The organism is Pseudomonas sp. Nvir, assembly GCF_963778085.1.
Classification (GTDB): domain Bacteria; phylum Pseudomonadota; class Gammaproteobacteria; order Pseudomonadales; family Pseudomonadaceae; genus Aquipseudomonas; species Aquipseudomonas juntendi.
Genome location: NZ_OY970405.1, coordinates 3,188,055 through 3,244,109 on the forward strand (window position 1 = coordinate 3,188,055; position 56,055 = coordinate 3,244,109).

Annotated in this window: 49 protein-coding genes and 12 pseudogenes (2 of these 61 running past the window's edge); 31 read left to right on the top strand and 30 right to left on the bottom strand. The window is 57.6% G+C overall.

The window, feature by feature from the left end; all coding sequences use genetic code 11:
- The 9 genes from AACG97_RS15345 to scpA all read left to right on the top strand — a co-directional run.
- Positions 1-133, top strand: the 3' end of a protein-coding gene (locus tag AACG97_RS15345; RefSeq protein WP_047595541.1) for an MSMEG_0572/Sll0783 family nitrogen starvation response protein. Its footprint begins 350 nt before the window's first position; 133 of the gene's 483 nt are visible here — the last part of the coding sequence; the start codon falls outside the window, past its left edge; it ends in the stop codon at positions 131-133.
- 85 nt (positions 134-218) lie between these two features.
- Positions 219-1,163 (top strand): Nit6803 family nitrilase, encoded by a 945-nt coding sequence (locus AACG97_RS15350; protein ID WP_047595540.1) that lies wholly within the window; start codon positions 219-221, stop codon positions 1,161-1,163.
- Positions 1,156-2,247 (top strand): MSMEG_0568 family radical SAM protein, encoded by a 1,092-nt coding sequence (locus AACG97_RS15355; RefSeq protein WP_232109315.1) that lies wholly within the window; start codon positions 1,156-1,158, stop codon positions 2,245-2,247. The genes AACG97_RS15350 and AACG97_RS15355 overlap by 8 nt, the downstream gene beginning before the upstream one ends.
- Before the next feature lie 12 nt (positions 2,248-2,259).
- Entirely contained in the window at positions 2,260-2,823 is a 564-nt protein-coding gene (locus AACG97_RS15360) for an MSMEG_0567/Sll0786 family nitrogen starvation N-acetyltransferase (protein WP_197884925.1), read from the top strand.
- Positions 2,813-3,799: a sll0787 family AIR synthase-like protein gene (locus AACG97_RS15365; protein WP_047595538.1), complete on the top strand. Its 987-nt coding sequence runs from the start codon at positions 2,813-2,815 to the stop codon at positions 3,797-3,799. The genes AACG97_RS15360 and AACG97_RS15365 overlap by 11 nt, the downstream gene beginning before the upstream one ends.
- A gap of 1 nt (position 3,800) precedes the next feature.
- On the top strand, positions 3,801-4,127 hold the full coding sequence (locus AACG97_RS15370) for an MSMEG_0570 family nitrogen starvation response protein (protein WP_197884924.1): 327 nt from the start codon (positions 3,801-3,803) through the stop codon (positions 4,125-4,127).
- Between the two features lie 15 nt (positions 4,128-4,142).
- Positions 4,143-5,381 (top strand): MSMEG_0569 family flavin-dependent oxidoreductase, encoded by a 1,239-nt coding sequence (locus AACG97_RS15375; protein ID WP_047595536.1) that lies wholly within the window; start codon positions 4,143-4,145, stop codon positions 5,379-5,381.
- 62 nt (positions 5,382-5,443) lie between these two features.
- Positions 5,444-6,307: a Pnap_2097 family protein gene (locus AACG97_RS15380; RefSeq protein ID WP_152606246.1), complete on the top strand. Its 864-nt coding sequence runs from the start codon at positions 5,444-5,446 to the stop codon at positions 6,305-6,307.
- Entirely contained in the window at positions 6,304-8,418 is a 2,115-nt protein-coding gene (scpA, locus tag AACG97_RS15385; RefSeq protein ID WP_197884923.1) for a methylmalonyl-CoA mutase, read from the top strand. The genes AACG97_RS15380 and scpA overlap by 4 nt, the downstream gene beginning before the upstream one ends.
- Positions 8,419-8,506: 88 nt before the next feature.
- Here scpA and AACG97_RS15390 read toward each other — a convergent pair.
- Positions 8,507-9,984, bottom strand: a pseudogene (locus AACG97_RS15390) (acetolactate synthase large subunit); the annotation flags it as partial.
- Between the two features lie 307 nt (positions 9,985-10,291).
- Here AACG97_RS15390 and AACG97_RS15395 point away from each other — a divergent pair.
- Entirely contained in the window at positions 10,292-10,615 is a 324-nt protein-coding gene (locus AACG97_RS15395; RefSeq protein WP_197884922.1) for a hypothetical protein, read from the top strand.
- A 60-nt stretch (positions 10,616-10,675) separates the two neighbouring features.
- On the opposite strand, the gene AACG97_RS15400 is transcribed toward AACG97_RS15395, so the two are convergent.
- Together AACG97_RS15400 and AACG97_RS15405 are read right to left on the bottom strand one after the other, a co-directional pair.
- On the bottom strand, positions 10,676-11,254 hold the full coding sequence (locus AACG97_RS15400; RefSeq protein ID WP_197884921.1) for a hypothetical protein: 579 nt from the start codon (positions 11,252-11,254) through the stop codon (positions 10,676-10,678).
- A 186-nt stretch (positions 11,255-11,440) separates the two neighbouring features.
- Positions 11,441-11,644, bottom strand: coding sequence for a hypothetical protein (locus AACG97_RS15405; RefSeq protein ID WP_152606245.1), 204 nt, complete (start codon positions 11,642-11,644; stop codon positions 11,441-11,443).
- A 188-nt stretch (positions 11,645-11,832) separates the two neighbouring features.
- Between AACG97_RS15405 and AACG97_RS15410 the strand changes: the two genes are divergently transcribed.
- Positions 11,833-12,483: a transposase gene (locus AACG97_RS15410; RefSeq protein WP_225786270.1), complete on the top strand. Its 651-nt coding sequence runs from the start codon at positions 11,833-11,835 to the stop codon at positions 12,481-12,483.
- A 100-nt stretch (positions 12,484-12,583) separates the two neighbouring features.
- Here AACG97_RS15410 and AACG97_RS15415 read toward each other — a convergent pair whose 3' ends face one another.
- The 3 genes and pseudogenes from AACG97_RS15415 to AACG97_RS15425 all read right to left on the bottom strand — a co-directional run bounded on the left by AACG97_RS15415 (position 12,584) and on the right by AACG97_RS15425 (position 14,109).
- Positions 12,584-12,907 (bottom strand): 4-methylmuconolactone methylisomerase, encoded by a 324-nt coding sequence (locus AACG97_RS15415; RefSeq protein WP_047595532.1) that lies wholly within the window; start codon positions 12,905-12,907, stop codon positions 12,584-12,586.
- 12 nt (positions 12,908-12,919) lie between these two features.
- Positions 12,920-13,728: pseudogene (locus tag AACG97_RS15420) on the bottom strand (MFS transporter).
- Between the two features lie 114 nt (positions 13,729-13,842).
- Complete coding sequence (locus tag AACG97_RS15425) at positions 13,843-14,109, bottom strand: hypothetical protein (protein ID WP_197886647.1); 267 nt, start codon at positions 14,107-14,109, stop codon at positions 13,843-13,845.
- Between the two features lie 217 nt (positions 14,110-14,326).
- On the opposite strand from AACG97_RS15425, the gene AACG97_RS15430 reads away from it, so the two are divergent.
- The 3 genes from AACG97_RS15430 to AACG97_RS15440 are packed head-to-tail and all read left to right on the top strand — an operon-like array spanning position 14,327 to position 17,156.
- Complete coding sequence (locus tag AACG97_RS15430; RefSeq protein WP_225786223.1) at positions 14,327-15,154, top strand: FAS1-like dehydratase domain-containing protein; 828 nt, start codon at positions 14,327-14,329, stop codon at positions 15,152-15,154.
- A gap of 31 nt (positions 15,155-15,185) precedes the next feature.
- Complete coding sequence (locus AACG97_RS15435) at positions 15,186-16,349, top strand: acyl-CoA dehydrogenase family protein (RefSeq protein WP_225786271.1); 1,164 nt, start codon at positions 15,186-15,188, stop codon at positions 16,347-16,349.
- A 9-nt stretch (positions 16,350-16,358) separates the two neighbouring features.
- On the top strand, positions 16,359-17,156 hold the full coding sequence (locus AACG97_RS15440; RefSeq protein WP_197886648.1) for an HpcH/HpaI aldolase/citrate lyase family protein: 798 nt from the start codon (positions 16,359-16,361) through the stop codon (positions 17,154-17,156).
- On the opposite strand, the gene AACG97_RS15445 is transcribed toward AACG97_RS15440, so the two are convergent.
- Positions 17,099-17,806, bottom strand: a complete 708-nt coding sequence (locus AACG97_RS15445; protein ID WP_197886649.1) for an FAD-dependent monooxygenase — start codon at positions 17,804-17,806, stop codon at positions 17,099-17,101. The two genes, AACG97_RS15440 and AACG97_RS15445, sit on opposite strands and share 58 nt — an antisense overlap.
- A gap of 105 nt (positions 17,807-17,911) precedes the next feature.
- Between AACG97_RS15445 and AACG97_RS15450 the strand changes: the two genes are divergently transcribed.
- Both AACG97_RS15450 and AACG97_RS28070 read left to right on the top strand, forming a co-directional pair.
- Complete coding sequence (locus AACG97_RS15450; protein WP_232109585.1) at positions 17,912-18,484, top strand: LysR family transcriptional regulator; 573 nt, start codon at positions 17,912-17,914, stop codon at positions 18,482-18,484.
- Positions 18,435-18,701 (top strand): LysR substrate-binding domain-containing protein, encoded by a 267-nt coding sequence (locus AACG97_RS28070; RefSeq protein WP_356631110.1) that lies wholly within the window; start codon positions 18,435-18,437, stop codon positions 18,699-18,701. The genes AACG97_RS15450 and AACG97_RS28070 overlap by 50 nt, the downstream gene beginning before the upstream one ends.
- On the opposite strand, the pseudogene AACG97_RS15455 reads toward AACG97_RS28070, so the two are convergent.
- The 5 genes and pseudogenes from AACG97_RS15455 to fdnG all read right to left on the bottom strand — a co-directional run.
- Positions 18,676-19,542: pseudogene (locus AACG97_RS15455) on the bottom strand (IS5 family transposase); the annotation flags it as partial. The gene AACG97_RS28070 and the pseudogene AACG97_RS15455 overlap by 26 nt on opposite strands.
- Before the next feature lie 227 nt (positions 19,543-19,769).
- Entirely contained in the window at positions 19,770-20,678 is a 909-nt protein-coding gene (gene fdhE / locus AACG97_RS15460) for a formate dehydrogenase accessory protein FdhE (protein WP_197886621.1), read from the bottom strand.
- Positions 20,675-21,307: a formate dehydrogenase subunit gamma gene (locus AACG97_RS15465; RefSeq protein WP_197886620.1), complete on the bottom strand. Its 633-nt coding sequence runs from the start codon at positions 21,305-21,307 to the stop codon at positions 20,675-20,677. The genes fdhE and AACG97_RS15465 overlap by 4 nt, the downstream gene beginning before the upstream one ends.
- The gene (fdxH, locus tag AACG97_RS15470) at positions 21,307-22,188 is read right to left on the bottom strand and encodes a formate dehydrogenase subunit beta (RefSeq protein ID WP_197886619.1); all 882 of its coding nucleotides are present in this window, start codon (positions 22,186-22,188) and stop codon (positions 21,307-21,309) included. The genes AACG97_RS15465 and fdxH overlap by 1 nt, the downstream gene beginning before the upstream one ends.
- 13 nt (positions 22,189-22,201) lie before the next feature.
- Entirely contained in the window at positions 22,202-25,252 is a 3,051-nt protein-coding gene (gene fdnG / locus AACG97_RS15475; protein ID WP_197886618.1) for a formate dehydrogenase-N subunit alpha, read from the bottom strand.
- A gap of 509 nt (positions 25,253-25,761) precedes the next feature.
- Between fdnG and AACG97_RS15480 the strand changes: the two are divergent.
- Positions 25,762-26,866, top strand: a pseudogene (locus tag AACG97_RS15480) (IS5 family transposase).
- A 131-nt stretch (positions 26,867-26,997) separates the two neighbouring features.
- Here the strand turns inward: AACG97_RS15480 and AACG97_RS15485 are convergent.
- On the bottom strand, positions 26,998-28,011 hold the full coding sequence (locus tag AACG97_RS15485) for a GlxA family transcriptional regulator (protein ID WP_174215759.1): 1,014 nt from the start codon (positions 28,009-28,011) through the stop codon (positions 26,998-27,000).
- 63 nt (positions 28,012-28,074) lie between these two features.
- Between AACG97_RS15485 and AACG97_RS15490 the strand changes: the two genes are divergently transcribed.
- Both AACG97_RS15490 and AACG97_RS15495 read left to right on the top strand, forming a co-directional pair.
- Positions 28,075-28,377, top strand: a complete 303-nt coding sequence (locus AACG97_RS15490) for a putative quinol monooxygenase (RefSeq protein WP_007182542.1) — start codon at positions 28,075-28,077, stop codon at positions 28,375-28,377.
- A gap of 776 nt (positions 28,378-29,153) precedes the next feature.
- Positions 29,154-29,564, top strand: a pseudogene (locus AACG97_RS15495) (integrase arm-type DNA-binding domain-containing protein); the annotation flags it as partial.
- 154 nt (positions 29,565-29,718) lie between these two features.
- Here AACG97_RS15495 and AACG97_RS15500 read toward each other — a convergent pair.
- Positions 29,719-29,907: pseudogene (locus AACG97_RS15500) on the bottom strand (ATP-binding protein); the annotation flags it as partial.
- Here AACG97_RS15500 and AACG97_RS15505 point away from each other — a divergent pair.
- Positions 29,906-31,003: pseudogene (locus AACG97_RS15505) on the top strand (acetolactate synthase large subunit); the annotation flags it as partial. The pseudogenes AACG97_RS15500 and AACG97_RS15505 sit on opposite strands and share 2 nt — an antisense overlap.
- A 24-nt stretch (positions 31,004-31,027) precedes the next feature.
- Here the strand turns inward: AACG97_RS15505 and AACG97_RS15510 are convergent.
- Together AACG97_RS15510 and srpS are read right to left on the bottom strand one after the other, a co-directional pair.
- The gene (locus AACG97_RS15510; protein WP_197886421.1) at positions 31,028-31,675 is read right to left on the bottom strand and encodes a TetR family transcriptional regulator; all 648 of its coding nucleotides are present in this window, start codon (positions 31,673-31,675) and stop codon (positions 31,028-31,030) included.
- A 5-nt stretch (positions 31,676-31,680) separates the two neighbouring features.
- Positions 31,681-32,460 (bottom strand): solvent efflux transporter transcriptional repressor SrpS, encoded by a 780-nt coding sequence (gene srpS, locus AACG97_RS15515; RefSeq protein ID WP_197886420.1) that lies wholly within the window; start codon positions 32,458-32,460, stop codon positions 31,681-31,683.
- Positions 32,461-32,686: 226 nt separating this feature from the next.
- Between srpS and srpA (AACG97_RS15520) the strand changes: the two are divergent.
- Positions 32,687-33,379 (top strand): annotated as a pseudogene (gene srpA / locus AACG97_RS15520) (solvent efflux RND transporter periplasmic adaptor subunit SrpA); the annotation flags it as partial.
- A gap of 128 nt (positions 33,380-33,507) precedes the next feature.
- On the opposite strand, the gene istB reads toward srpA (AACG97_RS15520), so the two are convergent.
- Both istB and istA read right to left on the bottom strand, forming a co-directional pair.
- A complete protein-coding gene (gene istB, locus AACG97_RS15525; RefSeq protein ID WP_046622600.1) occupies positions 33,508-34,263 on the bottom strand; it encodes an IS21-like element ISPpu23 family helper ATPase IstB in 756 nt (251 codons plus the stop codon).
- A 17-nt stretch (positions 34,264-34,280) separates the two neighbouring features.
- A complete protein-coding gene (istA, locus tag AACG97_RS15530; protein ID WP_058167704.1) occupies positions 34,281-35,795 on the bottom strand; it encodes an IS21-like element ISPpu23 family transposase in 1,515 nt (504 codons plus the stop codon).
- A 203-nt stretch (positions 35,796-35,998) separates the two neighbouring features.
- Between istA and srpA (AACG97_RS15535) the strand changes: the two are divergent.
- From srpA (AACG97_RS15535) to AACG97_RS15550, 5 genes and pseudogenes are all read left to right on the top strand, one after another.
- Positions 35,999-36,463 (top strand): annotated as a pseudogene (gene srpA / locus AACG97_RS15535) (solvent efflux RND transporter periplasmic adaptor subunit SrpA); the annotation flags it as partial.
- Between the two features lie 13 nt (positions 36,464-36,476).
- On the top strand, positions 36,477-39,623 hold the full coding sequence (gene srpB / locus AACG97_RS15540) for a solvent efflux RND transporter permease subunit SrpB (RefSeq protein ID WP_197886418.1): 3,147 nt from the start codon (positions 36,477-36,479) through the stop codon (positions 39,621-39,623).
- A complete protein-coding gene (gene srpC, locus AACG97_RS15545; RefSeq protein WP_197886417.1) occupies positions 39,613-41,025 on the top strand; it encodes a solvent efflux RND transporter outer membrane subunit SrpC in 1,413 nt (470 codons plus the stop codon). Before srpB ends, srpC begins: the two co-directional genes overlap by 11 nt.
- A gap of 112 nt (positions 41,026-41,137) precedes the next feature.
- On the top strand, positions 41,138-41,458 hold the full coding sequence (locus AACG97_RS28075; RefSeq protein WP_356632388.1) for an antibiotic biosynthesis monooxygenase: 321 nt from the start codon (positions 41,138-41,140) through the stop codon (positions 41,456-41,458).
- Complete coding sequence (locus AACG97_RS15550) at positions 41,445-41,738, top strand: LysR family transcriptional regulator (RefSeq protein WP_046482805.1); 294 nt, start codon at positions 41,445-41,447, stop codon at positions 41,736-41,738. Before AACG97_RS28075 ends, AACG97_RS15550 begins: the two co-directional genes overlap by 14 nt.
- Positions 41,739-41,938: 200 nt before the next feature.
- On the opposite strand, the gene AACG97_RS15555 is transcribed toward AACG97_RS15550, so the two are convergent.
- A complete protein-coding gene (locus AACG97_RS15555; RefSeq protein WP_225786224.1) occupies positions 41,939-42,922 on the bottom strand; it encodes an IS5 family transposase in 984 nt (327 codons plus the stop codon).
- A 453-nt stretch (positions 42,923-43,375) separates the two neighbouring features.
- Between AACG97_RS15555 and tnpA the strand changes: the two genes are divergently transcribed.
- The 3 genes and pseudogenes from tnpA (at position 43,376) to tnpC (ending at position 45,690) form a co-directional block, all read left to right on the top strand.
- A complete protein-coding gene (gene tnpA, locus AACG97_RS15560) occupies positions 43,376-43,708 on the top strand; it encodes an IS66-like element accessory protein TnpA (RefSeq protein ID WP_225786225.1) in 333 nt (110 codons plus the stop codon).
- The gene (gene tnpB, locus AACG97_RS15565; RefSeq protein ID WP_060709095.1) at positions 43,705-44,040 is read left to right on the top strand and encodes an IS66 family insertion sequence element accessory protein TnpB; all 336 of its coding nucleotides are present in this window, start codon (positions 43,705-43,707) and stop codon (positions 44,038-44,040) included. Before tnpA ends, tnpB begins: the two co-directional genes overlap by 4 nt.
- Before the next feature lie 81 nt (positions 44,041-44,121).
- Positions 44,122-45,690 (top strand): annotated as a pseudogene (gene tnpC / locus AACG97_RS15570) (IS66 family transposase).
- A 485-nt stretch (positions 45,691-46,175) separates the two neighbouring features.
- On the opposite strand, the gene AACG97_RS15575 reads toward tnpC, so the two are convergent.
- Complete coding sequence (locus AACG97_RS15575; RefSeq protein WP_070086129.1) at positions 46,176-46,403, bottom strand: hypothetical protein; 228 nt, start codon at positions 46,401-46,403, stop codon at positions 46,176-46,178.
- Between the two features lie 385 nt (positions 46,404-46,788).
- Here AACG97_RS15575 and AACG97_RS15580 point away from each other — a divergent pair, with 385 nt between their 5' ends.
- Positions 46,789-47,205: a response regulator gene (locus tag AACG97_RS15580; RefSeq protein ID WP_225624704.1), complete on the top strand. Its 417-nt coding sequence runs from the start codon at positions 46,789-46,791 to the stop codon at positions 47,203-47,205.
- On the opposite strand, the gene AACG97_RS15585 is transcribed toward AACG97_RS15580, so the two are convergent.
- The 7 genes and pseudogenes from AACG97_RS15585 to AACG97_RS15605 all read right to left on the bottom strand — a co-directional run.
- Positions 47,192-47,596, bottom strand: coding sequence for a response regulator (locus AACG97_RS15585; protein ID WP_070086128.1), 405 nt, complete (start codon positions 47,594-47,596; stop codon positions 47,192-47,194). The genes AACG97_RS15580 and AACG97_RS15585 overlap by 14 nt on opposite strands.
- A 75-nt stretch (positions 47,597-47,671) precedes the next feature.
- The gene (locus AACG97_RS15590; protein ID WP_135001830.1) at positions 47,672-47,944 is read right to left on the bottom strand and encodes a DUF6555 family protein; all 273 of its coding nucleotides are present in this window, start codon (positions 47,942-47,944) and stop codon (positions 47,672-47,674) included.
- A gap of 717 nt (positions 47,945-48,661) precedes the next feature.
- On the bottom strand, positions 48,662-48,904 hold the full coding sequence (locus tag AACG97_RS28080) for a helix-turn-helix domain-containing protein (RefSeq protein WP_197886571.1): 243 nt from the start codon (positions 48,902-48,904) through the stop codon (positions 48,662-48,664).
- Positions 48,901-49,665, bottom strand: a complete 765-nt coding sequence (locus tag AACG97_RS15595) for a cupin domain-containing protein (RefSeq protein WP_197886570.1) — start codon at positions 49,663-49,665, stop codon at positions 48,901-48,903. Before AACG97_RS15595 ends, AACG97_RS28080 begins: the two co-directional genes overlap by 4 nt.
- A gap of 104 nt (positions 49,666-49,769) precedes the next feature.
- Positions 49,770-49,973: a hypothetical protein gene (locus tag AACG97_RS15600; protein ID WP_052743326.1), complete on the bottom strand. Its 204-nt coding sequence runs from the start codon at positions 49,971-49,973 to the stop codon at positions 49,770-49,772.
- Positions 49,924-50,637, bottom strand: a complete 714-nt coding sequence (locus AACG97_RS28085) for an alcohol dehydrogenase catalytic domain-containing protein (RefSeq protein ID WP_225786226.1) — start codon at positions 50,635-50,637, stop codon at positions 49,924-49,926. The genes AACG97_RS15600 and AACG97_RS28085 overlap by 50 nt, the downstream gene beginning before the upstream one ends.
- Positions 50,628-51,113: pseudogene (locus tag AACG97_RS15605) on the bottom strand (transposase); the annotation flags it as partial. The pseudogene AACG97_RS15605 and the gene AACG97_RS28085, both read right to left, overlap by 10 nt.
- 459 nt (positions 51,114-51,572) lie before the next feature.
- Between AACG97_RS15605 and AACG97_RS15610 the strand changes: the two are divergent.
- A pseudogene (locus AACG97_RS15610) lies at positions 51,573-52,600 on the top strand (IS30 family transposase).
- A gap of 87 nt (positions 52,601-52,687) precedes the next feature.
- On the opposite strand, the gene AACG97_RS15615 reads toward AACG97_RS15610, so the two are convergent.
- The 3 genes in view from AACG97_RS15615 to AACG97_RS15625 are tightly spaced (at most 45 nt apart) and all read right to left on the bottom strand, a layout consistent with a single transcriptional unit that may run on beyond the window.
- A complete protein-coding gene (locus tag AACG97_RS15615; RefSeq protein ID WP_197885973.1) occupies positions 52,688-54,277 on the bottom strand; it encodes an aldehyde dehydrogenase (NADP(+)) in 1,590 nt (529 codons plus the stop codon).
- A gap of 20 nt (positions 54,278-54,297) precedes the next feature.
- Positions 54,298-55,641: an MFS transporter gene (locus tag AACG97_RS15620; RefSeq protein WP_070095586.1), complete on the bottom strand. Its 1,344-nt coding sequence runs from the start codon at positions 55,639-55,641 to the stop codon at positions 54,298-54,300.
- 45 nt (positions 55,642-55,686) lie between these two features.
- Positions 55,687-56,055, bottom strand: partial view of an iron-containing alcohol dehydrogenase gene (locus tag AACG97_RS15625; RefSeq protein ID WP_047595526.1) — the final stretch only. It continues 774 nt past the right edge of the window; only the last 369 of its 1,143 coding nucleotides appear in the window; its start codon lies beyond the right edge, outside the window; it ends in the stop codon at positions 55,687-55,689.

Genomic DNA, 56,055 nt, shown 5'->3' on the forward strand with positions numbered 1-56,055 from the left:
CCAAGCGCTGTACGGCCAGACCGAGAAAGCCTTGATCGAAGGCATCCGCCCGATCAACCCGCTGGATGTTATGGACTTGCGCCTGCTGATGCGTCGTGAAGGGGCGCTGATCATTGATACCTGGACCGCCTGACACCCCCGTCGACCAGTGCGATGCATCCCCTGCGGTGTATGACACCGCAGCGGGAATACCTCAGACCGACCGCAAGGACATCACCATGCCTGTCATCCGCGCTGCTGCCGTGCAGTTCAGCCCCGTGCTGTATTCTCGCCAAGCCACCGTCGACAAACTCTGCCAGCAACTGCTGGAACTTGGCCGCGAGGGTGTGCAGTTCGCGGTTTTCCCGGAAACCGTGGTGCCCTACTACCCGTATTTTTCCTTCGTGCAGCCTCCCTTTGCCATGGGCCGACAGCACCTGCTGCTGCTCGAGGAGTCGGTCACCGTCCCCAGCGATGTCACCCGCCAGATCGGCGAAGCCTGTCGCGAAGCGAACATTGTCGCCTGCATTGGCATCAACGAGCGCGACGGTGGCACGATCTATAACGCACAGTTGCTGTTTGACGCCGACGGCACACTGATCCAGCACCGTCGCAAGATCACCCCCACGTATCATGAGCGCATGGTCTGGGGCCAAGGTGACGGCTCCGGACTGCGCGCCACCGACAGCGCAGTCGGGCGGATCGGCGCCCTGGCCTGCTGGGAGCACTACAATCCCCTTGCCCGCTACGCCTTGATGGCCGATGGCGAGCAGATCCATGCGGCCATGTTCCCTGGCTCACTGGTCGGCCCGATCTTCACCGAGCAGATGGAAGTCACCATCCGCCACCACGCTCTTGAAAGCGGCTGCTTCGTGGTCAATGCCACCGCATGGCTGGACGCCGAGCAGCAAGCCCGGATCATGGCCGACACCGGTTGCGCGATAGAACCGATTTCCGGGGGCTGCTTTAGTGCCATTGTCAGCCCAGAAGGCAAAGTCCTCGCACAAAAAACCGAAGGCGAAGGCGTGATCATCGCCGACCTTGACTTAGCCCTGATCGATAAGCGCAAACGCATGATGGACTCGGTCGGCCACTATAGCCGCCCTGAACTGCTGAGCCTGCTGATCGACCGCCGCCCCGCCCTTCACGTGCATGAACGCAGCGGGGTGGCCGAACATGAATAGCCAAGTGATCGCCACTGATCTGCTGGCAGAGCTGCAGTGCCATGGTGTTCGCTGGCAAGGTGTCGATGGCCTGAGCCGTAAAGGTGGCGCTGGCCCTTCCGACCATAAGGCCCTTAGCCTTGGCGATCACACGGCCATGGTGCCGATGCTCAACCTGGCATCACTGGATTCGCCTTACAGCGCGGTGCCGGACAGTACCGGCAGCGAGGCGCTGATCTTCCGTGAAGGTCGTCAGGTGGGCCAAGTACAGATGCCTGGTGTGCCGAACTTCTACGGCCTCAGCACAGACGATGGAGTGCCGTACTGGAAAATTGCCACGTTGCACAGCAAGGACGTGCTGGCCACCACATTGCTGCAACACTGCATTCGCATGAACGATGCCGCCAGCGCGTGCCAGTTTTGCGCCATCAACCAGTCGCTGGCCTCGGGCAAGACCATCGCTCGCAAGCGTCCGGCACAACTGGCGGCAGTGGCCAAGGCCGCCGTCGAGCTCGATGGTGTCCGGCACATGGTAATGACCACTGGCACTCCACAAACCCCGGACCGCGGCGCAGCGATCCTGTGCGAGTCTGCGGCTGCAGTGACTGCCGCCGTCGATCTGCCCATTCAAGCGCAATGCGAGCCACCGGATGACGACCGCTGGTTCTCTCGGCTGAAGCACAGCGGAGTGGCATCGCTGGGCATGCACCTGGAGGCCGTCACCGACTCGGTTCGCCAGCGAATCATGCCTGGCAAGGCCCAGGTACCACTGTCTCGCTACTTCAGTGCCTTTGAAGCCGCGGTCAAGGTGTTCGGCCACGGCCAGGTCAGCACCTACATCCTGGCAGGCCTTGGCGACAGCGAGGATGCCATCGCCGAAATGAGCGAGCAGGTCGCCGCCTTGGGCGTATATCCCTTTGTGGTGCCGTTCGTGCCGATCGATGGCACGCCGCTGGCCAACCACCCCAAGCCCGACAGCGCCTACATGCAGCGTTTGTACCCCCGCATTGGCGCGAGCCTGCGCCGCCATGGGCTGCATTCCGAAAAGATCAATGCCGGCTGCGCCAAATGTGGCGCCTGCTCGGCACTCAAGCACCACGAGTGAGAGGAGAGTGACATGGCCGAGCATGCCTTTGCCCTGACCGGTGACACGTTCAATGACTTTCTCGCAGGCGAACTACTGGTCAAGCCAGCCACCGAGGCGTGGGAGCGCAGCGGCTACTACACGTTACGCCGCGCAGTGTTTTCAGAGGAGCAGCGCCTGCTGGAGCAGGACAAGGACGCCCGCGACTTCCAAGCCATCCCGATCGTGGCTGTTACCCACCAGTTTGGGATGCCCGAGCACGTCGTCGGGGCCGTGCGCATTTACAGCGAGTCGCCAGGCACCTGGTATGGGGGCCGCCTCTGCGTCGAGCGCGCCTACCGCCGCCACGGCATGATCGGCAAAGCATTGGTCAACGAAGCGGTGTCACGGGCTATCGACCTCGGTTGCCAGACCTTCCTGGCTACAGTCCAGCAGGCCAACGAGGGCTATTTCCACAACCTGCACTGGGACACACTCGAACCGATCGTGCTGCTGGGCCGTCCCCATGTATTGATGCAGGCGCGCCTCGATCAATACCCGTTCCTGACACGCCAGGTGGCGCTGACTCGCCGTCGGAGCCCGCGCCATGAACACTGACCTTCAGAGCTTGCTCGCAAGCCTGCGTGACACCGACGCCATGCGCGCCAAGCAGGCAATCCAGCACCCGGCACGCACAATAGTTGCCGACGACATTGGCGGCGATGGGCTGTACGCACTGCCCGGCGACGACACCGCCGCGATTCGCTGTGGCGATCAGTACCAACTGCTGGCCATCGAAGGCATGTTGCCACAGTTCGTCGCCAATACGCCCTGGTTCGCCGGTTGGTCAGCCGTGATGGCCAATGTCAGCGACATCACAGCCATGGGCGGACGCGCCAGTGCCGTGGTCAATGCCTACTGGCATCACGACGACGCTGCGGCCGATAGCTTGCTCGCCGGTATCCGCGATGCCTGCCTGGCCTATGGACTGCAATTGGTGGGCGGTCATACCAGCCAATCCCCCGATAACCCAGCGGCCTTGGCCGTGGCCATCACTGGCTGGGCGCGCTGTCTGCTCTCGACCCTGCACGTCGAACCTGGGCAATGCCTGGCCATGGTGGTGGACCTCGACGGCCGTTGGCATGGCGACGCCCCTTACTGGAAGGCATTCGAGCAGGTGCCGCACGATCGCCTGCGCGCCAAGCTCGACATCATCCCACGCCTGGCGGAAGCCGGCCTGCTCCGGGCGGCGAAAGACATCAGCAATGCCGGCCTGCTGGGGACATTGCTGATGTTACTTGAGCCCACCGGATGTGGCGCAGACATCGACCTCGAGCGCGTTCCTCGTCCTGCCAATGCGCCGTTGGAGCGCTGGCTGCGGACATTTCCCAGTTACGGCTTCCTGCTAACCCTGGCCACCCGCGACTTGGCCACCGTGGAAACCGCCTTCGCCTTCGAGGGGTTGCACTGCGCGGCCATAGGCCAGATCGACGACAGCGCCCGACTGAAGGTCAGCCTGGACCAGCAGCACCATGAATTCTGGAACCTGAGAGAACACCCGTTCACTGGCTTCCGCTACTCCAAGGAGCACTGATATGCCTGCCGTAATCATTCACTTGCGCTGGCCAGATGGTGACGAAACCACCACCTACTCACCATCGACCAGCATCTACCAGCACCTGCACGCCGGCAGCAGCTATGCCATGGCCGAATTTCTTCAACGCGCCGAAACCGGTCTGAACGTTGCGTCCGAACGAGTCAAAGCGGTCAAGGGCTTCTATTGCAGCTCTGCCATGGACAGCCTGAGTGGCTTGCGCATGAAGGCACGGACATACGCTGGTGACAGCCTGCTGGTCGAGGTGCTCGACATCTGCCAGCAAGGTGCTGCGCCCATCAACTACGCCACCTTCGGCGATCTCTGACACAAGGAACTCAGCATGACCCACTACAGCGCAATCATCGTCGGCGGTGGCCAGGCCGGGCTGTCAGCCAGCTACTACCTGCAACAACGGGACATCGATCACCTCGTGCTGGAGAAGCACACCCTGACCCATACCTGGCGTAACCAACGCTGGGATGCGTTCTGCCTGGTGACGCCCAACTGGCAATGCGCGTTGCCGGGCCATCCGTATTCTGGCGATGACCCACATGGTTTCATGAAGAAGAATGAAATCATTGCCTACCTCGATGCCTTCATCGCCAAGGTCAACGCCCCAGTGCGCGAAGGCGTGGCAGTGCAGCGCCTGGTGGCGCGCGCGCAGGGCGGCTACTTGCTCAGCACCAATGCCGGGGAGTTCAGTGCCGACCAGGTAATTGTTGCCAGCGGCGGCTATCACACCCCGATCATTCCACGCCTGGCCGAACGCCTGCCGGCGCATATTGCCCAGATCCACTCTGAGCAATACCGCAGTCCAGAAGTATTACCAGAGGGTGCCGTACTGGTGGTTGGCTCCGGCCAATCGGGCGCACAGATCGCCGAGGACTTGCACCTGGCTGGCCGCCAGGTTTACCTGGCGGTGGGTGATGCACCGCGCTGCGCACGTTTTCATCGAGGAAAAGATGTCGTCGATTGGCTGGCCGAGATGGGCTACTACGACATCGACGTCGATCGCCATCCACTTCGCGAAGGCGTGCGTGACAACACCAACCATTATGTCACCGGACGCGACGGTGGACGCGATATCGACCTACGTCGCTTCGCCCTGGAAGGCATGCAACTGTTTGGGCGCCTGGAACGCCTCGATGGCACTACCTTGCACTTTGCCGATGACCTGAGTACCAGCCTAGATGCAGCCGACGCGGTTTACAACCGCATCAATGCCAGTATCGACAAGTACATCGCCGAACAGGGGATCGACGCCCCCGCTGGCCACCCCTACGAGCCGCAGTGGTGCCCCGAGCAGTCAAATACCACCCTGGACCTTGGCAATGCAGGCATCACCAGCATCATCTGGTGCATCGGGTTCCAGCCAGACTTCAGCTGGATCGACGTACCTGTCTTCAATGGCCGCAGCTACCCCGGCCACACCCGAGGCGTGACTGCGCAACCGGGTCTGTACTTCCTCGGGCTGCCCTGGCTGCACACCTGGGGCTCGGGCCGCTTCAGCGGTGTGGCACGCGACGCCGAGCATATCGCCGAGCACCTGGACGGTTTGCGCAAAGCCCGCCACATCTAGCCCGACTGCCCTTCTCTGCAATCGCCGCCCCGTGCCGGGTCGGCTTAACAGGATGCATGCCCATGCTAAACGAACTGACACCACAGGTTCGGCTCAAGGCCTCCTTCCTGGCCTCGATGAGCAACCTGGCTCACACCGGGCTTTCGGAGAACTGGCTGCTCAAAGAGTGTGGCCATCAGCACTGGATGGCGCTGGCAGCATTGTACGACCGCGATTTGCCAGACTTTCGCGATGCGCAGGGGCGCATTGCTTATGCGGCATTCACCCAGATGAAGAGCCAGGGGCTGCAACTGCAGTCCATTTGTGAAAACCGCGTATTCACCCTCGATACACACCTCGACCGTACCGCTCATAATCGCCATGCCAGCGAGCATCGACTGCTGCTGGGTGAGCGCTGCGTCGGCAGGATCAACCTGGTTTCCACGTTTGTCAGCCGTCATGTGCCCGGCGACAATCGCAGCGTCGCCAAGGCCTGCCTGCGCGATGCCCCTGAGGTGGCAATAGTCCCCAGCGCCGAAGTACAGGCACAACATCGTCTCGGCAAACGGCTACGCACCGGCGACTGGGGTAGCTATTTTCAGTTGCAGAAGACCCGCTGCCATCTGTTGCCAACCTACTGCTTCAGCCCGTGCCCGGATGTCGACTACAACGGTGCCGAACTCTTTTACTTCGCCAATTTCCAGGCCGTGACCGAGCGTGCAGAGTGGCAACTGTTAGGGCTACGCCGTCCTGGCCAGGTTCGCCAGCGAGAGATTTACTATTACGGCAACCTCGATATCGACGACACGCTCCTGGTGCATTTGCGCACGCCCTCCCCTGCACAGCACTCGCGCCACTGGTGCGAAATCGTGCGCCAGTCGGACGGTTTCAAGCTGGCGGATGTATTCACTGAGAAGGTCTGGCCCTCGGAGTGCGCACGCCCATGAACAGACCGACCTTGTGGCGCAGCCCAGGCCTGCAACTCAAACCGCTATATCAAGCCAACGACATCGCGCGAGTGCCGCACTTGCAGAGTTTGCCTGGCAAGCCCCCCTTCTTGCGCGGTCCTTATGCCAGCATGTACAGCCAGCGCCCATGGACCATTCGCCAGTACAGCGGCTTTGCCAACCCAGGCGAAACCAATCAGCGGTTGCGCCAGCAGTTGGCCAATGGTGCGCAAGGTCTCTCGATTGCCTTCGACCTGCCCACCCATCGCGGCTACGATTCGGACGAGCCCAGCTGTAGCGCCGACGTGGGCATGGCGGGCGTGGCCATCGACAGCGTAGAGGACATGCACGCCTTGTTCACGGGTATTGCGCTAGACCAAGTGTCTGTCTCGATGACCATGAACGGCGCGGCGTTGCCGGTGATGGCGGCCTTCATCGTTGCTGCCCGGGAACGTGGCATCAGCCCACAGCAGTTGCGCGGCACGCTGCAGAACGACATCCTGAAAGAATTCATGGTACGCAACACTTACGTGTTTGCCCCTCAGCCTTCCTTGCGAATCTGCACCGATATTATCGATTACCTGCACGCCCATCTGCCCCATTTCAATCCGATCTCGGTCTCCGGCTATCACTTTCAGGAAGCAGGTGCTGATCCTGTGCTGGAGTTGACCCTTACACTGGTGAATGCGCGCACCTACCTGGAGCAAGTGCGGGAGCGTGGCATGGACCTCAATGCCTTCTGCAAGCGCATGAGCTTCTTTTTCGCAGTGGGCAACGACCTTTTCAGTGAAGTAGCCAAGTTACGCGCAGCGCGGGTGCTCTGGTGCCAGATAAGCGAAGCGGCTGGCGTCAGCCAAGCAGATGCGCGCGCCTTGCGCATGCATTGCCAGACTTCCGGAGCCTCGCTCACTGCCTGCGCGCCTCTCAATAACGTCGTGCGCACGACATTGCAAGCACTGAGCGCCGTGTTCGGCGGCACCCAGTCGTTGCACACCAACAGTTGGGATGAGGCCCTGGCGCTACCCAGCGAGCAGGCGGCACTGCTGGCCTGCAGTACTCAGCGCATCTTGCAGGAAGAGTCTGGCGTGTGCGACGTCATCGACCCATGGGCGGGCTCTTACATGATGGAGTCTCTCACTGCGTCAATGTGTGAGCAGGTCCTCGCCTGCATCGACGAGATTGATGCTGAAGGCGGTGTGATTGCTGCGATTGACAGCGGTAGCATTGGTGCCCGCATACATCGCCAGGCATTGGCAGCACAGGCGCGACTTGATCGCGGCGAGCAACACAAGGTCGATGCAAACCCGAGCGAACACTGCGCAGCACGGCCGCCCACGGCACCGCCGGTCAGCAGTCAGGCGGTACGGGAACAACAGCGACGAGCGTTGAGCCAACTGCGCCTGAAACGCGACCCCGCCTGCGTACACAAGCACTTGCTCGCGTTGAGAGACGGCACCACAAATACACACACCAACCTTCTAGCTCTGTGCATCGATGCAATTGCTGCCCGCGCGACACTCGGGGAATGCATCGCGGCACTGGCGCAAGCCTGGCCACGCTACCACCAAGGCGCCCAATTCAGCTCTGACTACTACGGCGCCTTTCGCACTCACTGCCCGGACTGGCAGGCCTTACGCATGCAAGTGCACAGGTTCTCCTGCCAACGAGGGCGAGCCCCCTATGTGCTTCTGAGCAAGCTGGGGCAGGATGGCCATGACAGAGGAATTCGTCTGATTAGCTCGGTGCTATCCGACGTGGGCTTCAAGGTGACGTTGCTGCCGTTGTTTCAAACACCACTACAGGTACAAGCCTACCTGGCTGCAGACCCATCCGTGGACCTACTCGGTATTTCAAGCCTCACTGGAGCTCACAACGAGCTGCTTTCACAGCTGATGGAGATGTTACGACGCAGCGCAATCAACCTTCCCGTAGTCGTGGGCGGGATTGTGCCGGAGGATGACACCAAGCGCTTGGGCCGACTGGGCGTGGCTGCCGTTTTCGGCCCCGGTGCGAACGTGATCAGGATCGCCGGATACTTGCTGGAGATGATTGCAGCAGGTACCCCAGCGCTGTCACCGGCGCAGGGTACTCGGACGCAAGCATCGGGCTAAAACCACGCAACAGTGGTAGCCGTGTTGCTCACGGCACACGACCTCCAACTGATGAGGGCCTGGAGTCAAAGGTGGCTCTCAATTCTGCTCACACAGCCAATGACTTGGCCCGCAGTTCGTCATTTAGGATCCGGTCGTTCTCGCTGTAGTCGACCGAGCAGTCGATCACATGCACGCCCGGATTCGAAATGCAATGGTCGAGCAATGGCAGCAAGGCATCGGCGCTCTCCACCCGATAGCCGTTGGCACCATAAGCTTCGGCGTATTTGACGAAGTCCGGGTTGCCGTAGTCCAGGCCAAAATCGATGAAGCCCATGTTGGCCTGCTTCCAGCGGATCATGCCGTAGCCGTCGTCACGCAGGATCACCACGGTGATGTGCATGCCCAGGCGCACAGCCGTTTCCAGCTCCTGGCTGTTCATCATGAAGCCGCCGTCGCCGCACACCGAGATCACCGGACGGTCCGGGTGCACCAGGTGCGCCGCCATCGCCGATGGCCGGCGCCCATGGTCGCCAGGGCGTTGTCGAGCAGCACGGTGTTCGGCTTGTGCGCCTTGTAGTTACGGGCAAACCAGATCTTGTAGATGCCGTTGTCCAGGGCGACGATGCCTTCGGACGGCAGCGCGCGACGGATGTCTGCGACCAGGCGCTGCGGGTAGACCGGAAAGCGGTTGTCATCGGCGCCTTCGGCGATCTGTGCTTCGTTGGCTTCACGGATGGTCATGAGGCGGGTGAAGTCCCAGTGCGCAGTGTCGTTCAGCGCTTCGCAGATCTGCCACACGGCGTTGGCGATGTCGCCGATCACTTCGACCTGTGGGAAGTACACGGCATCGACTTCGGCGGAACGGAAGCTGATGTGGATGACTTCGGTGCCGCCACGGACCATGAAGAGCGGCGGTTTCTCGATCACGTCGTGGCCGATGTTGATGATCAGGTCGGCGGTTTCGATGGCGCGGTGGAGGAAGTCACCGGACGACAGCGCGGCGTTACCCAGGAAGCGCGGGTGGCGCTCCTCGACTACGCCTTTACCCATCTGGGTGGTGATGAACGGGATGCCGGTCTTGTCGATCAGCTGCTTGAGGACCTTGGCGGTCATCTTGCGGTTGGCGCCGGCGCCGATCACCAGGATCGGGCTGCGGGCCTTCTGCAGTTTTTCTACAGCGGCTTCGATGGCCACGTGCTCGGCCAGCGGGCGACGGTGCAGGCTGCGCGGGATCGGCAGGGCGTCGGTCTGCTCGGCGGCGATGTCTTCCGGCAGTTCCAGGTGCACGGCGCCCGGCTTCTCTTCTTCAGCCAGGCGGAATGCTTCGCGCATGCGGGCCGGGATGTTGTCGGCCGAGGCAAACTGGTGGGTGTACTTGGTGATGGGGTCCATCATGCCGCACACGTCGATGATCTGGAAGCGGCCCTGCTTGGACTTCTTGATCGGCTTCTGGCCGGTGATCATCATCATCGGCATACCGCCCAGATAGGCGTCCGCACTGGCGGTCACCAGGCTGGTCGCGCCAGGGCCCAGGGTCGACAGGCTGACGCCGGTCTTGCCGGTCAGGCGGCCATAGGTACAAGACTTTTATGCTTTTCGAGTCGGAGAGATTTACCAACTAAAACGTGAGGCTCTGGTCAGAGGCAATCACATTCGAATGCGCAATCCAAAATGATACGCGCTTTGCGCCGTGTTGGTTTGAATACCCATGGCGCATCCCAGAGCAAAATTTTAAGTGCATATGTGAACAGCCTTTGCCAAGATGTTCCCTCACGGGCTATTATCCCTGATATAGTTAAATTCCAACTTTTGTCTCACCAAGCTTTTCGTGCGATGGCAAATAAATTGACAGCCTTGTAGGTTGTGTATATGCTTGGGAGAAGAGGAGTGCGTGGCAGTGGATAAAGCAAAGGATTATGAAGGCGCAGTCATTCAGATCAATAATTCAATTCGTGAATTAGAAAAGATAATTCTATCCGACCGAATCGAAGGGGTAAAAGTCTTAGAGTTTTTCCTTTCTTTCAATCCTGCAATATTTAATCAAGACGATTTGAGCATTAAAATGGATGCATGGCGACTTCTTGATGGGCATTGCAAAGTTCATGCACGCCTGATTGTTGAACAAAGCATATCCTTTGATATACCCATCTGGAAAACCTATCGGGAGAAAATCCAAAAGGTGATTGACCTTAGAAGAGAAATTTTCTCGGTCTAAGCAAAATTATTGGATTAGGAGGGAGAAGGATTCGCCAAGATGCTCCCCTTACGGGGTTGTTTAACTAAAGGCAAAAGCATCATCCTCTCCGGTGTAGAACATCCCTCGGGCCATTTCTGGTGGGATTTCTATTTGCTGTTCAGTTCGTAGCAGGGACTGCTGAAAATCAGCCAGTAGTTTAGGCGTAACCAAAACCTTACCTATTGTTATATTCGACATCCTATGATTATCCCAATGCCATTCTACCAATTTATTCAGCGAAAACTCATGCTTTTTGAAACTGAGAGTAAATTCTTTATTTTTACCACCGAACAACATACGCTGAAGAGTATTTAGGTTTTTACTAAACTGACGACCATGAACAAATTTATCAAATACTACGGCAAGGACAGGAAGATCATCAACATGATAGTAAAAGAGGCATGCACTTACACGGTCTAATTTGAGATCACCAAAATAGTGCTGATTGGTTATACCACTATAAGGGAGACTTTTACGCTCCCATTCACCAGCGCAACACTCCCAAAAACTATCATTTTCAATACCATAAATATCAAAGTCTTGCTTTATAGTCAGCCTGGCCTGTACTTCGCTTTTTAGTCCCTTGTTAAGGGTGAGATTGTAGATTTTAAATGTCATGTAATGCCTCATATTGTTGTTTTTATATCGTAAAACTTAAAGTTAAAAAATCAAGAGCAAGACAATGATTTAATGGTCTTTCGGTGCTGGGAATTGCAAGAGCAAAACCATGTCTAAAAGGCAGATTCAAATAGTACTTACAACCCCCTCACCGCAGTATCCCCTTAGATAACAGGACGAAGTAGTTCACCCTACTTGTAACCCCCAAGTTTTCTGCCTTTGTAACTTCTTACGCTTGTAATAAGTCGTTTTGCCTATTCCTAACTTTTCCCATGGCTTAGTTCGGGCATCACTATTCTTCTGTTCACTCGCTCCACGCTGCCTGCGCTCCCTTATTTTCCTTTCTTTTCCTCGGCGTGCTCTTTCCACTGGATCAATGATAGTAATCATGTATTGTTGTTCCTCCGGCGTGATATTGAAAACACGTATCAGCGTTGAATTACGGGGAGTGTAGAGTGGCTTATAGCTTTCCCCATTGAACTCGACCTTCTCACCTCTGCAATGCTGACAGACCTTCTCAAACACATTCTGAAGCCCGCAGCCTGATCGAACGGCTGTATGGAACTGACGCCCTGACGATATCGCCGGGCGTCAGCCCAAAGACCCGCCTACTCGCGCTTACAGTATGGCCGCTATGTAATTACCGACCACATACCACCTGTCGTCCGCTCGAAATACGAGCGCGGTTGTTGCGCAAGATGATCAAGGGAAAAATGGTAAGCGTACTGACTTCGATGGTCGACCCGCTGCGCTTTCCGGGTGAGGAGATCGTCGACCTTTACAGTCTACGCTGGGAAATCGAGCTGGGCTATCGGGCGATCAAGCAGAGACTGCTGGGCGGCGAATATACCCTGAGAAGCAAGACGTCAGAGATGATCGCTCAAGAGCTATGGGGTGTGCTGCTGGGCTACAACCTTTTGCGCTACTATATGGTACTGATGTCCAGGCAGTGTCCCGGTGTGTACCCCTGCGAAATGAGTTTCACTGCCTGCAGTTGGGCCATCTTGGGGTTGCTGCATGGCACGTCACTGAACCATCCCGGCAACTTGCCAGGATTTCTGAGAGATTTGCAGGCATCAGCCGCTCAATATGTTTTACCCCATCGGCGACCTGATCGATGGTTCGCACGCGCAGTCGTTGGACATGCTGTCGAATCGACACATAGACGGCACCTTGTGCGAATTGAGACTCGCACGGGTCCCCATGTTCATTGGGGAATCTGCCAGTGATTTACGTTAAATCAATAACCAGGAGTTCACTCGTAGATGAAAGCCCCTCCAGAATGAATGGAAGGGTGGCCTGATCGGCGATAACCGCTTTGAGCAGCTTTCAAACAAGTGTTTCAGTGACGAAGGGCTTGAGCTGGCCAATGAACGTTTTGCCATGTTCGAACCAGGCTTTGCGCACTGCCGACTCGATATATCGTTGGTAGTCCTCCGGGCTTTGGAACCAGCATTCGCCAATCGCGTGAACCGGCCCTACATCCAGGTATGGCACATGGGTATCGGCAGGGTTTTCAGCCACCAACCTAACCTCATATTTATACAGGCCAGGGATACCCTCACTCATCTGATAGTGACGCAAACATTCCTGGCGGAACATTTCGTGAGTCATCGCTTCAGGCTTTACCAACAAGTAGACAATTCGGATCATCGCGAACATTCCTTATACATGCGTCTGAGGAGAAGAAGGTTGAAGTGCGGGCGTAGCGTCAACTTCGCTGTCATCCAGATCGTCAAGGTGAATACCTTTGTTGTCGGGCAATAGCATCAACGCAATCACGGCAATGGCATAGGCGACCAAACAGAAGCCACCCACGGTCTGCGCCAACCCCAGCTTTGCCGCCAACAGACCTACACCCGTGACGGCCATTGCCCCAATGGACTTGCCAACGTTATAGGAGAACCCCATGCACGTTGCTCGAACCTGTGTCGGGAACTGTTCGCTGAGGAAAGGACCAAGCGCTGCGAACATGCCAATCGCCAAGCTAATATGGTCGTGACAACTAACACCACCATTGCCCACCCTAGGGCGAACCCTGACTGCACAAAGCCCAACGCCCTACCACGGTTCTTCGGGTTGATGACCGCTGCCATCAGCGAAACGCCGACTGCCCACTCGCCGCCAAAGCCGAGGCCCTGCAATGTTCGAGCAATCAGCAATTGCTCGAAGTTTTGCGCAAACCCTGCGACGACGCCGAAGAATGTGAACCAGCAAACGGTGAACACCAGGATACGCACTCGACCATAACGGTCGCTGAGAATCCCTGCCAACCAGCCGCCAAGTGCAGCCGAAAGTAGCGCTGAAGTGCCTATAATACCGGCTTCGCCCGTGGTCAGCCCCCAGATGCCGATCAAGGTCGGCAGCAGGAAGCTAAACATCTGCATGTCGTACGAGTCCAACGCCCAGCCCGCGTAGCAGGCCCAGAACGTCTTTTTTTCCCGCGGGGAACTGTTTTTGTACCAAGCGAGCATGGGATGCTCCTCTAGAGGTGTGCGTTATTGTTATGGGTACTGTGGTGGCATGAGCATGTTGCAGTTCGCGGGGCTGGCCCATTCGAGTTTGCGAAAGGACGCCTTTCATTCTGCCTAAGCTGCCCGCGCACTAATCAAGCGGATCATGCTGTGGAGGATTTCAACGCGCTGATCGAACGTACGCGTACAGCCCGCCAGCCAGTTGTTCGCCTGGTTGAGCAACGTCACGATACTTTTTGCACACTCCTGATCTGCGGCAGCCAAGCCCAGCGTGCGAGCGATCAACTGCTCGTAGCGCAGGCGTTGCGCGTCCGCTTGCTTAAGCCAGGGATCACTAAGCTGATAGCGCTCGCGCTCTACCAGCAGGAAATGTTCGGGCATGTGCGCCTGCAGGCGCACATCCTCCTTCACATCCGGCGACGCAGCATGCTGCGGGGACCCAACGAGGGCAATTTTGCAATTTGGAAGGCCGTGTTTTACGCCAACGGCACTAGCACGGCCTTAGGCAAATCTTTAGGCCGCCTTGCGAAATGGAAAATTCCCCACCATCTGCCCTCCCCTCATCATGCTGGAGACTACCGTGAAGAGAAGGCACACCATGGAAGCATTCAACCCCGACGATTGGGTGGGGCGCACGCAGTCGCGCTCTGATCAGTTCCATATCGCGCATGTTCGTAAAATAGCTGCGACCTTTGACCTTCCCGCCCCCGAGGAAGGCCAAGAACTACCCTGGCTGTGGCATTGGTGCTTTTTCGATGATTGCGCCGCTCAGCAGTCGTTGGGGCCCGATGGGCATCCACGGCTGGGCGATTTCATGCCGCCGGCACACGGTCGCAACCGTATGTGGGCCGGTAGCCGGATGAGCTTTATCCAGCCACTGCTGGTGGGAGCCCAGGCACAACGGCGTACCACCCTCAAGCACATCGAGGAAAAACACGGCCGCACGGGCTCATTGCTGTTCGTCACCCTGAGCCATGAAGTTTGGCAAGACCAACAACTGTGCGTGCGTGAAGAGCAAGACATCGTCTACCGCGAACCCATTCCACCCAAAGCAAGCGCGGAGCAAGTAGCGCCCGAGGTAGACTGGCACGAAACCGTAACGCCAGACCCGTTGTTGCTGTTTCGCTACTCAGCCCTGACCTTCAATGCTCACCGTATCCACTATGACTGGCCCTATGTGACCAAGGCCGAGGGCTACCCGGGACTGGTGGTGCATGGCCCACTGACAGCAACGTTGAACTTGGCCGCTTTTATCCGGGCCAACCCTTTGGCGCACGTGCGGACCTTCTCATTCCGCGCGGCACGGCCATTGATTGCCCCAGCAGCCTTTCACCTGAGTGGACGACATGAGCGCCATGGCTACGCCGAGCTGTGGGCCAGCGATCACAACGGTATCAATCAATACGCCAACGTCGAATTCGACTAAACCCAATCCGCCGAAGAGCAGCATCATGCACATGACTCCTAGCAAACATGAAGAATTCAATGCTATCCGTGAAGGCGTACGCGCCTTGTGCAGCGAATTCCCCGCCGAATACTGGCGAAAAATTGATGAAGAGAAGGGCTTCCCCGAAGCCTTCGTCAAAGCCATGACCGATGCCGGCTGGCTGTCAGCGATGATCCCCGAAGAATACGGCGGTTCGGGACTGGGCCTGGCCGAAGCGTCACTGATACTCGAAGAGGTAAACGCCTGTGGCGGTAATTCAGGCACCGTGCACGGGCAGATGTACAACATGTTCACCCTACTACGTAATGGCAGCGAGGAGCAGAAGCGCTATTACCTGCCAAAGCTCGCCAGCGGCGAGCTGCGCCTGCAGTCGATGGGGGTGACCGAGCCCACCACCGGCACCGACACCACCAAGATCAAAACCACTGCCGTACGCAAGGGCGACAAGTACCTGATCAACGGCCAGAAGGTGTGGATCTCGCGGGTGCAGCACTCCGACCTGATGATCTTGCTGGCCCGTACCACGCCATTGGCCGAGGTGAAGAAGAAGTCCGAGGGCATGTCGATTTTCCTGGTCGACCTGCGTGAAGCCATTGGCAACGGCCTGACCGTGCAGCCGATCGCCAACCTGGTCAACCACGAGACCAACGAGCTGTTCTTCGACAACCTGGAGATCCCGGCCAACAGCCTGATCGGTGAGGAAGGCAAAGGCTTCCGCTACATCCTCGATGGGCTCAACGCCGAGCGCACGCTGATCGCCGCCGAGTGCATCGGCGATGGCCGCTGGTTCGTCGAAAAAGCCAGCCAGTATGCCCGCGACCGCGTGGTGTTCGGCCGCCCGATTGGGCAGAACCAGGGTGTGCAGTTCCCCATCGCCGAAGCGCATATCGAGATTGAGGCCGCCGACCTGATGCGGTGGCGCGCCTGCGAAGAATACGACAGCGGTCGTAACGCCGGCGCCGCCGCCAACATGGCCAAATATCTGGCGGCCAAAGCCAGCTGGGAGGCCGCCAACGCCTGCCTGCAAACTCACGGTGGCTTCGGTTTCGCCAACGAATATGACGTGGAGCGTAAGTTCCGCGAAACCCGCCTGTACCAAGTGGCGCCAATCTCTACCAACCTGATCCTGTCCTACGTGGCCGAGCACCTGCTCGAATTGCCACGCAGTTTCTGAGGAGTCGCTATGCAAGATGCCCCACTGCGCTCCGCACTGTTTGTGCCCGGCGACCGTCCAGAACGCTTCACTAAAGCCCTGGCGTCTGGCGCTGATGCGGTGATCATCGATCTTGAAGATGCCGTTCAGGAATCCGAGAAAGCCAATGCAAGGCGACACCTGCAACTGTTTTTGGCCACACATCCTGACGTTCGGGTATGGGTACGAGTGAACTGCGCTGGGCACTTACAGCATGCCGCTGATTTGGAGTTGTGTGCCAACGAGCAAGGCATTTCGGGCATTCTGCTGCCCAAAGCAGAACACCCTGAGCAAATCGCAAGGGTCGCCAAAACTGGCAAGGCTGTAATGCCAATCATCGAAAATGCGCAAGGGCTGGCAACATTGCCCGCCCTTGCCAGGGCCCATGGTGTTCATCGCCTGACTTATGGGGGACTGGATTTCAGTCTTGAACTTGGTTTGCTCAGCGGCAGTCCAGCTGCTGAGCGAATGCTCGACCAGGTGCGCTTTGCCTTGTTGCTACAAAGCCATCTTGCAGGGTTGCCTGCGCCTCTGGAAACGGTCTTTGCCAAACTCGGCGCAGATCAAGCGCTCTCTTCCTTTATCAGCGATGCACAGGCCATGGGTTTTGCTGGGATGCTGTGCATACACCCGGCCCAGGTTGCCGTAGTACATCAGATGCTGCAACCTACCTCCCAGCAACTTGAGTGGGCCAGGCGAGTACTGGACGGTGCCGAAGGTGCAGGGGCTTATCAGGTCGATGGGCAAATGGTTGGCCGGGTGTCATTACCTTCGCCTGGCACCAGGTAACCGAGGATGTGTGAGTGCCGGTTGTTGGCGAAGCCGAAATCGCCGAGCAGTATCTTGCGAGCCAATTCAGGCACCTCAGCCTCCGGTACCAGCTCGCGCCAAGCGACGTAGCCGGCATTGCTTGGCACCTCGGCGGGCCAGATCAGCCGGCGGACGGTCGAGCTGCCTCCATCGGCGCCTACCAGGAGATCAGTCTCGGCCTCATGACCGTTGTCGAAGCGTGCGATCACGCGGCCCGGCGCGGGCTGCTCGATGGCACTCAGAGCATTGCCCTGATGGTAATGCTCATCGCCAAAGGCCTTGCGCAGCGCCGAGTAGATCAGCGACCAAGAGGTTTGCATTTGTGGTGCGTGGTGTTTGCTCTGCAGGGAACCGTCGGGTCGCAGTACCAGACGATTTTCAGAGCGTACGCCCAGATCCAGACTGCTGACATCAAGCCCGCTCTGGCGAAATGCCTCGACTACCTGCGGCTGCAACACAATGCCTCTGCCACGGCTGTCCAGGTCACGCGGTGATCGTTCATAGATGTCCACCGACCAGCCGGCTTGACGCAGCAGGTTACCGGCGAACAAGCCGCCTAACGAGCCACCGATGATGATGGCGCGGCGAGGCTTGGCGGTAGTGATAGCAGTAGATTGCTTAGCAGACATGATGTTGTCCTCCAGTTGCGACCACTGTAATTAATCGCAACTGGAGTGATAATAAGGTAAAAACAGCAAGCAGCTATGCACAAAACGTAAAGAGGTTTGGATGGCATGGATACATTCGCAGCACTCAAAGCTTTCGTCACGACAGTGGATTTCGGTGGGTTTGCGCCGACCGGACGCCAACTAGACATGGCGACATCATCGGTAATCCGCCAGGTTGACAACCTCGAGCAACATCTCTCGACGCGTTTGTTGCATCGCACCACACGCAAGGTCTCCATGACCGCCGCAGGCGAAACCTACTACGAGCATGCCGTGCGCCTGCTGACAGATCTGGAGAATGCCAACTTGGAGGTTGCTGAAGCCGGAGGCCCGCCCAGGGGGTTGTTGAGGGTGAGCCTGCCAGTCGCTTTCGGACAGTTGCATGTAGCGCCGGCATTGCACCGTTTTGCTGAACAGTACCCCGCTATCAGTCTCGATCTGCTGCTGACCGATGAGGTGGTCGACCTGGCCAGTTCACGAGTGGACCTTGCGATACGTCTAGGTAGCGTCAATGCCACCGAGGTGATCGCCCAGAAAGTGGCACCTCACCGTCGTGTGCTGTGCGCAAGCCCCGGCTACCTGGCGCGGCATGCGCCGACCGCAGGCGCCGGCCGATCTGACGCATCACAGTTGCCTTAAATTCGCCTACAACATAGGCCAGCAAGTCTGGCAATTCAATGGCCGCAGCGAAGAGCGCGTGAGCGTTAGCGGGCCACTGCGTGCCAACAGCTCCCAAGTATTGCGGGAGGCGGCAGTGAACAGTATGTGGGTCATCCTGATGCCAAGCTGGTTGGTGGGCGAAGATCTGCGCGCCGGACGCTTGCAGGCGTTTTCACATAACCGAACTGGCGCTTGATCACTCGAAAGGGATGCTCGACTTTCGCCCGTGTCTGCGCTTTGACCTTCTCGATCTGACGTTTGGCTTTGTAGAGAACACTGCGTTTGCTCAAGTGCTTGTAGGTGCTGCGTCGCGCAGCGATCTGCCAGATCACTGGCCGACCGTCGTGCTCAGGCCGTTTCTCTTCGCCGGTGTAGCCCGCATCGGCACAGACAACGTTTTCGTCACCGTGCAACAGATAAGCGACCTCCGTCACGTCAGCTACGTTGGCGGCGGTGCCGTGGACGTGATGCACCAGACCCGACTCAGCATCGGCGCCGATATGCGCTTTCATGCCGAAGAAGTATTGGTTGCCTTTCTTCGTCTGGTGCATTTCCGGATCGCGCTTGCCTTCTTTGTTCTTGGTCGAGCTGGGCGCGTGGACGATGGTGGCGTCGACAATCGTGCCCTGGCGCAACGACAGGCCTTTGTCTTGCAGGTAGTTGTTGATGGTTTCCAGAATCCCAGCCGCGAGCTGATGCTTCTACAGCAGGTGCCGGAAATTCATGATCGTCGTGTCTTCGGGGATCGGCGCGTTGAGCGTCAGTCGAGCAAACTGGCGCATCGACGTGATTTCGTACAGCGCTTCTTCCATGGCTGGATCGCTCAGCGAAAACCAGTTTTGCAGCAGGTGGATACGCAGCATGGTTTCCAGTGGGTACGGCTTGCGGCCACCGCCAGCCTTTGGGTAATGCAGCTCGATCAATGCCAGCAAACCGCTCCACGGTATCACCTGTTCCATCTCGGCCAGGAAACGCTCACGGCGGGTTTGCTTGCGCTTACTGGCGTACTCGAAATCGGAAAAGCTCATCTGACTCATGGGATGGAGGGTTTGGAGAGGGCAGTTGGACGGAGGGCTATTTCAGCACAGGTCAGACGGCCTGTGCTGACTTGATCGGAGAATCGCTAGTGCCAACGTAATGCTTCACGCAATGCTACAAAAAGCCAATAATGATGGCTAACGGGGCCTTTCGCAGGTGGCGTTTTTGCAAACGTTACCTACCAATACCCCGCGTTGCCGCTCAAGTCACTAAAGCACCCGATTTTTCACCCTGGGAACAGAAAGGGGTTAACGCTGCTTCGTGAAAACCCTTGCGCTTCGAGCTCAGCATCCAGCACCAATGAAGCGATGTCATCGGCCACCGGTTCCAGTGCCAGGTCGTGCTCGGGGTAGAACACCTTGAGGTAACTCCCACAGTCCCCGCAACTCTCGGCCTTGCTCGGGCTGTCCTGCTGGTCCAGCGACCAGTAATCGAGCTTACCGGTGCCTTCACAGTTACTGCACTTGACCCGCACCATATGCCAGCGGCTTTCGCACAAGCCGCAGTGCAAGTAGCGTAGACCGGCGCGCTTGCCCGTCAGGATAACGCTAGCCACTGGCGCGCTGGTGCACACCGGACAATACTGACGCTGTTCACCTACCAAGGCCTGAGCAGTAGCTGGAAGGACCTCGGCCAGCTGGCTGAAATACAGCGTCAGCGCTGCCCAGAACAACACTGCCTGGCCACTGTCGACCTGTTCGTAACGGCCTTCGAGCAAATGCTCCGCGCAGGATTCACGTTGCGCGGCGCTCATGCCGGTGATGGTGTCCAGGGCCATGGCCACCGAGGCGCTCGCCTCTGACCGTAGCTGCTCGATCAGTTGCACAAGCGCCACCTGCCAATACGCCGAGCGCGGCAGTCGCCTCACGTCCAGCGGAGCGCCATGGCCCAGCAGATCCGCCAATGTATGCACTTCATCAGCCGTCACCGGTAGACTGGCCAGGACCACTTGCTGGGCCTCGGCCACACGGGCGGCGAACATCAGATACGCGGCCTGCTCGTGCCCCTCGGCCAACTGGCGCAAGCGCACCGCCCGCTCCGCGAAGTAATTGCTCAAGACAGGCAACAACAAGGGGCTGATATCTCCTACTCCACCAGTAGCTTGCTCCACCGGCTTGAGCTTGATGCTGCTCATGATTTGTCACCCTTGGAGATCTCTTGGTACCAACGGTCATGGTGGGACTTGGCCCAGCGTCGCGATACATAACCGGTGACCATGCCGCGAATCGAACCCTTGACCCAGAAGGCCAGGTAAGCGTGCCCGATGATCAGCAGGATCAGCGATACACCGGCCACGGCATGGGTGAACAACGCGATGCGAATCAGCGGAATCTCAAAGTAATGCGCGAACCAGGGCCGCCAGATCACCACGCCGCTGAGCATCAGCAGGCTGATCAGGCCCATGATTCCCCAGAACAGGATCTTCTGCCCAGCATTGTACTTGCCGATCTGCAGCGGCCGGCTGTGATCGCCCGCCAGCACCGACTTGACGTTGCGAAACCAGATGACGTCCTGGCGCTCGGGCAGGTTGTACCTGACGAAACGCACGAACAGGAACATCAGCACCACGAACACCACCACGCCCAGAAACGGGTGCAGGATGCGCGCCAGCTGCGGCGTGCCGAAGACGCCGTTGAGCCAGTTCAGCGACGGGAAGAACCACGATAGCCCTGACAGGGCCACCATGAAGAAGCAGATGACCATGAACCAGTGGCTGGCACGGTCGATCAAGCGGGTACGCAGAATCAGTGTGTCCTTGTTCATCACGCCTGCTCCTTCTGGTCTTCTTCGACTTCGTTGGGACCTACGCCGATGTAGTGGAAGACAGTACCGGCCAGCGTGGCAAAGAACGCCACAGCTGCCACCGGCTTGAGCCAGCCCTTCCAGCCGGTGATTGCTCGACTGATGCGTGGGTCTGGGTTGAGCTTGTGGTACAACTGCGGCTTGTCGGCGTGCTGCAACACATAGAACACGTGAGTGCCGCCCACCGCCTGCGGGTCGTAGATGCCCGCACCGGCATAGCCACGACCGTGCAACTCGGTGACGCGCTCCTCCGCTTGCACCAGCATGTCGGCCTTGCTACCGAAGTTGATCGCCCCGGTCGGGCAGGTCTTTACGCAAGCTGGCTCCTGACCTACCGTCACCCGGTCAACGCACAGCGTGCACTTGTAGGCCTTGTTGTCCTTCTTGCTGATACGCGGAACATCGAATGGGCAGCCGGCGACGCAGTAACCACAGCCGATGCAATGCTCGGACTGGAAGTCGACGATGCCGTTGGCGTACTGGATGATCGCGCCGGGTTGCGGGCAGGCTTTCAGGCAGCCTGGGTCGGCGCAGTGCATGCAGCCGTCCTTGCGAATCAACCACTCCAGTTTGCCGGCCTCGTTCTCATGCTCATCGAAGCGCATCAGCGTCCAGGTGTCGGCGGTGAGGTCGGCGGGGTTATCGTACACACCGACGTTATGACCCACTTCGTCACGCAGGTCATTCCATTCATTACACGCCACTTGGCAAGCCTTGCAGCCGATGCAGATACTCACATCAATCAACTTTGCCACTTCGGCCTGGTGATCGCGTGCACGTGGCGCGGGCGTGAAGGCGTGAGTGGCAGAACGGCGGATGATGTCTTGGGATTGTAGGGACATGTCTGTTGCTCCGTCAGGCTTTTTCCACGTTTACCAGGAACGCCTTGTATTCCGGGGTATTGGAGTTGGATTCGCCTACACCCGGGGTCAGGGTATTGGCCAGGAAGCCCTTGCGGGTCGTGCCCTCATAGCCCCAATGGCACGGGATGCCGACAGTGTCGACCGGCTGGCCGTCGATCTGCAGGCGGCGGATGCGCTTGGTGACCACAGCTTTGGCCTTGATGTAACCGCGCTTGGTGCTGACGCGAACCAGGTCACCCTGGACGATGCCTTTGTCCTTGGCCAGTGCCTCGCCGATCTCGACGAACTGCTCGGGCTGGATGATCGCGTTAAGCCTGGAGTGTTTGGTCCAGTGGCGGAACAACTCGGTGATCGAGTAGGTTGTGGCCACGTAGGGGAATTCCTCACGGTTACCCATGCGCACCCGATCGCTGTCGTACAGGCGCGCGGTGGGGCTCTTGCTAACATTGGGGTGCAGCGGATTGTGAGCAATCGGGCTTTCGGTCGGTTCGTAATGCTCGGGGAACGGGCCGTCGTTCATGCCCCCCACCGAGAACAGCCGGCCGACACCTTCGGGCAGCATGATGAACGGGTTGGTTGCAGTGCCTGGCGCGACATTGACCGGGAAGTCCGGCACGTCGATGCCGCTCCAGCGGCTACCGTCCCATCCGATGACCTTGCGCTTGGCGTCCCAGGGCTTGCCCTGCGGGTCGGCCGAGGCACGGTTGTAAAGGATCCGCCGGTTCTGCGGCCAGGCCCAGGCCCAGCCCGGAGTGCAGCCCAAGCCGCTGTCGGCATTGTCGCGGCGGGCCATCTGGTTTCCGGCCTCGGTCCAGGAGCCGGCGAACACCCAGTTGAAGCAGGCGGTCTTGCCGTCGTCGCGTAGCTGGCCGAAGCTGTCCAGCAACTGGCCTTTGCGCAGGATCAGATTGCCCTGGTCATCGTGCAGGTCGGCCAGGGCGTAACCGTTGGACTCTCTAGCCACTTCCTCGGGTTCAGGGTCGTAGGGGTTCTTGTAATCCCAAGCCATGTTCAGCACCTGCTCGGGGCACGCACCGCCCTCGGTGCGGTAGAGTTCACGCAGTTTCATGAACAGATGGCCGAGGATCTTGCCGTCATGCCACGCCTCGCCAGGTGGCGCGGCGCCAGCCCAATGCCATTGCAGCCAACGGCCAGAGTTGACGATCGAGCCGTTTTCCTCGGCAAAACAGCTCGAAGGCAGGCGGAACACTTCCGTTTGAATCCGCGCCGGATCGACGTCATTGGACTCGCCGTGGTTCTGCCAGAAGCTCGAGGTCTCGGTGGCCAACGGATCGATGATCACCAGGAACTTGAGTTTGGCCAGGGCCTCGGCAGCCTTGTTCTTGTCGGGGAACGCAGCGATGGGGTTGAAGCCCTGGGCGATGTAGCCGTTGACCTTGCCTTCGTACATTCGGTTTGAGAAGTTCAGCACGTCGTAGCTGTCGTCCCACTTGGGCAACCAGTCGAAGCCCCAATCGTTTTCACGGGTGGCCTTGTCGCCATACAAGCTCTTCATCAGGCTGATGAAAAACTTGGGGGTGTGCTGGTAGTAGTTGACCTGATCAGGCAACTGGGCGCTGGGCGTGCTCTGCTTGAGGTAAGTGTCCAGGCTGGCCTGGTTGTCAGACGGCAGGTTCATGTAGCCCGGCAGCCGCTGGGAGAGCAGGCCCAGGTCGGTATAGCCTTGGATGTTGGAGTGACCGCGCAGCGCGTTGACGCCGCCGCCAGCCATACCGATGTTGCCCAGCAGCAACTGGATCATCCCTGAGCCGCGGATCATCTGCGCGCCGGTGGTGTGGTGGGTCCAGCCCAAGGCATACAGGAAGGTCGCGGTCTTGTCCGGCGTGCTGGTGCTGGCCATGATCTCGCAGATTTCCAGGAAGTCCTCCATGGGCGTACCGCAGATCTGGCTGACCACTTCCGGCGTGTAGCGGCTGACGTGTTGTTTGAGCAGATGGTACACGCAGCGCAGGTGGCTCAGGCTCATGTCGCGGCGGGCGTGGCCGTGCTCGTCGAGCTCGTAAGCCCAGGAGCTGCGGTCATAGCGCTTGCTCTTGGCGTCGTAGCCGCTGAACAGACCATCATCGAAGCTGTAGTCGCTGCGCACGATCAACGAGGCGTTAGTGTAGGCACGCACGTATTCGTGCTGGATGCGGTCGTGGGTCAGCAGGTAGTTGACCATGCCCATAAGGAAGGTGATGTCGGAGCCTGCGCGCACGGGGGCGTATATATCGGCCACCGAGGCGCTGCGGTTGAAGCGTGGGTCGACCACAATAACCTTTGCGCCATTGCGGATCTTGGCCTCGATCACCCACTTGAAGCCCACCGGGTGCGCCTCGGCCGGATTACCACCCATGATCAGTACCACGTTGGCGTTCTTGATATCGACCCAGTTGTTGGTCATCGCACCGCGGCCGAAAGTCGGGGCCAGGGCCGAAACGGTCGGCGCGTGGCACACCCGAGCCTGGCTGTCGGTACCGAGAATGCCCAAGGCACGGGTGAAGCGCTGGTCGAGTGCGCCCGTCTCGCTGCTGGCGGCGGAGGAGCAAAGCATGCCGGTGGAAAGCCAGCGGTTCACCGTGACACCCTGAGCGTTCTTGGCAATGAAGTTGGCGTCGCGGTCGTCCTTCATCAAGCGGGCAATACGGTCGATGGCATAGTCCCAGCTGACCCGCTGCCACTGGTCTGAGCCCGCGGCGCGGTATTCAGGGAATTGCAGGCGCTGTTCACTGTGAATGTAATCAACCAGGCCGGCACCCTTGGGGCACAACGAACCGCGGCTAACCGGATGGTCCGGGTCGCCTTCGATGTGAAAGATTCGCGCCTTGGCATTTTTCGCTCCGTCGCCCAGGCTGTACATCAGAATACCGCAACCCACCGAGCAATAGGTGCAGTTGTTGCGGGTTTCCTTGGCGCGCAGCAGTTTGTACTGGCGCGATTGGCTGGCGTTAGCCACGGCGGGGCCAAATCCTAGTGCGACCGTGGTGCTGGCCACAGCACCGGCGGTGCAAAGTTTGAAAAACTGTCTTCTGCCAAGCGCCATAGCGCCCTCCTTAAGCGAGTCCGACTTTCTGTAACTAAATTTCCGCCGTGGCGCTCGCTCATGAACCACCAAAAATTGAGCCAGTGTTGCAATCACCAACAACGGGCGTGCGCACTTCCGAGATGTCGACAAGTGCTGAAACCCATTCCCCGGCACACGAAGCAAACGGATATTAATGTTCACAATATTTACGCACCAATCAAACGATCTTATGGATTGATAGAGCCTATTTATCCCCTCATCTGATACGCCATAATTAAAGCAAGCTGCTCTGATTCATCTATCCCACTGAAGCGCTTCAGGCAACGCCACGGTGGCTTTTGCTCATTATCTGCACACTAATGTATGCACGCTTTGGCTCAGGGAACCGCCTGCCCTTACATGAATACATATCCATAGGTCAAATAACGGAGTGCCTGTAGCGCCATGCACAATGCTCGTACTAGCGTTAGGAGGGTGTAGACAAAATAAAGTAAGCTGCTTGTCCCTTGCCTACACAGCATTGCACCATGCCTAAAACCGGACGCCCGCCCGTAATCGCTGCGGAGCATTACCCTCTGCTGACCAGACTCGCTCATGCGCAACCCTATTCCAGCCAAGCCGAACTGGCGCAAGCATTCCGTGCTGAAACGGGTATCACCGCTCATCCCGACACCTTTGCCAAAGCACTCAAGCTGGCCAGGATCGTTCGTGTAAAGGAACGAGCCAAAGGTAGCTTCCAGCCACCCGAGCCTCGTAAGTCTTATGGTTACACCGAGGCCCATCGGCGTCAGTTGCCGGAACAGCGCTACCCCAGTTGTCTGACGGACGCAGAATGGACGCTGGTCGCTGATTTGTTTGAAGTCTCGGGAGGCCGTGGCGTGCCGCCTCGTCACTCCCGACGGACGCTTTTGGAAGCGTGCTGCTATGTCGTGCGCATGGGATGCTCATGGCGAATGCTGCCTCATGAGTTTCCGCATTGGGACAACGTCTATAAAACCTTTCGACGGTGGAGTGCTCAGGGCAAATTCGAGCAAATGCACGACCGGCTTCGTGCCCAGTGGCGAGAGCGGATGGATCGTGATGAAAAGCCGTCAGCCGCTGTTCTCGATTCCCAGTCAACTCGTGGCTCTCCCCAAGGCGGAGAAAGTGGGTACGACGCCGGCAAAAAGGTCAAAGGGCGCAAGCGAAGTCTGGTCGTTGATACCCTGGGCCTGCTCTTGGCAGTGAGTATCAGTGCAGCCAGCGTGCAGGATCGAGACGCGGCGGACGACGCGGTGACATCCTCGATGGGCAAATACCCATCCGTGCATACTCTGTTCGTTGACAGTGCCTACGCCGGAAAGTGGGCTCAGCGGACGCAAGACATTCATGCTGTCCAGGTTCAGGTCATAAGAGGATCGAATAATCGCCGTACCGGTAAATGGCATTCAGAACAAGGCGACCTGTTTGCGGCAACGCCAGCACCGAGTGGTTTTGTGGTTATGCCCAGGCGCTGGGTAGTGGAACGAACTCACGCCTGGAATGAACGAGCCAGGCGGCTGATCATGCATCACGATCGTTTGCTCGATGTAAGTGCGGCATGGGGTATGGTTGGCTGAAGCTCGCATGCTGGCCCGTCGGCTTACTACTTGATTTTGTCTACACCCTCCTAGCAAACCAGTTCAAATAACGTGGCCCAGTAGTTTTATCAGGTCCAAATGCGCCGTTTGGCCTGCGTCAGTTTCCCGGTGGTCTCCAGCAGTACATACACCAAACGCCTCTGGTCATCCACCGCGTCGCAACTCCCTGACACCCCGGCCCAGCTTGCGGCGCAACAGGGCCCGCAGGGTCACCCCATCCGAGTACCCGACCTGTGCGGCGACTTGGTCGACGCTCGCGTTTCCGGTGCGCAAGAGATGGACGGCATGCTCCACACGGAGGTCCTGGAAATACGACAGCGGTGTCTTGCCCAAAACGCTTTGCAGCCGCCGCGCCAAGGTGCGCTCGCTTGTGCCCGCGGCGCTGGCCGCCTCGGCCAGCGAGAACCCCTGCGCGAGCCGACGTCTGGCCCAGCATTCGAAGCGCTCCACCATCGGATCGGCATGCGCAAGGTGGTCGGGAATCACGAACTCGGCTTGCGAACTGCGTGCCTCGACCAGCAGATAGCGTGCTACTAGGGCCGCCAGCGCCGGACTGCGCCCCCGGATGATGCGCAAGGCCAAGTCGACGTGGGCCAAAGCGGCACCCGCGGTAGTGAAGTGTGTCGAGTTCACGATCATGCGTGACTCGTCCAGCGTGACGTTCGGATAGCGCTGCCGAAACATCGGCCCCAGCCACCATGACGTCGTCGCACGATGCCCATCAAGCAGGCCACTCTCTGCAAGCAAGAAACTACCGGAGCAGGCGGCACCAAGGTGCGCGCCAGCGGTGGACCACTGCTGTAGCACGGCGACCGCATCGGGCACGTCGGGGCGTGTGAGCCGAGCCGAGAGCGTGTCAGGCATCTTTTCACCAAACGCGGGCACGAGCACGACGTCTGGTTCCGGCACACCACGCGCAGTGACCACGGGGACCGTCAAGCCTTGCGCAGTTCGGATGCGACGCCGCACGCCCACCAGCGTGATCTCGATGGGCGCGGGAGCCTGTGGCAGCGAGCCCGACATCGCGTTGGCCAAGCCCACTGTGTCGGTGAGCGCCGCAAGCCCCAGATCAAACACGCCATCACAAACAAGGATGTGGAGTTTCATGGCAACAATGATATCAATGTTGTCATTATTGTCTATAGAGATGGCTGTCATGAAGACGTAAACTGCAGGCTCGTCGATCCATTCATCTAACCCAGTTACCCAAAGGATTATAGTATGACCAAGCTCGCCCTGTTTGTTCGCCTCGAAGCCAAACCCGGCCAGGAGGCTGCGCTTGCCGACTTCCTGGCCAGCGCACTGCCTCTCGCCAACGCCGAGTCCGGCACCACTGCCTGGTTCGCATTGAAGTTTGGCCCTTCGACGTTCGGTGTGTTCGATGCCTTTGCCGATGAGGCAGGTCGCCAAGCACATCTGAACGGCCAGATCGCCGCGGCCTTGATGGCCAACGCCGCGACCTTGCTCAGTTCTCCGCCCAATATCGAGAAGGTCGAACTGCTTGCAGCGAAACTGCCTGCATGACAACCCGGCCTTGATCCAATCAGGTCACGCTGCAGGATGAGGGGCACACGGCCCTACGCAGCGATCCCCCCCTCGATTGCACTTGCCCAGGGAGCTACTTTCCACAGCGATTGGGGGGGCAATATTGCAGCCAGAACTTCCAAGCTGCGTCAGCAAGCAGGGGCAACATCAGGGCTAGCTGAGATGTTCCGATTCGTCGGGTAGTTATCGAGAAGTACCGACTGTTTGCAACGTGTCGGTACCGAGAGCCGACTGGGCGAGCCAGATTTCCGGCCCATTGGAAGTCCGCAGTCCGCAAGCGCGGATCGATCGAGCGATTTTTTGAAAATCAACGACCTAGCATCGTGCCGTGCGGGCTAGTGAGGGTTTCTGGGGGGGCGTACGTAACGATTCGAACTCCTGCAGGGGCTCGGAGGGGTAGAACCCTGCGCCAAACCTATGTAACTCAGCGCCTTACGACCGCTGCAAACTCCTGCGGAAAGGTGCGGAATCCGACCCTTGATGCCCGCAATCCTACCAGTTCTGCTCTGGTCGGATCACCAACCGAGCGCATCAGACAGGACGCCAGTTCTATTCCCGTTTGCTCCACCAAATAACCATCTAAAGACGTCCATGGACGTCTTTTTTTGTGCCTGAAACCCAGTAAATACGGGGCTTTCAGCGCTATCAGGGTCCGATAGCGTCCAACAGGATCTATGAGATTCAGTATTCCAAGTGGTATTCCAAGCCATCTACTGGTAGTTTTTGGAATACCGAAACCGCTCTTGGAATACCGCATGTGCGCTCAAGCCACCCGCCTCTCGGACCTCAAAGTCAAAGCCGCCAACCCTCAAGAGAAGGACTATGTCCTAAGCGATGGTGACGGCCTTCAAATGCGAGTGAGAAGTAATGGCTCTAAGCTCTGGAACTTCAACTACCGGCATCCGGTGACAAAGAACCGGATCAATATGGGCCTCGAGACCTTCCCCGAAGTTTCATTGGCGCAAGCCCGCAAGCGCACCGTTGAGGCACGCGAGCTCCTCGCTCACGGCATCGACCCCAAAGAAAAACGGGATGCAGTGCAGCAAGCGAAGAAGGCAGCGAAGGAGCACACTTTCCAGAACGTGGCGACGGCCTGGTATGAGCTGAAAAAGGATTCAGTGACACAGGCCTACGCTGAGGACATCTGGCGTTCCCTCACGCTGCACTGTCGGCGCTGATTGAAAATTGACCCACCCTGCCGATTGAAAAATGACCCAGGGCTGCTTGCCGATTTAGACCCCGGCAATTGTGGATAAACCTAGCAGTCGTCAGCGTCGTAAAAGTGCTGACCCTGCACTCAGCAAGGCCAGCCCAAAGAGGTCAAAACGGATCGTCCTCCGATTCCTCGACATCCTGCCGTCTACGCTCCCTCGCCTGGATCTTGGTCTTGGCCCCTAGGGTGCTGTTTTGCAGGCGGTACGATTCATTCCCTGTCTCGACGATGTGGCAGTGGTGTGTCAATCGGTCGAGCAAGGCCGTAGTCATCTTGGCGTCGCCAAATACGCTCGAGCATGTGGCCATCGAAGCCGCCATCGAAAAACTGCGCACCGCACGCAGTCCGAACCTGGTGATCGGTGCCGGCGCCAACCGCAAGATGACCGCCAAGGTCCTCAATCAGCTGATCGACGAGACCGGCATCCCGTTTGTCACCACCCAGCTGGGCAAGGGTGTGGTCGACGAGCGCAGCCCGCGCTTCCTGGGCAACGCCGCGCTGTCGTCGGGTGACTTCGTCCACCGCGCGATCGAAGCGGCCGACCTGATCATCAACATCGGCCACGACGTGATCGAGAAGCCGCCGTTCTTCATGGTCCGTGGCGGCACCGAAGTCATTCACATCAGCTTCCGCTCCGCCGAAGTCGATGCCGTGTACTTCCCGCAGGTCGAAGTGATCGGCGACATCGCCAACGCCGTCTGGCAGATCGCCGAAGGCCTGGGCGATACCTCGCACTGGGACTTCACCCGCCTGATGGCCATCCGTGAAGCCAACGAAGCGCAGATCGCCGAAAGCGCCGACGACAACCGCTTCGCGGTCTACCCGCAGCGCCTGGTCGCCGACATCCGTCGCGTGCTGCCGTCCGAAGGCATCGTGACCCTGGACAACGGCATCTACAAGATCTGGTTCGCCCGTAACTACAAGGCGCACAAGCCCAACACCGCGCTGCTCGACAACGCCCTGGCGACCATGGGCGCCGGCCTGCCGTCGGCCATGGCCGCGCACCTGGTGTACCCGGATCGCCCGGTAATTTCCGTGTGCGGCGACGGCGGCTTCATGATGAACAGTCAGGAACTTGAGACCGCGGTGCGCCTAAACATGCACATCACCGTGGTGATCCTGCGTGACGACGGCTACGGCATGATCCGCTGGAAGCAGGCCAACATGGGCTTCACCGATTTCGGCCTAGACTATGGCAACCCGGACTTCGTCAAATACGCCGAGGCCTACGGTGCCAATGGCTACCGTGTGGAAAGCGCGGATGCCTTGCTGCCGCTGCTGGATCACTGCATTGCTAATCCTGGCGTCCACATCATCGACTGCCCGGTCGACTACAGCGAGAACGACCGCATCCTCAACAGCGAGCTGCGCGAGCGGGCGCTGGCGATCTAATTGGTCGCAGCAATGGCGCTACGGCTAGCGACACTCTGTTGTGGTTAGGCTTGAACCTTGAACCTCCTCGCACTGCAAGTGGCGAGGAGGCTCCTTGAGTAACGCCAGGAATGATCTCAATGCGATTTGGATGACTTGAGGCGGTTGGTCATGGCTTCGTAGCCCCTCATAGAGGAGCCCTGTGATCAACCCCTTGAAGACGGCGATCGAGGTGTGAAGGTCTAGAGTTGACGGCAGTTCACCCTGAGCAATCGCACGCCGAAGCACTTGATGAATGTACTGCAGGAATCGGTTCCTTGCTTGCACAAGTCGGCCATGGATCAGACCTGACTCGTCCACTGCCTGATAAATCAAAATCTCCGAGAACTGCTTCGATTGGGGGCTATGAACAGCTTCAAGCGTGGCTGTAACAACTGCCTCCCACGAGAGTTCGATCCCCTCCTCCCCAGAGAACTCCAGTTCAAGTGGATGCTGCCGAGATGACAGCACTGCTTGAAGCACCTCTTGCTTCCCGTTGAAATGCCAGTAGACGGCGCCACGAGTGACGCCTGCCATCCGAGCTATTTGGTCTAGCGTAGCGTCTGGAACTCCTTGAGCAGCGAACACCTCAACAGCCGCATCAATGATGCGCTGTCGGGTTTCCTCCGCCTCGGCTGACGTCTTCCTGGCCATGTTATCTAGGGCGTCTTTTTTGACGCGCGACCGATAGCGCGCTCAATGTTTTGCTTGCTCAAAAGCAGAGCTTTTTTGATCGTTTCGGGCTGCTTGCTCGCCCGAGAACTCGGCATCACGACTGCGAGAGAATAGTAGCCAAGGTAGGTATCCAAGAGCGTTGCGAATGAGCAAACACCGTCAATATGCTCATCCAGATCGCTTGCCACGCCGCTCGCCCTGACTTCACTCAGCTGTTTGATAAGCGCCTGCCGTCCTAGCGTTTTTGGTGTGGACACTGGAAGTTGATCACCGAGCGCTGTTGCCAGTGATTCCTCTGGCAACGCTGCCAACAGAACTTTACCTGCGGCGGTCGCAGTTGCGGGCACATTAATGCCAATCGGGAAAACCACCCGCAGCTCTCGCTCTGACACGATGCGATCCAGCACATAGATTTTATCGCCGGCTAGAGAAGCCAAGCAGACCGACTCATCAAGCTCTTCAGCCAGTGAGCGCAAGTACGGTTTCACCAAAGAAAGAATGTCTGATTGGGCCTGATTTATAAGCTGGCCAAGGGCAGGGCCAAGCCGGAAGCCTCCGCCAGGACCCAGAGCCTCAACCAGGAACTCTTCCTCCAGAGCGTTGATGATTCTCTGGACGGTCGATCGCGGTAGCCCGACCACTTGCGCAATAGCCGCCAAGCTCAATCCGTGCGGGTGACTGCCAAGCGCTCGCATGATCGAGGCTGCTCTGGCAATGACTTGAATGCCTCCTGCCTTGCCAACAATTTCATCTGATTGATTCATATCTCTCCTCTGCGCGCACAGCTGCGACCTTCTCTATGGCCGCCACTTTAGAGCTCCCAGCCTCGGCTAGCCAGCCACACATCTGAAACGCCTACATCGGTAAACCTCGACCAACGGTCTTCTATGCTCGCTTGCATCTGCAGTATCGCATAATGATACACTCTCCCACATCATGATTCAGAAATCAAAAAGCCCTGTCATAGGGGCGGAGAGATGGAGCCAAACGGTGAGACAAAAACGACCTTCGCGTGCATTGCACATAATTCCCCTAACCGCGCTGTTGCTGATTACGGGATGTGGTGAAAAAGAAAAGGTGAGCTCGGTAACTCCTCCACCTGACGTGGGCGTGTACACCGTGCGTTCACAGCCTCTGACCCTGACGACTGACCTGCCAGGTCGAACCTCTGCCTTCCGGGTAGCGGAAGTACGCCCACAGGTGTCGGGAATACTTCAAAAGCGATCGTTTATTGAGGGAACTGAAGTCAAGCTTGGTCAGCAGCTCTACCAGATTGACCCGCGGACTTATGAGGCGCAGTTGCGTCGCGCAGAAGCGAATCGAACGAGTGCAGAAAACCTGGCTCGACGCTATGAAACGCTGTTGAAGACCAAGGCGGTCAGCAAGCAGCAGTACGACGATGCGCTTGCCGCATGGAAACAAGCGGAAGCCGACTACCAGATCGCTCGCATCGACGTTCAGTACACCCGAGTGCTTTCACCGATATCAGGCCGCATCGGTCGCTCGACAGTCACTGAGGGTGCCCTCGTTACTAACGGCCAAGCACAATCGCTCGCCACCGTTACTCAACTGGACCCCATTTATGTAGACGTCACACAGCCGATCACAAAGCTTCTTGGGTTGCAGAAGGCATTGGAGTCAGGTCGTCTTCAGAACACAGGCGAAAACCAGGCTGAGGTGAGCTGCGGATTCCACGCCATCCGGCCACCCAGTCCGCTCTCATCTGGCCAGGCATTCCACGGCCATCTGGCCACCTGTTCCACGGCCATCCGGCCGGGCAGTCGGAGCGCAGCGACGCAGGGGGGGCATTGTTAGTCTGAGGTGCCCGGTGTCGTCAATTTCTTCGTCTGTTTGCGCATCGACTCACCCTTGAGGTTGATCCGATAAGCGTTGTGCACCAGGCGGTCGAGGATGGCGTCGGCCAGAGTCGGATCACCGATCAGTTCGTGCCAGTTGTCCACTGGCATTTGGCTGGTCACGATGGTCGAGCGCTGGCCGTAGCGGTCGTCCAGTAGCTCCAGCATGTCGCGGCGCTGTTCCGCGTTGAACGGGGCCAGACCCCAGTCATCAAGGATCAGCAGGTCGGTCTTGGCATAGCCGCTCATCAGCTTGGCGAAGCGCCCGTCGCCGTGGGCTAGGCCCAACTCTTCCAACAGGCGCGGCAAGCGCAGGTAACGCACGCTGTAACCCTCTCGGCAGGCCTGGTGGGCCAGGGCGCAGGCCAGCCAGGTCTTACCGACGCCAGTCGGGCCGTTGATAATCAGGTTGAGTCCGTCGCGTAACCACTGACCGCTGCTCAGCTGGAGGATCAGCGCCTTGTCGAGTCCGCGCGGGCTGCGGTAGTCGATGTCTTCGAGGCAGGCGTTGTGCTTGAGCCGGGCCTGACGCAGGCGGCTGCTGAGGCGCTTGTCGTCGCGCTCGGTCAGTTCGCGGTCGACCAACAGGCCGAGGCGTTCCACGAAGCTCAGGCTGTCGATGTCGGGGGTTTTCAGTTGCTCGGCGAGTGCCTTGAGCATGCCGGTCAGGCGCAGGGTCTGGAGCTTGTCCAAGGTCGGATGGGGCAGCATGGTGGGATTCCTTGTGTTCAGTGGTAGTAGCCGGGGCCGCGCAGGTTGGCGTGGTCGTCCGGCAGCAGGGGCAGGTGCTGCTGGGCCAGCGGCAGGTTTTCCAGCCCCTGGCGCAGGATCGATTCGAGGCTCTTGTAGCTGCACGCGCCGAGGCTGAGGGCGCGTCGGCAGGCCAGCTCCAAGCGCACTTCGCCATGGGTCTTGCCCAGGCGCAGGATGCCCAGGCAGGCCCGGTAGCCTTGGGTTGGGTGGATGCGCCGTTCGAGGATGTGGCTGATCACGCCGGCGGTGTGCGGCCCGGTCTGCTCGGCCCAGCGGATCAACCGTTGCGGCGTCCACTCGGCATGCTCGCGATGGCTCTTGGGCATGTGCTCGGTCTGTGTGCTATGCCGGCCCTTGTGTGGCGAGCGCAGGTGGCTGGCCACCCGCTGGTTGGCGTGGAAGCACTCGACGGTGCGCGCCGTCAGCCGTACTTCCAGCTGTTTCTTCACCAACTGGTAGGGCACTGAGTAGTAATGCCCATCGACCTCGACGTGATAGTCGATATGCACGCGCGCCTTCTTCCACTCGGCATAGACGTAGGGCTGCTCCGGCAGTGGGCTCAGCGCTGGACGATCCAGGGCTTCGAAGGCCGAGTGCCGGGAGCCCGGCAGCTTGCGAAACGGTCGTCGGTTGAGCCGCTCCAGCAATAAGGCGATGGCGCTGTTGAGTTCGTCCAGGGAGAAGAACTGGCGGTTCCTCAGCGCGGCGAGGATCCAGCGCTCGACCACCTGCACGCCGACCTCAGCCTTAGCCTTGTCGCGCGGCTTACGCGCCCGCGCCGGCACCACCGCCACGCCATAGTGCTCGGCCAGATCGCGGTAGCTCGGGTTGATGTCCGGCTCGTAGCGATGGCTCTTACTCACCGCGCTTCGCAGGTTGTCCGGCACCACGATTTCCGGCACGCCGCCGAGAAAGGCGAAGCAGCGGACATGGGAGCCCAGCCAGTCCGGTAACTGCTGCGACCAAGTGGCTTCGGCGAAGGTGTAGCTGGACGCGCCAAGCACCGCGACGAACACCTGCGCCTGGCGGATCTCGCCGCTGTGGCGGTCGATCACCGGCACCGTCTGCCCGGCGTAGTCGACAAACAGCTTCTCACCGACGCGATGCTCCTGGCGCATCACCACGTCCAGCTTGCCCTGCCAGGCTCGGTAGTGCTCGCAGAACCAGCTGTACTGAAAGCCTTTCGGCTGGCTCAGGCGATACTCCTGCCAGAGCAGCGCCAAGGTCACGCCCGGCCGGCGTAGCTCGGCATGCACCCAAGACCAATCGGGCAATGGCCGTTGCTCGCTGGGCACCGCAGGGGGCGGTGGGAACAGTTGCTGCTCCAGCTCGGAATCGGACAACGAACAGGGCCAGGCTAGACCGCTGGCGGCAAAGCGGTTGAGGTAATCGCCGACAGTGACACGACCGATCTGCACGCTGACGGCAATCTGGCGAGCCGATAGCCCGACCTCGAACTTGAGACGAAGTACTTCGCGAATCTTACGCATGGATAAACGCTCCACGACGACCTCTCTGCTTCGAAAAAGAGGTCGATGGTAGTGAAGAAATCCTGCGTTACTGCCTGCCCGGTTGAGTGGCCGGATGACCGTGGAATCAGTGGTCGGATACGCGTGGAATGGGTGGCCGGATCACCGTGGAATCGGTGGTCAGATGCTTATGGAATGGGTGGCCAGATGACCGTGGAATCCGCAAGGTGAGCCTGACTTTGGATGACGGAAGCGCGTATCCGTTGCAGGGGACTCTGAAGTTTTCAGAGGTCAGCGTTGACCCCACAACAGGTTCTGTGACCCTTCGCGCTGAGTTTCCAAATCCTAATCGCAAGTTACTGCCAGGCATGTTTGTTCATGCTCTGCTGAAGGAGGGTGTGCAGAAGGCTGCGATCCTGGTACCGCAGCAAGCCATCAGCCGAGACACGCGAGGGGTGCCAAGCGTCTGGGTAGTGAACGCCGACAATACCGTCGAGTCTCGTGAGGTTCAGACACTCCGAACTGTGGGCAACGCTTGGCTGATCAGCAAAGGCGTGACCGAAGGAGAACGAATCGTGACCGAGGGTGTTCAACGAGTCCGCAGCGGCATCGCCGTCAATGCGGTAGAGGCCAAAAATGTCAATTTGACAGACGGCTTCGCCGCTATCACTGAAGCCTCGGCTAACTGAGGGGGCACGATTCATGTCTCGTTTTTTCATCGACAGGCCGATTTTCGCCTGGGTTCTCGCTATCGTAGCCATGCTTGCCGGCGCGCTGTCGCTGGCCAAGATGCCGATTAGCCAATATCCAAACATCGCGGCCCCTGCCGTGTCGATTCAAGTCAGTTACCCTGGTGCGTCTGCACAAACCGTTCAGGACACGGTGGTTCAGGTTATTGAGCAACAGCTTAGTGGTCTCGATGGATTCCGATATATGTCGGCTGAGAGTGCCTCTGACGGTAGCATGACCATCATCGTGACCTTTGAACAAGGAACCGATCCGGATATCGCTCAGGTTCAGGTGCAAAACAAGCTGCAGCTGGCGACACCCCGTTTGCCGGAGGAGGTTCAGCGTCAGGGTCTTCGCGTGGTGAAGTACCAGATGAACTTCTTCCTCGTCATGAGCTTGGTGGATCGCTCCGGCAAGCTCGATAACTTCGATCTGGGTAACCTGATTGCTTCACAGCTTCAGGATCCAATTTCGCGCATCCCTGGGGTTGGCGATTTCCAGCTGTTTGGTTCCCCTTACGCGATGCGTATCTGGTTGGATCCTGGCAAGCTCAACAGCTACCAACTGACACCTACCGACGTCGCCAATGCCATTCGAGAGCAGAACGTCCAGGTTTCCTCGGGCCAGCTGGGTGGTTTACCAACTCGCTCAGGCGTGCAACTGAATGCGACCGTTCTCGGCAAAACGCGTATGACAACGCCGAGCCAGTTCGATGAGATTCTGGTCAAGGTGAACGCGGACGGCTCCCAGGTACGAGTGAAGGACGTCGGGCGCGCGGAACTGGGGGCTGACAGCTTCGCCATTTCTGCACAATACAAGGACTCGCCAACCGCAAGCCTGGCGCTTCGTTTGTCCACCGGTGGCAACTTGCTGGAGACTGTAGAAGCGGTCAAGAAGCTGATGGAGCAGCAAAAAGCCTATCTGCCAGACGGTGTAGAGGTCATTTATCCATATGACACAACACCCGTCGTGGATGCTTCAATTGAGTCGGTAGTGCACACCATCTTCGAGGCAGTGGTACTGGTCTTCCTGGTCATGTATCTGTTCCTGCAGAGCTTCCGGGCAACACTGATTCCAACCTTGGCAGTTCCTGTGGTGCTACTCGCCACATTCGCGCTTCTGCCGTACTTCGGCCTCAATATCAACGTACTCACCATGTACGCCATGGTGCTTGCCATCGGCTTGCTGGTCGACGATGCGATCGTCGTGGTCGAGAACGTAGAGCGGCTCATGCACGACGAGCGCTTGACGCCCCTTGAGGCTACACGCAAGTCGATGGACCAGATCTCCGGGGCCTTGGTGGGTATCGGCATGGTGCTGTCGGCTGTATTCGTGCCGATGGCTTTCTTTGGTGGCTCCGCTGGCATCATCTACCAACAGTTCGCGATCACCATCGTGGTCTGCATGGGATTGTCGATCGTTGTTGCTCTTGTGTTCACCCCAGCACTTTGCGTGACCATCCTCAAGGCTCCAGAAGGCGATCACCACCACGAGAAAAAGGGCTTCTTCGGCTGGTTTAACCGAATCTTTGACCGCGGCACGCTGCGCTTCGAACGAGGGGTCGGCGCAATGCTGAAGGGGCGCGGTAGATACCTGCTTGCGTTCTTGCTCATCACTGGAGGAACGGGCTATCTGTTCACTCAGATCCCGAAGGCATTTTTGCCCAATGAGGATCAGGGCTTGATGATGATCGAAGTACGCACACCGGCGAACGCTTCTGCGGAGCGCACCGAGGGTGTACTTCAAGAGGTCCGAGACTACCTGGCTAATGATGAAGGGGCGTTGGTTGAGCACTTCATGACAGTGAATGGTTTCAACTTCGCTGGTCGTGGTCAAAACTCGGGTCTGGTGCTGATCACCTTCAAGGATTGGAAGGATCGTCACGGCGCTGGCCAAGACGTATTCAGCATCGCGCAACGGGCTAACCAGCATTTTGCAAAGATCAAAGATGCCAGCGTCATGGCGTTCGTGCCCCCTGCCATTCTGGAGATGGGCAACGCAATGGGCTTCAACTTGTACCTCCAGGACAACCTTGGTCTTGGCCACGAAGCGTTGATGAACGCTCGCAACCAATTCCTGCAGCTGGCAAGCGAAAACCCCAATCTCCAAGCAGTGCGTCCAAACGGTAAGGACGACGAGCCGCAGTTCCAGGTAAACATCGACGACGAGAAGGCCCGTGCGCTGCAAGTGAGCATCGCGGCAATCAACGAAACGATGTCGGCAGCCTGGGGCTCGATGTACGTCAACGATTTCATCGACCGCGGCCGGGTTAAGCGGGTTTACGTCCAGGGCGAAGATATCTCCCGAATCTCCCCTGAAGACTTCGATAAATGGTACGTGCGCAACAGCCTTGGCCAGATGGTTCCGTTCTCGGCGTTTGCAACCGGTGAGTGGGTGAACGGTTCACCAAAACTGGAGCGCTACGGCGGCATATCCTCCCTGAACATCCTCGGTGAACCAGCCCCTGGATACAGCACTGGTGACGCGATGATTGCCATCGCTGAAATCATGCAGCAGCTGCCAGCAGGCATCGGCCTGAGCTACACCGGTCTGTCTTATGAGGAAATCCAAACTGGGGATCAGGCACCTTTGCTCTACGGATTGACTGTGCTCATTGTGTTCCTGTGCCTCGCCGCACTGTATGAAAGCTGGTCGGTACCGGTCTCGGTGATCATGGTCGTTCCTCTGGGCATCTTGGGTGCGGTATTGGCGACGCTGTGGCGCGACCTGACCGCGGATGTTTACTTCCAGGTCGGCTTGATGACCACTGTTGGTCTGTCGGCTAAGAACGCCATTTTGATCGTGGAATTCGCGAAAGAGCTGTACGAGAAGGAAGGCTATCCGATCGTCAAGGCTGCGATTGAGGCCGCCAAGCTGCGTCTGCGTCCGATTCTGATGACCTCGCTAGCATTCACCTTTGGTGTGCTTCCGATGGCCATCGCCTCCGGTGCAGGGGCTGGTAGTCAGCATTCGATTGCTACGGGCGTGGTCGGAGGAATGATCACCGCAACCGTACTGGCCGTCTTCTTTGTTCCACTGTTCTATGTGGTGGTAGTCAAGTTGTTTGAAGGGTTCATGAAACGAAAGTCACAAACGAAGGAGGTGACTCATGAAGTTTAAGTCGCTCCCCGTGTTTGCGTTGCTGATGCTCGGCGGATGCAGCTTGATCCCCGACTATCAGCAGCCAGCCTCACCTGTACAGGCGCAATGGCCTGCGGGTCAGGCTTACGAAGGACAAGAGGATCAGCGGGGTGCCGCAGCGGCTCTTCCACAGACAAAGGAGTTCTTCAAAGATCCAGCGCTGGTCCGCCTCTTAGGTGTGGCGCTTGATAACAACAGAGATCTTCGGATCGCTGCCAAAAATGTTGAATCTTACAGGGCGCTCTACCGCATCCAGAGAGCGGAGCGGTTTCCCACGCTTGATGGCGATGCATCCGGAAATCGAACCCGTTTACCGGACGACTTGTCCTCCACAGGCGACTCTCGTATCGACAGCCAGTACCAAGTTGGCCTGGTAACTGCCTATGAGCTGGACTTGTTTGGCCGTATCCAAAGCTTATCGAGCCAAGCGCTTGAGAAGTATCTGGCTACAGAGGAAGCGCAGCGCAGCGTTCAGATCGCCCTCATAAGCGATGTGGCTACCACTTATTTTCTGTGGCGAACTGACCAAGCGCTTTTGGAGCTGACGGACGCCACGCTGACCAGCTATGTTGAAAGCTTGGCAATGATCGACTCCAGTGCAGCAGCAGGCACTTCGTCTGAGCTAGATGTTCGACAGGCCAGGACTTTGGTTAACCAAGCCCAGGCTCAGCAGGCCTTGTACACCCGACGTATCGCGCAGGATGTGAACGCACTGCAATTGTTGCTGGGCAGCAAGATTCCATCTGATTTGCCGCACGGCTCGCCATTGGCCATGAGCGCCCTAAGTAAGGTTCCAGCGGGGCTACCAGCGGATCTGCTGCTCAACAGACCAGACATTCGTGCCGCTGAACATCAACTTCTGGCCGCAAATGCCAATATCGGCGCGGCTCGTGCGGCCTTCTTTCCCCGCATTAGCCTGACAGCTTCAGTGGGTTCAGCAAGCAGCGATCTGGACGGCTTGTTCAACGGCGGATCCGACAACTGGAGCTTCGCCCCACAAATTAGTGTGCCGATCTTCAATGCAGGAAAGTTGCGAGCCAATCTCGATTACGCAGAAATTCAGAAAGATGTGAATGTTGCGACCTACGAAAAGAGTATCCAAACAGCTTTTCGAGAGGTGGCCGATGGACTCGCTGCGAGGGGAACATTTGGCAAGCAACTTAGCGCCCAACGCGAGCTAGTCGACAACTATAAATCATACTTTGACCTAGCTCAGCAGCGATATAACCAGGGTATTGATAGCTATTTGACTGTATTGGATGCTCAGCGCGAGCTATTCGCCTCACAGCAGAAGCTGTTAAACGACCAGCTTGATCAAATCAACAGTGAAGTGCAACTTTATAAAGCGCTTGGTGGCGGCTGGCATATGAGCCAAAACTGAAATTATGGGCAGCGACTTGCTATAGCGCTGCCCGTATTTCAAGAAAATACTTAAACGCTTTTTCGATCCAAAGTGGTGAGTCATCACCAATGTTTATTCGAGAGGAATAGCAATGGAGTTGATATCAGTAAGCGCATTAGAAATCCGCTTTGACAACCGTCCTGACGATGATGTTCTTCTAGTCATTGACGAGCTGGTCAATGTGCTCCGAACAGAGCCGGGCTGCATGAACCATTCAATAATTGCGCCACACAAAAATTTCAGCTCGATGATCATAAGCGGCTTTTGGAATGATCAAGAACATATGATAGAACAATTCTCAAGCTCTAGTTTCACAGCGCTGATGGAGTGCTTGACATCCAATTGCCGAAGCATCTCCTTTAGATCCTTATTTATGGAAACCAATATGCGGGGTCAACATGCAGAACCTTGAGAAAATTTTGCTGGAAGCAGATCTGCATAGCCTGATCACTTTTTTGGTGGTTTATCGTGAGGGCGGTGTAACAAGAGCTTCTGAACGTTTGGGGGTGAAGCAGCCAGCAATCAGTAACACTATAGCCAAGCTTCGCAAACGATTTGGCGACGAGCTTTTTCTGGGCAGGCGCGCTTGGATACCAACAAAGCGGGCCGATCAGCTCGCCATCACTCTAGAGCCTGCATTCCACACCTTGCAAGAAGCGCTTGCTACACTGGATGCACAGCGCATTGGATAATGCCTATTCACTAGGCATATCAAACGCCACTTTGTAGACAATTTCAGCTTCTGAAAAAACGGGGACGAAAAAAACTATGGCCTAAGGAAACTCCGAACAAGTTACTCATCATCCGAAAATGGACGGCTTGGGAACGCCGAAAAGCCCGATTTCAGACGCTGATTATTGGATAATCAAGGCAACGCCTTGGTTATCTGCCCTCACGGGCGCACCTCTCCCGCAGTGGGCCGTAATTTCCGGCGCACCATCCACAGATTCGACAGGGCAAACAGCGTGGTCAGTTGCGCCGTGTTCTTGGCCAACCCACGGAAGCGGGTTTTCACATAACCGAACTGGCGCTTGATCACTCGAAAGGGATGCTCGACTTTCGCCCGTGTCTGCGCTTTGACCTTCTCGATCTGACGTTTGGCTTTGTAGAGAACACTGCGTTTGCTCAAGTGCTTGTAGGTGCTGCGTCGCGCAGCGATCTGCCAGATCACTGGCCGACCGTCGTGCTCAGGCCGTTTCTCTTCGCCGGTGTAGCCCGCATCGGCACAGACAACGTTTTCGTCACCGTGCAACAGATAAGCGACCTCCGTCACGTCAGCTACGTTGGCGGCGGTGCCGTGGACGTGATGCACCAGACCCGACTCAGCATCGGCGCCGATATGCGCTTTCATGCCGAAGAAGTATTGGTTGCCTTTCTTCGTCTGGTGCATTTCCGGATCGCGCTTGCCTTCTTTGTTCTTGGTCGAGCTGGGCGCGTGGACGATGGTGGCGTCGACAATCGTGCCCTGGCGCAACGACAGGTCTTTGTCTTGCAGGTAGTTGTTGATGGTTTCCAGAATCCCAGCCGCGAGCTGATGCTTCTCCAGCAGGTGCCGGAAATTCATGATCGTCGTGTCTTCGGGGATCGGCGCGTTGAGCGTCAGTCGAGCAAACTGGCGCATCGACGTGATTTCGTACAGCGCTTCTTCCATGGCTGGATCGCTCAGCGAAAACCAGTTTTGCAGCAGGTGGATACGCAGCATGGTTTCCAGTGGGTACGGCTTGCGGCCACCGCCAGCCTTTGGGTAATGCAGCTCGATCAATGCCAGCAAACCGCTCCACGGTACCACCTGTTCCATCTCGGCCAGGAAACGCTCACGGCGGGTTTGCTTGCGCTTACTGGCGTACTCGAAATCGGAAAAGCTCATCTGACTCATGGGATGGAGGGTTTGGAGAGGGCAGTTGGACGGAGGGCTATTTCAGCACAGGTCAGACGGCCTGTGGTGACTTGATCGGAGAGTCCTTAACGGCCATAGTAAAGGGAGGTTTTTATTCCAGACCAAGGAACCAAGAGGCCATTACGTGCTATTTGAAGACGCAATGACTAGATAGATTTTGGAAAAAAGCCGCCTGCAGGCAAGCGGCAACACCAAAGGGGCAAATGAAGGACACTCGGCTGGTACAAAGAGGGAAACCGGGCCTCACTTCATCGACAACCACAATAATGGAAAGCCTCTAACCTGTGAAATCGAACCTACTAATAGTGACTATCGATACGCCTGTTAACGGTATCCGTCCGGCCAACACATCTTCCTGACGCAACCGCCGAAGGCCATGGTGTCCACCTAATTTAAGTGGACACCTTTTCTGGCCTATCAAGCGGATTTTCCATGCACCCTCAGCGCCGTACCTACAGCAAATCTTTCAAAGCCCAGGTCATCCAGGAGTGTTCCGAGACCGGTGCCTCCATCGCCAACATCGCCTTGGGTTACAGCCTCAATGCCAACCTCGTTCACAAATGGATTCGGCTGCACAATCAGAAAACCACGGCTGTTCAGCCTGCGTTCATCCCGCTGCATCCGCAGATGCTCGGCGTTGGAACGCATGCTCAGCCCTCCGCTATCAGCCTTGAAATCCAGCACCCGCGCACACCCATCAAGATGACTTGGCCAGTGGACAGCGCAGCCGCCTGCGCAAGCTTTCTTCGGGAGCTGTTGCGATGATTCGTATCGATATCATCTGGCTTGCCACCGAGCCGATGGACATGCGCGCCGGCACCGACACCGCCATGGCCCGGGTGATTTCAGTGTTCGGTGCGGCGCAGCCGCACTGCGCTTATCTGTTCGCCAACCGCCGCGCCACCCGCATGAAAGTCCTGGTGCACGACGGATTGGGCATCTGGTTGGCGGCACGCCGGCTCCATCAAGGTAAATTCGCCTGGCCTGGCACGCGTCACGGCTCGCAAATGGAGCTGAGCACCGAACAGCTACACGCCTTGATACTGGGCTTGCCATGGCAGAGAGTTGGCCCCGGAAACGCCATTTCCATCCTCTAAGTCGAACCTTGCCCCATCCGGCAGCGCAATTGTCCGATCAGCCTGTCGTTCTGTTTACGCTGATCTGGCAAGATCGGCGGCATGACTTCGATCCCCGACCTTGACCAATTGAACTCCGAACAACTGCGCGCTCTGGCGGCGCAGTTGCTGCAGCGCGTCTCAGTGCTCGACGAGCAAGTCGAGACGATGGGCAAGACCGTTCAGGTCATGGACAAGAAGATCCATCACGACAAAACGCTGATCGAAAAACTCAGCCACGAGATCGCCCAGCTCAAGCGCTTCAAGTTCGCCAAGCGCAGCGAGCAAATGAGCCCGGAGCAGGCCAGTTTGCTCGACGACCTGATCGACACCGATATCGCTGCCATTGAAGCGGAGCTGGAGTCGCTGCAAGTTACTCCGGCACCCATCCAGGAAAAGCAGAAACCCAAGCGTCGCGCCTTGCCGCCAGAGTTTCCCCGCACGCTGATCCATCACGAGCCGGACAACACGGAGTGCGCCTGTGGTTGTGCGCTCAAACGCATCGGTGAAGATGTCAGCGAGAAGCTCGATTACACACCTGGCGTGTTCACCGTGGAGCGCCATATCCGTGGCAAGTAGGTCTGCGACAGTTGCGAAACACTGATCCAGGCGCCGGTGCCAGCGCAGGTGATCGATAAGGACATTCCGACTGCGGGCTTGTTGGCCCACGTCATGATTGCAAAGTTTGCTGACCACCTACCGCTGTACCGTCAGGAAGCCATGTTTGGCCGCGCCGGCCTGGCTATCCCGCGTTCGACCCTCGCCCAATGGGTTGGCACCTGCGGTATGCAGTTGCAGCCACTGGTCGATGCGCTGCGCGAAGTGGTGCTTGAACAGCCGGTCATTCACGTTGATGAAACGCCGGTGCAAATGCTCATGCCGGGCACCAAGAAAACCCATCGCTCCTACGTTTGGGCTTACGCCACCAGCCCGTTTTGCGAAACCTCGGCTGTTGTTTACGACTTCAGCCTCAGCCGGGCCGGCGAGCATGCGCGTAACTTCCTGCAAGACTGGAAGGGCAAGCTGGTCTGCGATGATTTCGGCGGTTACAAGGCCAGCTTCGAACTCGGCGTGACTGAAATCGGCTGCATGGCCCATGCCCGACGCAAGTTCTTTGAACTGCATGCGACACACAGGAGCACGCTGGCTGAACAAGCCTTGCGTTACATGCAGGCGTTGTACGAGATCGAGGGGGAAATCAAGGATCTGGAGCCGGACATACGCCGCCGAATACGGCAAGAAAAGGCGGTACCGGTGATGGATGCCTTGCATGCCTGGATGGTTGCCCAGCGCGACATCGTGCACAACGGTTCGGCCATTGGCAAAGCCTTGGATTACAGCTTGAAACGCTGGACGGCGTTGTCGCGGTATCTCGATGACGGGGCTGTAGCCATTGATAATAATTGGTGTGAAAACCAGATACGGCCTTGGGCGCTGGGGCGCAAGAACTGGCTCTTCGCAGGGTCACTACGCAGCGGCAAACGCGCCGCTGCGATCATGAGTTTGATCCAGTCGGCCCGAAACAATGGGCACGACCCGTATGCCTATCTGAAAGATGTGCTGACGCGCCTGCCTACGCAGCGGGCAAATGAGATTGCAGCGCTGCTGCCGCATAGGTGGCGTCCGGCTTAGTCGTGCAAGACGGTTTGCCCGTACGCTTACAGTGCGAGTGCGTAATCATGCTAAGAAATATTTTGGTAGCCGAAGACGATGAGATCCTCCGTGACCTAGCGGTGGAATTTTTGGCGTCACTACCAAGTGTAGAGGTGACCGAATGCGCGTCTGCTGACGACGCGATGCGCCTGCTGTCTGGAGGCTTGAACGTGGCTCTCGTATTCAGTGACGTGCATATGCCTTGAGAGCTGGATGGCCTTGGTTTGGCTCTTGAGATCTGGCAACGGTGGCCGACACTCCCTGTGTTGCTGACATCAGGTGACATCAGCCCTCGTGCTGAAGAACTGCCGGCGAATACGACGTTCCTTGCAAAACCTTGGTCGCTGGCAGCGTTGACTAGCGCTCTTCAATCCCGCCTTCCAGGACTCGAAGCAGATTGAATTCTTTACCGTTATGACTGCAGCGAGACCGGGCCAAGCGATGTCAGCAGATCCTAACAGTAGCTAGTGCCTCTGTTCCCAAAGTCTGATGTGGCGAGCAGCTTGCTGAATTTGCTCCACGGCCCCCTTGGCCCGGGCTTTATCCACCCACGGCCAGGAATCCTTCATGAGCAAACCACCGATGGCACGAAGGCGCACGTCTTCGGTATCAAGCATCAGCAGTTTGGAGGCGGAGAGCACTGCGTAAAGAGCCTGCTCCAACTCCATGATTTTTTCTTGTTGATCGTTCATTAGATGCTCCCTCTTGCCTATGGTCTTGGGTAAATAATCTCCCAATGCTTCATCGAAGGACTCGAAACCGGCATGAGATGTTGAGCAGGTCTTTCGTTGCCCCGACGGAATGCAACTGGCTTGAGCAACAGAACCCTATGCACGAAATTTTGCGACTCTCCCTCGAGGCAAAGCGGTTCAGTGGCAGGGGTACGGCGGAATACGCAGGAACCTCTAATCGAGGCGATGAAATGGCGCATTCGTCGTGTCATAAGAATTTTTGCGATCACAACGGAATTTTCAGGCGGTTCACGATATCGTAATGCCATCGCACGCCATGTCGGTCTCGAGAAGACTGGCGACAGGAGGTCAGTCTCATTCCGGCGTGCTCTAAGTGAGCTACTTGATGAACGCCTCAATTCACCCCGTTTCTCCGCCCCACGTACTGCTTGTAGAAGATGAACCGGCCCTCAATGACTTGGTAGCAATGATGCTTGAAGATATGGGCGCGCGGGTCACCAGCGTTCGCACCGCTGACGAAGGGCTACTCGCGTTACGATCCCAGAATTGGACGCTACTGATCACCGACGTAAGAACGCCAGGCCACATCACCGGACTGGATCTGGCCATGGAAGCGAAGCAGCTGTTCCCGATGACGGGAGTCATCGTGATGAGCGGGCATTACGATCCCGTCGGCACGCCATTGCCACGCGGCATCAGCTTTTTGCCGAAGCCCTGGCCCCTGAATACTTTCTTTGAAATGGTCGGCCCTCAACTATACGGTCACGTCCCCAGCGATGCGATCAACGCTAACCTTGAATGACCCTGGCTGATATCGCTTGTCTGATTGCCGAAATCAGTTCTTCTAGCGACCACGGTTTGAAGAGATAGATGTTATCGGGATTCTGCTCGCTGATTTCCAGCCGGAATCCCGAGGTGAGGATCGCCGGGATGCTTGGCCATTTCTCTTGGGCCATGGCAAGAAGCTCCATTCCTTTTATGCTCCCTGGAACGCCGTGGTCAGCGATGATCAGCGAACAATCGCCATGGCTGTTTAGCAGGTTAACCAGGGCATCCTCAGCATTGTCGAATGCCACACAGTCCCCACCAAGCTCGGTGACGATGTCGAAAAGAATCGTCCGAAGAGTAACGTCGTCCTCAACCACCAGGATCTTGAGACCGTCCAACGACAGTCCTTCCGTCTCGAATTCCATCAGGCCTCCCGCCTATGAAAAACCGACTCTTTCATATTCAGAGGAACCGGTCGAGGGTGTCAAATCGCCATCAACCTAATCTGAAGTCTGTGTGGCGCTCTGTGCAATCACAGCAGGTTTCTGTCCGGATAATCGCCACGTGACGTTGGATATCCCGAACCGCTCTGCGGTTGCTCGGTCGACCTTGCGTATGTTTTTTTGGCCGAATCGAGGGATCACGCCTACACCGGCATCGCAGCTAGCCCAGTGCCAAGCCTCAGGAACCGTCATATGCTCCGAGCGGACAACAATATTCCGATGATTCCCTCTGAGATCGTACTCGACGATGAAAAGTTGTGGGGCTTGCATAACTGAATCTCCTAGATACCTGCAAATGAGCGCGAAGCGGGAGAGCAAAAAATCGGCCTGCGACGGAGCCTTCGCCAGTCTCAGCTTTAAGGTTGTAGCATGCGATGTTGGATTCGCTCACGCTGATTGGGGGTTGTTCTACACGAGCATAGCCAACACTTGCTCAGGCAAACATCTGTTCCCGATACCGCGTGGTAAATGAAGTACCGCTTACCAAACGATGGGCCATTGCCTTTGAACCCGGACAAGGTCATGACGCCTCATAGGAGCTATGTAAGGGCAAGGACACGCTTGAGGTGCAGGTGAGAGGGCAACTGGTGTTCTACAACGCTAATTAGATGTTGGCTGCTGAATTGAGGGATTTTGGTCTCGCGTCCCTCCCTCTGGCTCTTGTTCAACCACATGTCGAGGCAAAACGCCTACTATGCCCATAGACGCCAGTCCTCGCTCGCAGAGCGTTGCGCACCCGCTAGCCGGATCGTCCGCTTTGGGGCTACTTCTGCCGGTCAAGACGTACCCGTGCGCTGGGCCGAATCCGATGCAAAGGGCTGATCAAATCAAATGCAAACAGGTCGTCAAATCACTGCAATCAATGAGACTTGCGCAAGGTGAGTTGGGCGGACGCTTACTGTTAACGTACTCGATAAATACCCTCCTGCAAACAAGGCGCAGGGTTAACCTTAGAAGTTGGTGATGAAAAATATGGAGTAGAGCTCATTAGCTCCCTCGCCGCCTGAGCGTCATGGACGGTGATTCTCCGAATCGCTGTTTATATTCAGCGGAAAATCGACCGAGATGAGTAAATCCCCATTTCAATGCCGTGGACGACACCTCCCCCCCAAAAAGCTGCTTAGCTTCGAGCTCGACACGAACGCGTTGCAGGCGAATTTCCTTTAACCATTGCATAGGCGATAGCCCACGACAACGTTGAAAACTCAGCTGAACTGTTCGAGCAGTCACGCCAGCGTGTGTTGCAATTTGGGAGATCGTAAGGGGCTCTTGCGCATGCCTTCCATGAACTCCTCAATCATCCGAACAACCGCAGGGACTACTTTCTTTTCTGCCGACTCACGCAGCGCCTGGCTGTGGTTACTTTCATGAAACTCGAGCAAAGAAGAGGCCAGCACCTCACCAATTTGCCTTTCTAAATAAGATGAAAGTAATGACTTGGACGATAGCTGGCTGTAAGCCCAGCCCAGTGTCTGCAGCCAATTCTGACCGGCTAAAGTATCCGTGGGCAGATGCGGCTGAAAGTAAATGTCTTGCTTGATACTCCTCCCCAGCTGACGTTGAAGCATGGTTTCCAGCAGCGTTCGGTCTATGCGCACGAGCAGCTTGTCAGTGCCAGGAAAATGATTGAAGAAGGTGTGCTGGTGGTAGTTGAAAACAGTGCCATGTCCCGGGTTGCAGGTGAGGCGCAACTGATCACTGATCACGTGCTCATGTCCAGTGAGGACCGACTGGACCAGTACGATGTCATCCAGCTTCCCTGGATTGATCGCGACCTCTCCCCCGAAGGACATTCTGGCAACCCCAGCCTCGCCGGCTGATCGATGAAAAAATCGAGCTTTGAAGTCTGCTCCCTTTTTCTCAAGCCGGTTCTTGCAGAACATCCGCTCACCGCACAGCACCGCCTGCTCTAGGTCGGACGACTCGCATACGCTGAAATCCGCTAGGATCTGATCAGGAGGTATGAACGGCGCGACATTGGGCCAGGCCATGGAACGCCCTCGAAAACGGCAATGACTTATACGAGCAACCTAGAACAAAAGCGAGTTGAGAACAACGTCATGGCGACGATCTGTGTCGTCGCCATGCTTCGCCGTTACTCGTGCACGATGTGGTAGTTCAAGAAGCCGTTCGCATCGGTTTGGATGTCTTCAAGGGCTTGGTTGAGCTGGTCCAATGTGTAGGGGCGAGGTACCCACTGATTGGTGTCGAGCAAACCTGCTCTGATCAACGCCATCAACTCCTGAGCTTCAGCCGTGGTGAACCATAGGGAGCCGATGTACTGAAGCTGGGTGCACATGAACGGGTGTGGATCGATCGGAATAGGTCCGCAGGAGTCCTCGCGCTAAGCGTATCAACAATGGCATCAACTCCAAACGGAGACATTTCACGAATGCTTGGGTACAAATCGGTATTCGTGATCTGCAGGGTGCGAGGGTGCGAATGCGCTTTGCCGCCAGTTGGCGAAGTCGTTCGAGTACAGCCCCATCTCGTGCTGCCACAATGACGTCCGTCACGCCCATCGCCACTGCGGCAAGAGTCGCACCGATACCCAAGGTTCCAGAGGCCCCCAGTATCAGCAAGCTCTTACCTGGTGTGAGTTCGAGCTTTTTCAACGCAGAGTAAGCAGTACCTAGGTATCCAAGACGCGTGGCTACTTCAAACGGCAAGTCATCAGCGAACGTGATCAGGTTACGTGCAGGTGCTCGGAGATACTGGGCGTCCCCTGCATGGCGATACTCGCGGAATACCTCTTTCGACGTCGGGCTAAATCCGAAATAGCCCATGAAGGTGTAGCTAGCACACCGCGTCGGAAGCCCGGCCAGGCACTGTTTGCAGCTACCGCAACTCAGTCCTGGATTGACATACACCCGATCACCTTCCTTGAAATCCTTCACAGAGCGGCCAACCGATACCACGGTGCCAGCGGCGTCCAACCCGAACACAGCAGGCAGCTCCACCATCGAAAGGTTTTATAGACGTTGTCCCAATGCGGAAACTCATGAGGCAGCATTCGCCATGAGCATCCCGTGCGCACGACATAGCAGCACGCTTCCAAAAGCGTCCGTCGGGAGTGACGAGGCGGCACGCCACGGCCTCCCGAGACTTCAAACAAATCAGCGACCAGCGTCCATTCTGCGTCCGTCAGACAACTGGGGTAGCGCTGTTCCGGCAACTGACGCCGATGGGCCTCGGTGTAACCATAAGACTTACGAGGCTCGGGTGGCTGGAAGCTACCTTTGGCTCGTTCCTTTACACGAACGATCCCGGCCAGCTTGAGTGCTTTGGCAAAGGTGTCGGGATGAGCGGTGATACCCGTTTCAGCATGGAATGCTTGCGCCAGTTCGGCTTGGCTGGAATAGGGTTGCGCATGAGCGAGTCTGGTCAGCAGAGGGTAATGCTCCGCAGCGATTACGGGCGGGCGTCCGGTTTTAGGCATGGTGCAATGCTGTGTAGGCAAGGGACAAGCAGCTTACTTTATTTTGTCTACACCCTCCTAATCGAGCGGATTGACGATCCTGTTTTGTAAACCAAGCGGCGCAATGATATCCGCAGGGGCTTTGTTAAAGATTGATGAAGCATCTGTAGCAACGGTAGCCTGCAATAGCAGACCCTGTAGTTGCGAGGATCAACAATGGCCTGGCCCTGCACGCCCAGCCACCACTGCACTTTGAACAGCAACGCGGCGACCAACGCGCTAGTCAGACCTCCATAGGCGAGGCCAACCAGAGGAAACAGACGAGCCCCGAAACCTGCACTTTGCCCGTGCCAATTGTCGCTCAGGCAAAACGGGCAATGATTGGAGCTTGGCGAATAGCTCCAGAAACCCGCGTGGTGTATGGGGGCGGCGGCAAAAATTAAGTGCAACACCTGACCTTTCCGGTACGGTGCTGCCCCTATGTCTTATACCGAACTCAGCGTTGAAGAGCGCGTCACCATTCAAATCAGTCATGCCCAAGGCTTCAGCCTGCGTAGGATTGCCTGCTTGATCAACCGATCCCCTTCGACCATCAGCCGGGAGCTGCGCCGCAATCGAGATGTCTGTGGCGGCTACTCGGCCCACGCGGCCCAGCAGCAGATGCAGGCTCGCCGCCAGGTGTGTCGACCGAAGCGAAAGCTGTTGCGGGGTGGTGAGCGCTTCGAGTTGGTGGCGCATATGCTCCGTGAGCGTTTGTCTCCCGAGCAGATTGCCGGCAAGCTGCGCAGCATGAACATTCCCAGCCTCAGAGATGCCTACGTCTGTCGCGAGACGATCAATAACGCGATCTATGCCCTGCCGGTCGGTGAACTGCGCAGGAGCTGATCATCTGCCTGCGGCAAAGCAAGACGACACGCCGACCGCGCTCTGGTGGCGTGGATCGGCGCGGCCAGACTCCCGAGATGGTCAGCATCCATGTGCGCCCACCGGAGATCGAAGACCGGCTGATGTCAGGGCATTGGGAAAGCGACTTGATCAAGGGCAAAGCCAACGCCTCGTGTGTAGGCACGCTGGTGGAGCGAACCAGTGGCTACCTGGTGCTGGTGAAGATGAACGACGCGACGGCGACCTCGGCGATGGAAGGCTTCAGTGCAGCGCTCAATGGCATGCCGCTGGCGATGCGCAAGAGCATGACCTACGACCAGGGTCGAGAAATGGCGCGGCATGCTGAAATCACCCAGCAGACTGGGGTGGCGATTTACTTCTGCGACCCGCACAGCCCTTGGCAGCGCGGTAGTAACGAAAACATCAATGGCCTGATCCGCCAGTTCCTGCCCAAAGGCACAGACCTGTCGGTACACAGCCAGGAAGAACTGAATGCCATCGCACTGCAACTGAACATGCGTCCGCGTAAGCGCTTCGACTTCAAATGCCCAATCGAGGTTATGGGCGAGGTGATGCAGAAGGCCATGGTTATGCGGCATGATGCTCCAGCTTCAATTCAATGACCGTGTTGCACTCAGCTCCTGCAACCGCCATTTGATCAATTGGATGCCAGCAGCCACGGCTGCGTGTGGCTGCTGGCATTTTTTGCTCTAGCCTTTCCGAGCAGTGGTTTTTCCGTCTACCAGGCGCCAGATATTCAAAGGGTTATTTTGCTTCAATGCATCTGGGAGGAGGACATTTGGCAAGTTTTGATAGCAAACAGGACGAAGGAAGCGGTCGATTGCAGTCGAGCCAACCGACGTTGTGCGGCTGTCAGAGGTAGCAGGGAAAGCACCGCCGTGTACCATGGAGTCACATACCTCCACGCCGGTTGGGAAGCCGTTGACCAATACTCGGCCAGCTTTCTTTTCCATGGCTTGCACCAAACCTTGAGCAATCGTCAAGTCCTCATCTTCAAGATGAAGTGTCGCAGTCAGTTGACCCTCGATGGACTTGGCGAACGCGAGCATTTCGTTGACGTTTTGGCAACGGATGACGATGGCTGCAGGGCCAAACACTTCCTCCAAGAGTTGTGCATTGGCTGCGACGCTTTCAAAGGTCGTTTGATAGAGATGCCCCTGTGCCTGTGTGGCTCCGAGATCAGGCTGGCCTGAAGCAACGGCCTGAACGCAGGACTGACTGGTGATGCGATCAATCCCTTGCGAATAGGCAGAATGAATGCCGGGAGTCAGCATGGTTTGCGGAGCCTTGTCGCCCAGATGCGCTCCGGCCTTGTCCAAGAAGGCTTCCAGGTCAAGGCCATCGACTGCAAGCACGATGCCTGGGTTGGTGCAGAACTGGCCTGCGCCCATTACCAGAGCGTCGATGAAGCCGGTGGCGATGGACTCTGCCCGAGCTGACAGTGCACCCGGCAGGAGGAATACCGGGTTGATGCTGCTCATTTCGGCGTAGACCGGGATGGGTTCAGGCCGCGCTGCTGCTGCCCGCATCAATGCCAGGCCACCGCTACGTGAGCCGGTGAAACCTACAGCTTTGATAGCCGGGTGCGATACCAGCTGCTGTCCTACATCATTGCCATCACCGACAATCAGCGAGAACGTTCCCTCAGGCAATTCAAGGCGCTTCGACGCTTCCTGGATCACTCGCCCTACGAGCTCGGAGGTTCCTAGGTGAGCGCGGTGAGCTTTCACGACAACAGGGCAACCTGCGGCCAATGCAGAAGCGGTATCGCCACCTGCGACGGAGAATGCGAGCGGGAAGTTACTTGCACCGAAGACGGCGACAGGCCCCAGCGCAATTTTGCACATGCGCAGGTCGGGGCGTGGAAGCGGCTGACGATCTGGCAGAGCCGAGTCAAGTGTCGCATCCTGCCAACGGCCTTGGCGAAGAACAGATGCGAAAAGTCGCAGCTGACCCACGGTGCGCCCACGCTCGCCTTCAAGTCGAGCCATGGGCAGTCCGGTTTCGAGGTGGGCACGCTCAGTCAGGGTCGAGCCCAGCCCAACGATACCTTCCGCAATTTCCTCGAGGAAACGAGCACGCAGTTCAGGTGCGGCGGAGCGGAACGAGTCAAACGCCTGCTCAGCCAGCTCGCAGACCTCGCTCACCAAAGCCCCGCTTGCGCAGTTGAACACTGGGCTAGGAATTGGTTGTTGGTCGTGAGGATTGATCGCATAGAGCTCACGGCCTTCGCCGCGCACCGCTCGATAACCGATTAGTTGTTCACCTGTGAGTTGCATATATCTACTCCGAAAACTTGTTACTTGTCAGTGGAAATGGGCTGCTTCAGAAGAAGCACGTAAGCCATTGCTGCCACCGATGCCACGGCAGCACTGATCAAAAATGCGGAAGCGAATGAGCCGGATTGCTGGATGCTGAAGCCAGTGACAATGGGTGCCACCGATCCCGCCAGGTAACCGCCGAAGTTCTGGATAGAGCCGAAGGAAGCAACCCGTCGACTATCCACGACTGTGTTAGCGATCATCCAAGCAGTTGAGCTGGCCATGTTGACGCTGAACAATGCACCGCACAGCAACACCACGCTGAGGATGAAGCCACTGCCGAACGACAGAGGGATGGTGAATGCAGCAGCTGAGAACAGTGCGCAGACAACTACGAGCTTCCGGCTACCCAGTACGGTGGCCCCATTCTTCACCAGTCGGTCACAGAAACGGCCAGCGACGATGGTGCCCAAGGCGCCAAATACATAGGCCAAGGAAACGATCCAGGCAGTTTGATACAGGCTGAGACCGTGCTCACGCTCGAAATAACCTGGCAACCAGGTGAGGTGCAGCCATAGCATGTAGATCACGCCCATGAACCCCAGGACTGCACCCCAAGTGCTTTTGTGCTGGAACAGCTCAGCCCACGCGCTCAACTGAGCTTTCACGCTGGGCCTTGCTGTAATTGCTGCCTGCCTCTGTGCTTGCGTAGCCAGTAGACGTTCGCGTTCCTCTGCAGGAAGCTCAGCCAAAAAACGCTCTTTGCTCTTGTAGAAGGCGAACCAGCAGGCAGCGATCAAGATTCCAAAAACGCCGGTGGCAATGAACATGCCACGCCATCCCCAATTGACCATCAGCAGGGTCAAGAGTGGTGGCGCGATGCAAGGCCCTATGCATGTCGACGACAACACGATCCCAGTGGGCGTCCCACGCTTCTCAGCTTCGAACCACTCTGAAAGTGCCTTAGCAGCTGAAGGAAACATTGGTGCTTCACCGATACCCAGCACGATCCGCAAACCGATGAACGCAGAGAATGTGTTGATCAAGCCAGAAGCAGTTTGAGCAACAGACCAGCCAAGAAGCGCTGCGCCCAGTGAAATCTTGCTGCCCAGGCGATCAATGATCACACCCAGTGGAAGCTGAGCCAGGGCATATGCCAACGAGAACGCTGACAGGAGGATGCCCATCTGGGAAGGCGTAATCCCCATATCCCGCTGGATAGAGGTGTTTGCAATCGACAGAGCGCTCCGATCCACATAGTTGATGATGCCGATCACCAGCAGCAGGCTGACGGTGATGACTTGGTACTTCTTGAAGGGGTTTGAGCTCGCCACCGTTTCAGGCTTACGGTTGAGCTCCGCTTCCGCATATTTGGTGTTCATAGGCGTTCACTTTCTTGTTATTGGATGAGGGCAGGATTTCGAGGCTTACATGGAGGCCTCGAGAATCCACTGGTAATCCTCTGCAGAAGCTTCACGCGGGTTTGTGCGATGGCTGTGATCTGCGAGAGCGCCTTTGATGATTTTGGGGAACATGTCTTCAGTGACTTCCAGCTCCCGCAGGCCGGTTGGCAGGCCGAGTGCTCGGGTCATGTCCCGGATCGCATCTTCGATTTGGCTTTCGTCAGCCAACCCCATCGCTTGAGCAATACGCGCTGTCTTGTGCTCGTTGACCATGGTCGCTGCCTTGCGGTTGAACTGGATCACAGCCGGCAGGAAGATTGCGTTGAGAGTGCCGTGGTGCAGGCGAGGATTGATGCCGCCCAGCGAGTGGCTCAGGCTATGAACGCAACCCAG

What these genes read in the sequence shown, in the direction of transcription:
- srpC (WP_197886417.1), top strand. Translation starts at nt 39,613, where the DNA reads ATGAAGTTTAAGTCGCTCCCCGTGTTTGCGTTGCTGATGCTCGGCGGA.
- AACG97_RS28075 (WP_356632388.1), top strand. Translation starts at nt 41,138, where the DNA reads ATGGAGTTGATATCAGTAAGCGCATTAGAAATCCGCTTTGACAACCGT.
- AACG97_RS15445 (WP_197886649.1), bottom strand. Translation starts at nt 17,806, where the DNA reads ATGTCTGCTAAGCAATCTACTGCTATCACTACCGCCAAGCCTCGCCGC.
- fdxH (WP_197886619.1), bottom strand. Translation starts at nt 22,188, where the DNA reads ATGTCCCTACAATCCCAAGACATCATCCGCCGTTCTGCCACTCACGCC.
- AACG97_RS15365 (WP_047595538.1), top strand. Translation starts at nt 2,813, where the DNA reads ATGAACACTGACCTTCAGAGCTTGCTCGCAAGCCTGCGTGACACCGAC.
- AACG97_RS15585 (WP_070086128.1), bottom strand. Translation starts at nt 47,596, where the DNA reads ATGGAATTCGAGACGGAAGGACTGTCGTTGGACGGTCTCAAGATCCTG.
- AACG97_RS15490 (WP_007182542.1), top strand. Translation starts at nt 28,075, where the DNA reads ATGACCAAGCTCGCCCTGTTTGTTCGCCTCGAAGCCAAACCCGGCCAG.
- AACG97_RS15465 (WP_197886620.1), bottom strand. Translation starts at nt 21,307, where the DNA reads ATGAACAAGGACACACTGATTCTGCGTACCCGCTTGATCGACCGTGCC.
- AACG97_RS15600 (WP_052743326.1), bottom strand. Translation starts at nt 49,973, where the DNA reads ATGTGCACCCAGCTTCAGTACATCGGCTCCCTATGGTTCACCACGGCT.
- AACG97_RS15580 (WP_225624704.1), top strand. Translation starts at nt 46,789, where the DNA reads ATGAACGCCTCAATTCACCCCGTTTCTCCGCCCCACGTACTGCTTGTA.
- AACG97_RS15595 (WP_197886570.1), bottom strand. Translation starts at nt 49,665, where the DNA reads ATGGCCTGGCCCAATGTCGCGCCGTTCATACCTCCTGATCAGATCCTA.
- istA (WP_058167704.1), bottom strand. Translation starts at nt 35,795, where the DNA reads ATGCGTAAGATTCGCGAAGTACTTCGTCTCAAGTTCGAGGTCGGGCTA.
- tnpA (WP_225786225.1), top strand. Translation starts at nt 43,376, where the DNA reads ATGCACCCTCAGCGCCGTACCTACAGCAAATCTTTCAAAGCCCAGGTC.
- AACG97_RS15375 (WP_047595536.1), top strand. Translation starts at nt 4,143, where the DNA reads ATGACCCACTACAGCGCAATCATCGTCGGCGGTGGCCAGGCCGGGCTG.
- AACG97_RS15415 (WP_047595532.1), bottom strand. Translation starts at nt 12,907, where the DNA reads ATGATCCGAATTGTCTACTTGTTGGTAAAGCCTGAAGCGATGACTCAC.
- srpS (WP_197886420.1), bottom strand. Translation starts at nt 32,460, where the DNA reads ATGAATCAATCAGATGAAATTGTTGGCAAGGCAGGAGGCATTCAAGTC.
- fdhE (WP_197886621.1), bottom strand. Translation starts at nt 20,678, where the DNA reads ATGAGCAGCATCAAGCTCAAGCCGGTGGAGCAAGCTACTGGTGGAGTA.
- AACG97_RS15360 (WP_197884925.1), top strand. Translation starts at nt 2,260, where the DNA reads ATGGCCGAGCATGCCTTTGCCCTGACCGGTGACACGTTCAATGACTTT.
- tnpB (WP_060709095.1), top strand. Translation starts at nt 43,705, where the DNA reads ATGATTCGTATCGATATCATCTGGCTTGCCACCGAGCCGATGGACATG.
- AACG97_RS15590 (WP_135001830.1), bottom strand. Translation starts at nt 47,944, where the DNA reads ATGCAAGCCCCACAACTTTTCATCGTCGAGTACGATCTCAGAGGGAAT.
- AACG97_RS28070 (WP_356631110.1), top strand. Translation starts at nt 18,435, where the DNA reads ATGCGCCGACCGCAGGCGCCGGCCGATCTGACGCATCACAGTTGCCTT.
- AACG97_RS15615 (WP_197885973.1), bottom strand. Translation starts at nt 54,277, where the DNA reads ATGCAACTCACAGGTGAACAACTAATCGGTTATCGAGCGGTGCGCGGC.
- AACG97_RS15550 (WP_046482805.1), top strand. Translation starts at nt 41,445, where the DNA reads ATGCAGAACCTTGAGAAAATTTTGCTGGAAGCAGATCTGCATAGCCTG.
- AACG97_RS15425 (WP_197886647.1), bottom strand. Translation starts at nt 14,109, where the DNA reads ATGCCCGAACATTTCCTGCTGGTAGAGCGCGAGCGCTATCAGCTTAGT.
- AACG97_RS15510 (WP_197886421.1), bottom strand. Translation starts at nt 31,675, where the DNA reads ATGGCCAGGAAGACGTCAGCCGAGGCGGAGGAAACCCGACAGCGCATC.
- AACG97_RS15350 (WP_047595540.1), top strand. Translation starts at nt 219, where the DNA reads ATGCCTGTCATCCGCGCTGCTGCCGTGCAGTTCAGCCCCGTGCTGTAT.
- AACG97_RS15400 (WP_197884921.1), bottom strand. Translation starts at nt 11,254, where the DNA reads ATGACATTTAAAATCTACAATCTCACCCTTAACAAGGGACTAAAAAGC.
- AACG97_RS15435 (WP_225786271.1), top strand. Translation starts at nt 15,186, where the DNA reads ATGACTCCTAGCAAACATGAAGAATTCAATGCTATCCGTGAAGGCGTA.
- AACG97_RS15485 (WP_174215759.1), bottom strand. Translation starts at nt 28,011, where the DNA reads ATGACAGCCATCTCTATAGACAATAATGACAACATTGATATCATTGTT.
- AACG97_RS15370 (WP_197884924.1), top strand. Translation starts at nt 3,801, where the DNA reads ATGCCTGCCGTAATCATTCACTTGCGCTGGCCAGATGGTGACGAAACC.
- AACG97_RS15555 (WP_225786224.1), bottom strand. Translation starts at nt 42,922, where the DNA reads ATGAGTCAGATGAGCTTTTCCGATTTCGAGTACGCCAGTAAGCGCAAG.
- srpB (WP_197886418.1), top strand. Translation starts at nt 36,477, where the DNA reads ATGTCTCGTTTTTTCATCGACAGGCCGATTTTCGCCTGGGTTCTCGCT.
- fdnG (WP_197886618.1), bottom strand. Translation starts at nt 25,252, where the DNA reads ATGGCGCTTGGCAGAAGACAGTTTTTCAAACTTTGCACCGCCGGTGCT.
- AACG97_RS15450 (WP_232109585.1), top strand. Translation starts at nt 17,912, where the DNA reads ATGGATACATTCGCAGCACTCAAAGCTTTCGTCACGACAGTGGATTTC.
- AACG97_RS28085 (WP_225786226.1), bottom strand. Translation starts at nt 50,637, where the DNA reads ATGGTGGAGCTGCCTGCTGTGTTCGGGTTGGACGCCGCTGGCACCGTG.
- AACG97_RS15575 (WP_070086129.1), bottom strand. Translation starts at nt 46,403, where the DNA reads ATGAACGATCAACAAGAAAAAATCATGGAGTTGGAGCAGGCTCTTTAC.
- AACG97_RS15405 (WP_152606245.1), bottom strand. Translation starts at nt 11,644, where the DNA reads ATGATTACTATCATTGATCCAGTGGAAAGAGCACGCCGAGGAAAAGAA.
- AACG97_RS15440 (WP_197886648.1), top strand. Translation starts at nt 16,359, where the DNA reads ATGCAAGATGCCCCACTGCGCTCCGCACTGTTTGTGCCCGGCGACCGT.
- scpA (WP_197884923.1), top strand. Translation starts at nt 6,304, where the DNA reads ATGAACAGACCGACCTTGTGGCGCAGCCCAGGCCTGCAACTCAAACCG.
- AACG97_RS15430 (WP_225786223.1), top strand. Translation starts at nt 14,327, where the DNA reads ATGGAAGCATTCAACCCCGACGATTGGGTGGGGCGCACGCAGTCGCGC.
- AACG97_RS15355 (WP_232109315.1), top strand. Translation starts at nt 1,156, where the DNA reads ATGAATAGCCAAGTGATCGCCACTGATCTGCTGGCAGAGCTGCAGTGC.
- istB (WP_046622600.1), bottom strand. Translation starts at nt 34,263, where the DNA reads ATGCTGCCCCATCCGACCTTGGACAAGCTCCAGACCCTGCGCCTGACC.
- AACG97_RS15620 (WP_070095586.1), bottom strand. Translation starts at nt 55,641, where the DNA reads ATGAACACCAAATATGCGGAAGCGGAGCTCAACCGTAAGCCTGAAACG.
- AACG97_RS15380 (WP_152606246.1), top strand. Translation starts at nt 5,444, where the DNA reads ATGCTAAACGAACTGACACCACAGGTTCGGCTCAAGGCCTCCTTCCTG.